This window comes from Streptomyces canus 299MFChir4.1 (genome assembly GCF_000383615.1).
GTDB lineage: Bacteria > Actinomycetota > Actinomycetes > Streptomycetales > Streptomycetaceae > Streptomyces > Streptomyces canus_C.
This window is the reverse complement of the sequence record NZ_KB911583.1, coordinates 406,477-462,291: the sequence shown is the minus strand read 5'-3', so window position 1 is coordinate 462,291 and position 55,815 is coordinate 406,477. Positions and strand designations below refer to the sequence as shown.

At 71.6% G+C, this 55,815-nt stretch carries 52 protein-coding genes and 1 pseudogene (2 of these 53 cut by a window edge); 26 read left to right on the top strand and 27 right to left on the bottom strand.

The genetic code is table 11. The annotated features are described in order from the left end of the window. Positions 1–622, bottom strand: the 5' portion of a protein-coding gene (locus H293_RS0106185) for a TIGR03560 family F420-dependent LLM class oxidoreductase (RefSeq protein ID WP_020117013.1). 86 nt of this gene lie to the left of the window's left edge; 622 of the gene's 708 nt are visible here — the first part of the coding sequence; it begins with the start codon at positions 620–622; its stop codon lies beyond the left edge, outside the window. Here H293_RS0106185 and H293_RS0106180 point away from each other — a divergent pair, their 5' ends adjacent. Further along, positions 623–1,612 (top strand): helix-turn-helix domain-containing protein, encoded by a 990-nt coding sequence (locus H293_RS0106180; RefSeq protein WP_020117012.1) that lies wholly within the window; start codon positions 623–625, stop codon positions 1,610–1,612. 23 nt (positions 1,613–1,635) lie between these two features. On the opposite strand, the gene H293_RS0106175 is transcribed toward H293_RS0106180, so the two are convergent. Further along, positions 1,636–1,989 (bottom strand): hypothetical protein, encoded by a 354-nt coding sequence (locus tag H293_RS0106175; protein WP_020117011.1) that lies wholly within the window; start codon positions 1,987–1,989, stop codon positions 1,636–1,638. 183 nt (positions 1,990–2,172) lie between these two features. Here H293_RS0106175 and H293_RS0106170 point away from each other — a divergent pair, with 183 nt between their 5' ends. Together H293_RS0106170 and H293_RS0106165 are read left to right on the top strand one after the other, a co-directional pair. After that, the gene (locus H293_RS0106170; RefSeq protein ID WP_020117010.1) at positions 2,173–2,631 is read left to right on the top strand and encodes a MarR family winged helix-turn-helix transcriptional regulator; all 459 of its coding nucleotides are present in this window, start codon (positions 2,173–2,175) and stop codon (positions 2,629–2,631) included. Between the two features lie 184 nt (positions 2,632–2,815). Then, positions 2,816–4,009: a CaiB/BaiF CoA transferase family protein gene (locus tag H293_RS0106165; RefSeq protein ID WP_020117009.1), complete on the top strand. Its 1,194-nt coding sequence runs from the start codon at positions 2,816–2,818 to the stop codon at positions 4,007–4,009. 9 nt (positions 4,010–4,018) lie between these two features. Here H293_RS0106165 and H293_RS0106160 read toward each other — a convergent pair whose 3' ends face one another. After that, positions 4,019–4,726, bottom strand: coding sequence for an SDR family NAD(P)-dependent oxidoreductase (locus H293_RS0106160; protein WP_020117008.1), 708 nt, complete (start codon positions 4,724–4,726; stop codon positions 4,019–4,021). 103 nt (positions 4,727–4,829) lie between these two features. Between H293_RS0106160 and H293_RS0106155 the strand changes: the two genes are divergently transcribed. After that, the gene (locus H293_RS0106155) at positions 4,830–5,702 is read left to right on the top strand and encodes a helix-turn-helix transcriptional regulator (RefSeq protein ID WP_028807597.1); all 873 of its coding nucleotides are present in this window, start codon (positions 4,830–4,832) and stop codon (positions 5,700–5,702) included. A 120-nt stretch (positions 5,703–5,822) separates the two neighbouring features. Then, a complete protein-coding gene (locus H293_RS0106150; RefSeq protein WP_020117006.1) occupies positions 5,823–6,503 on the top strand; it encodes a LuxR C-terminal-related transcriptional regulator in 681 nt (226 codons plus the stop codon). A gap of 10 nt (positions 6,504–6,513) precedes the next feature. Here the strand turns inward: H293_RS0106150 and H293_RS0106145 are convergent, their stop codons facing one another. From H293_RS0106145 to H293_RS0106120, 6 genes are all read right to left on the bottom strand, one after another. After that, positions 6,514–7,620, bottom strand: coding sequence for an NAD(P)/FAD-dependent oxidoreductase (locus H293_RS0106145; RefSeq protein WP_020117005.1), 1,107 nt, complete (start codon positions 7,618–7,620; stop codon positions 6,514–6,516). Positions 7,621–7,790: 170 nt separating this feature from the next. Beyond that, positions 7,791–8,198, bottom strand: coding sequence for a DUF3224 domain-containing protein (locus H293_RS0106140; protein ID WP_028807596.1), 408 nt, complete (start codon positions 8,196–8,198; stop codon positions 7,791–7,793). A gap of 49 nt (positions 8,199–8,247) precedes the next feature. Further along, complete coding sequence (locus H293_RS0106135) at positions 8,248–9,162, bottom strand: YceI family protein (protein WP_028807595.1); 915 nt, start codon at positions 9,160–9,162, stop codon at positions 8,248–8,250. 43 nt (positions 9,163–9,205) lie between these two features. Next, positions 9,206–10,273 carry a maleylacetate reductase gene (locus H293_RS0106130; RefSeq protein WP_020117002.1) on the bottom strand — a complete coding sequence of 356 codons (1,068 nt, stop codon included), beginning with the start codon at positions 10,271–10,273 and terminating at the stop codon, positions 9,206–9,208. Continuing rightward, a complete protein-coding gene (locus H293_RS0106125; RefSeq protein ID WP_020117001.1) occupies positions 10,270–11,139 on the bottom strand; it encodes an intradiol ring-cleavage dioxygenase in 870 nt (289 codons plus the stop codon). The genes H293_RS0106130 and H293_RS0106125 overlap by 4 nt, the downstream gene beginning before the upstream one ends. A 51-nt stretch (positions 11,140–11,190) precedes the next feature. Beyond that, positions 11,191–12,930: an FAD-dependent oxidoreductase gene (locus tag H293_RS0106120; RefSeq protein WP_020117000.1), complete on the bottom strand. Its 1,740-nt coding sequence runs from the start codon at positions 12,928–12,930 to the stop codon at positions 11,191–11,193. 181 nt (positions 12,931–13,111) lie between these two features. Here H293_RS0106120 and H293_RS0106115 point away from each other — a divergent pair, with 181 nt between their 5' ends. From H293_RS0106115 to sigJ, 3 genes are all read left to right on the top strand, one after another. Beyond that, positions 13,112–14,824: a sigma-54-dependent Fis family transcriptional regulator gene (locus tag H293_RS0106115; protein WP_028807594.1), complete on the top strand. Its 1,713-nt coding sequence runs from the start codon at positions 13,112–13,114 to the stop codon at positions 14,822–14,824. A gap of 225 nt (positions 14,825–15,049) precedes the next feature. Further along, positions 15,050–16,171, top strand: a complete 1,122-nt coding sequence (locus tag H293_RS0106110; protein WP_020116998.1) for a PP2C family protein-serine/threonine phosphatase — start codon at positions 15,050–15,052, stop codon at positions 16,169–16,171. 17 nt (positions 16,172–16,188) lie between these two features. Next, positions 16,189–17,106 carry an RNA polymerase sigma factor SigJ gene (gene sigJ, locus H293_RS0106105; protein ID WP_020116997.1) on the top strand — a complete coding sequence of 306 codons (918 nt, stop codon included), beginning with the start codon at positions 16,189–16,191 and terminating at the stop codon, positions 17,104–17,106. Between the two features lie 213 nt (positions 17,107–17,319). On the opposite strand, the gene H293_RS0106100 is transcribed toward sigJ, so the two are convergent. After that, positions 17,320–18,060 carry an SDR family oxidoreductase gene (locus H293_RS0106100; protein ID WP_020116996.1) on the bottom strand — a complete coding sequence of 247 codons (741 nt, stop codon included), beginning with the start codon at positions 18,058–18,060 and terminating at the stop codon, positions 17,320–17,322. A 180-nt stretch (positions 18,061–18,240) separates the two neighbouring features. Here H293_RS0106100 and H293_RS0106095 point away from each other — a divergent pair, with 180 nt between their 5' ends. Continuing rightward, entirely contained in the window at positions 18,241–20,349 is a 2,109-nt protein-coding gene (locus H293_RS0106095) for a sensor histidine kinase (protein ID WP_020116995.1), read from the top strand. 342 nt (positions 20,350–20,691) lie between these two features. After that, positions 20,692–21,048: a VOC family protein gene (locus H293_RS0106090; RefSeq protein ID WP_028807592.1), complete on the top strand. Its 357-nt coding sequence runs from the start codon at positions 20,692–20,694 to the stop codon at positions 21,046–21,048. A gap of 211 nt (positions 21,049–21,259) precedes the next feature. Here the strand turns inward: H293_RS0106090 and H293_RS0106085 are convergent, their stop codons facing one another. The 4 genes from H293_RS0106085 to H293_RS0106070 form a co-directional block, all read right to left on the bottom strand. Then, a complete protein-coding gene (locus tag H293_RS0106085; protein ID WP_020116993.1) occupies positions 21,260–21,691 on the bottom strand; it encodes a tetratricopeptide repeat protein in 432 nt (143 codons plus the stop codon). 65 nt (positions 21,692–21,756) lie between these two features. Further along, entirely contained in the window at positions 21,757–22,863 is a 1,107-nt protein-coding gene (locus H293_RS0106080) for an LLM class flavin-dependent oxidoreductase (RefSeq protein WP_020116992.1), read from the bottom strand. Positions 22,864–23,231: 368 nt separating this feature from the next. Beyond that, a complete protein-coding gene (locus tag H293_RS0106075) occupies positions 23,232–23,699 on the bottom strand; it encodes a MarR family winged helix-turn-helix transcriptional regulator (protein ID WP_020116991.1) in 468 nt (155 codons plus the stop codon). A gap of 65 nt (positions 23,700–23,764) precedes the next feature. After that, positions 23,765–25,198 carry a GH1 family beta-glucosidase gene (locus H293_RS0106070; RefSeq protein WP_020116990.1) on the bottom strand — a complete coding sequence of 478 codons (1,434 nt, stop codon included), beginning with the start codon at positions 25,196–25,198 and terminating at the stop codon, positions 23,765–23,767. Positions 25,199–25,333: 135 nt separating this feature from the next. Here H293_RS0106070 and H293_RS0106065 point away from each other — a divergent pair, with 135 nt between their 5' ends. Further along, positions 25,334–26,947, top strand: a complete 1,614-nt coding sequence (locus H293_RS0106065; protein WP_020116989.1) for a glycoside hydrolase family 43 protein — start codon at positions 25,334–25,336, stop codon at positions 26,945–26,947. Positions 26,948–27,152: 205 nt separating this feature from the next. On the opposite strand, the gene H293_RS0106055 is transcribed toward H293_RS0106065, so the two are convergent. The 4 genes from H293_RS0106055 to H293_RS0106040 all read right to left on the bottom strand — a co-directional run bounded on the left by H293_RS0106055 (position 27,153) and on the right by H293_RS0106040 (position 33,225). Further along, positions 27,153–28,169: a LacI family DNA-binding transcriptional regulator gene (locus H293_RS0106055; protein WP_020116987.1), complete on the bottom strand. Its 1,017-nt coding sequence runs from the start codon at positions 28,167–28,169 to the stop codon at positions 27,153–27,155. A 118-nt stretch (positions 28,170–28,287) separates the two neighbouring features. Continuing rightward, positions 28,288–29,946: an NAD-dependent malic enzyme gene (locus H293_RS0106050; protein WP_020116986.1), complete on the bottom strand. Its 1,659-nt coding sequence runs from the start codon at positions 29,944–29,946 to the stop codon at positions 28,288–28,290. A 90-nt stretch (positions 29,947–30,036) separates the two neighbouring features. Further along, complete coding sequence (locus tag H293_RS0106045) at positions 30,037–31,689, bottom strand: amidohydrolase (RefSeq protein ID WP_020116985.1); 1,653 nt, start codon at positions 31,687–31,689, stop codon at positions 30,037–30,039. Between the two features lie 21 nt (positions 31,690–31,710). Further along, positions 31,711–33,225, bottom strand: a complete 1,515-nt coding sequence (locus H293_RS0106040; RefSeq protein ID WP_020116984.1) for an APC family permease — start codon at positions 33,223–33,225, stop codon at positions 31,711–31,713. A gap of 141 nt (positions 33,226–33,366) precedes the next feature. On the opposite strand from H293_RS0106040, the gene H293_RS0106035 reads away from it, so the two are divergent. Then, positions 33,367–34,089 carry a TetR/AcrR family transcriptional regulator gene (locus H293_RS0106035; protein ID WP_020116983.1) on the top strand — a complete coding sequence of 241 codons (723 nt, stop codon included), beginning with the start codon at positions 33,367–33,369 and terminating at the stop codon, positions 34,087–34,089. A 497-nt stretch (positions 34,090–34,586) separates the two neighbouring features. Further along, positions 34,587–35,492, top strand: a complete 906-nt coding sequence (locus H293_RS58365) for an SCO2400 family protein (RefSeq protein ID WP_158694403.1) — start codon at positions 34,587–34,589, stop codon at positions 35,490–35,492. Positions 35,493–35,634: 142 nt separating this feature from the next. Here the strand turns inward: H293_RS58365 and H293_RS0106025 are convergent, their stop codons facing one another. The 3 genes from H293_RS0106025 to pgm are packed head-to-tail and all read right to left on the bottom strand — an operon-like array spanning position 35,635 to position 38,648. Then, positions 35,635–36,075: a VOC family protein gene (locus H293_RS0106025; protein WP_020116981.1), complete on the bottom strand. Its 441-nt coding sequence runs from the start codon at positions 36,073–36,075 to the stop codon at positions 35,635–35,637. A gap of 27 nt (positions 36,076–36,102) precedes the next feature. Next, on the bottom strand, positions 36,103–37,002 hold the full coding sequence (locus H293_RS0106020) for an amidohydrolase family protein (RefSeq protein ID WP_028807591.1): 900 nt from the start codon (positions 37,000–37,002) through the stop codon (positions 36,103–36,105). A gap of 5 nt (positions 37,003–37,007) precedes the next feature. After that, complete coding sequence (gene pgm, locus H293_RS0106015) at positions 37,008–38,648, bottom strand: phosphoglucomutase (alpha-D-glucose-1,6-bisphosphate-dependent) (protein WP_020116979.1); 1,641 nt, start codon at positions 38,646–38,648, stop codon at positions 37,008–37,010. Positions 38,649–38,814: 166 nt separating this feature from the next. On the opposite strand from pgm, the gene H293_RS59930 reads away from it, so the two are divergent. Then, the gene (locus tag H293_RS59930; protein WP_259294435.1) at positions 38,815–39,324 is read left to right on the top strand and encodes a hypothetical protein; all 510 of its coding nucleotides are present in this window, start codon (positions 38,815–38,817) and stop codon (positions 39,322–39,324) included. A 41-nt stretch (positions 39,325–39,365) separates the two neighbouring features. Here H293_RS59930 and H293_RS0106005 read toward each other — a convergent pair whose 3' ends face one another. From H293_RS0106005 to H293_RS0105995, 3 genes are read right to left on the bottom strand one after another with little or no spacing between them, the layout of a single operon-like run. Further along, on the bottom strand, positions 39,366–40,688 hold the full coding sequence (locus H293_RS0106005; RefSeq protein WP_020116977.1) for an MFS transporter: 1,323 nt from the start codon (positions 40,686–40,688) through the stop codon (positions 39,366–39,368). Continuing rightward, positions 40,685–40,837: a hypothetical protein gene (locus H293_RS59090; protein ID WP_020116976.1), complete on the bottom strand. Its 153-nt coding sequence runs from the start codon at positions 40,835–40,837 to the stop codon at positions 40,685–40,687. Before H293_RS59090 ends, H293_RS0106005 begins: the two co-directional genes overlap by 4 nt. Further along, the gene (locus H293_RS0105995; RefSeq protein ID WP_020116975.1) at positions 40,831–41,313 is read right to left on the bottom strand and encodes an ATP-binding protein; all 483 of its coding nucleotides are present in this window, start codon (positions 41,311–41,313) and stop codon (positions 40,831–40,833) included. The genes H293_RS59090 and H293_RS0105995 overlap by 7 nt, the downstream gene beginning before the upstream one ends. 161 nt (positions 41,314–41,474) lie before the next feature. Here H293_RS0105995 and H293_RS0105990 point away from each other — a divergent pair, with 161 nt between their 5' ends. Next, positions 41,475–41,849, top strand: a complete 375-nt coding sequence (locus H293_RS0105990) for an STAS domain-containing protein (protein ID WP_028807589.1) — start codon at positions 41,475–41,477, stop codon at positions 41,847–41,849. Positions 41,850–42,016: 167 nt separating this feature from the next. Here the strand turns inward: H293_RS0105990 and H293_RS0105985 are convergent, their stop codons facing one another. Continuing rightward, entirely contained in the window at positions 42,017–43,195 is a 1,179-nt protein-coding gene (locus H293_RS0105985) for a PP2C family protein-serine/threonine phosphatase (protein WP_020116973.1), read from the bottom strand. A gap of 199 nt (positions 43,196–43,394) precedes the next feature. On the opposite strand from H293_RS0105985, the gene H293_RS0105980 reads away from it, so the two are divergent. From H293_RS0105980 to H293_RS49160, 7 genes and pseudogenes are all read left to right on the top strand, one after another. Then, complete coding sequence (locus tag H293_RS0105980; RefSeq protein ID WP_020116972.1) at positions 43,395–44,156, top strand: ZIP family metal transporter; 762 nt, start codon at positions 43,395–43,397, stop codon at positions 44,154–44,156. Positions 44,157–45,026: 870 nt separating this feature from the next. Continuing rightward, entirely contained in the window at positions 45,027–45,683 is a 657-nt protein-coding gene (locus H293_RS0105970; protein ID WP_020116970.1) for a TetR/AcrR family transcriptional regulator, read from the top strand. Between the two features lie 348 nt (positions 45,684–46,031). Then, complete coding sequence (locus H293_RS59085; RefSeq protein ID WP_020116969.1) at positions 46,032–46,127, top strand: TetR family transcriptional regulator; 96 nt, start codon at positions 46,032–46,034, stop codon at positions 46,125–46,127. Between the two features lie 9 nt (positions 46,128–46,136). After that, positions 46,137–46,643, top strand: coding sequence for a TetR/AcrR family transcriptional regulator C-terminal domain-containing protein (locus tag H293_RS61580; RefSeq protein WP_078612530.1), 507 nt, complete (start codon positions 46,137–46,139; stop codon positions 46,641–46,643). Between the two features lie 77 nt (positions 46,644–46,720). Then, the gene (locus H293_RS0105955; RefSeq protein WP_020116967.1) at positions 46,721–47,647 is read left to right on the top strand and encodes an ABC transporter ATP-binding protein; all 927 of its coding nucleotides are present in this window, start codon (positions 46,721–46,723) and stop codon (positions 47,645–47,647) included. Continuing rightward, positions 47,647–48,528, top strand: a complete 882-nt coding sequence (locus H293_RS0105950; RefSeq protein ID WP_020116966.1) for an ABC transporter permease — start codon at positions 47,647–47,649, stop codon at positions 48,526–48,528. The genes H293_RS0105955 and H293_RS0105950 overlap by 1 nt, the downstream gene beginning before the upstream one ends. Positions 48,529–48,571: 43 nt before the next feature. Continuing rightward, positions 48,572–49,030, top strand: a pseudogene (locus H293_RS49160) (LuxR C-terminal-related transcriptional regulator); the annotation flags it as partial. A gap of 113 nt (positions 49,031–49,143) precedes the next feature. Here H293_RS49160 and H293_RS0105940 read toward each other — a convergent pair. Beyond that, positions 49,144–50,277, bottom strand: coding sequence for a hypothetical protein (locus tag H293_RS0105940; protein WP_020116964.1), 1,134 nt, complete (start codon positions 50,275–50,277; stop codon positions 49,144–49,146). 340 nt (positions 50,278–50,617) lie between these two features. Beyond that, on the bottom strand, positions 50,618–51,997 hold the full coding sequence (locus H293_RS0105935) for a glycoside hydrolase family 43 protein (protein WP_020116963.1): 1,380 nt from the start codon (positions 51,995–51,997) through the stop codon (positions 50,618–50,620). A gap of 270 nt (positions 51,998–52,267) precedes the next feature. On the opposite strand from H293_RS0105935, the gene H293_RS0105930 reads away from it, so the two are divergent. From H293_RS0105930 to H293_RS0105915, 4 genes are all read left to right on the top strand, one after another. Further along, the gene (locus tag H293_RS0105930) at positions 52,268–53,689 is read left to right on the top strand and encodes an amidase (RefSeq protein ID WP_020116962.1); all 1,422 of its coding nucleotides are present in this window, start codon (positions 52,268–52,270) and stop codon (positions 53,687–53,689) included. Positions 53,690–53,714: 25 nt separating this feature from the next. Beyond that, positions 53,715–53,933, top strand: a complete 219-nt coding sequence (locus H293_RS0105925; RefSeq protein ID WP_020116961.1) for a hypothetical protein — start codon at positions 53,715–53,717, stop codon at positions 53,931–53,933. A gap of 131 nt (positions 53,934–54,064) precedes the next feature. Further along, positions 54,065–55,543, top strand: a complete 1,479-nt coding sequence (locus tag H293_RS0105920) for an SPFH domain-containing protein (protein WP_020116960.1) — start codon at positions 54,065–54,067, stop codon at positions 55,541–55,543. 106 nt (positions 55,544–55,649) lie between these two features. Beyond that, a protein-coding gene (locus H293_RS0105915) for a type II toxin-antitoxin system PemK/MazF family toxin (RefSeq protein ID WP_020116959.1) crosses the window boundary here: on the top strand, positions 55,650–55,815 show its 5' portion. It continues 281 nt past the right edge of the window; only the first 166 of its 447 coding nucleotides appear in the window; the start codon lies at positions 55,650–55,652; its stop codon lies off the right edge, out of view.

Genomic DNA, 55,815 nt, shown 5'->3' with positions numbered 1-55,815 from the left:
TGACCGTGTCGATGCCGAGTTTGGTGTAGCCGGTGATGTCCTGGGTGAAGGCGTCCACGTCGCCGCCGTCGGCATCATCGACCGAGTAGGTCATGGTCTTGCGGATCTCGTCGTAGTCCCGCCCCTCGGTGTCGCAGTGGCGGCGCAGCACGTCGAGCTTGTGCGTGACCTCCTCGGGCGAGGTGGCGAAGAGGTTGCAGGCGCCGGCGTAGCGGGCGACCAGTCGGAGCGTCTTCTTCTCACCGCTGCCGCCGATCATGATCTCGGGGTGCGGGCTGCTGACCGGGGCCGGTACGCACAGGGTCTCGGCGAGCCGGTAGTGGGTGCCCTCGAAGGGGCCGTTGGCCGCCGGGTCCCACATCTGGAGGCAGATCCGCAGGGTCTCCTCCAGCCGCTCGAAGCGCTCGGCGAGGGGCGGGAACGGCACGCCGAGCCCTTCGTGCTCACGGTCGTACCAGGCGGCCCCGATACCGAGGGCGGCCCGGCCGCCGGAGAGCACGTCCAGCGTGGTCGCGATCTTGGCGAGCAGGCCGGGATGGCGGTACGTCACTCCGGTCACCAGCGCGCCAAGCCGGACCGTCTCGGTGTGGGCCGCGAGGAAGCTATGCCGCACCATGGGCATATGAGAGAGCTGGCCGGGCGGCTGACCGCCCTGGATCCGGATGCCGGAGCCGCGGTTCGGGTGATCGCCTACTTCGATCGGCTGTCCGAGTCCCGTGCCGGGCTGGAGACTCTGGTGCGGGGAGCCGCCGTGCTGGCCGGGGTGCCCGCGCGGCTGGTCGATGCCGAGCGGCGGGTGCAGGTACGGGTCGAGACCGACGGAACGCGCCGGGACTCCGGGGCGCCGCCCGACCCCGGCTGGCCCTCCGCCGCGCTCACCCCCGGTGGTGCCGCCGTGCTGTGGCTGGAGCGGGCCGGGGCGGCGCCCAGTGTCGTCGACGCGGTGATCCTCGAGCGGGCCGCGGGAGCCGTACGGATCGTTCTGGACCGTACGCGGGGACGCGCGCCCGCCGATGATCCCGCGCTGGTCGAGACCGTGCTGGATGCCGCCGCTCCCGAGGCCGCCCGGCTGCACGCCGTACGGGGGCTCGGACTGGACCCCGCGGCGCCCGCGCGTGCGCTGGCCCCGCTCGACGGGCGGCCCCGGATCGTGGCCGGGCGGACGGACGCCGAACTGCCCGCCGGGCGGGTCGGAGTGGGCCCCGCCGTGCCCGTGCTCGATCTGCCGCGGTCCTGGGCACACGCCCGCACCGCGCTACGGTTCACCGCACAGGGCACGACTCAGGATCCCGGCCCGAAGGTCGTGTACGCCGACGAACTGGGCGGCGTCGCGCTGCTGGCCGACCTCGTCGTACCGGGCGCGGAGCCGCCGCCCGACGTCCGGGCACTGGCGGCGGCGGGGTCGAGCACACCCTGGCTGCTCGCCACGCTGCACGCCGTGGTCTCGACGGTGAGCCTGCGGGCGGCTGCCGCAGAGATCAACGTCCACCACTCCACACTCCAGGACCGGCTGTCCCACGCGGAACATCTCCTGGGCTGGCCGCTGCGCACACCTCAGGGGCGACTGCGGCTGCAACTGGCCCTGGTGATGCGGAACTTGGCACGGCTGTAGCGGCGACTCACAGGCTCACCGGCTCACCGGAACTCGTGCACGACGTCGATCCGGCCGACGATGTGCGCGTTGAAGTCGTCAAGCTCCTCGGCCGGGACCCACAGTTCGAGGATCGTGCGGCCGCCCGCCTGCTGGACGGGATAGCGGCTCAGGAAGTCCGTCTCGACCTCGAAGCGGGTCACGAAGCCGGCGCCGTCGTGCTTGACGTTCCAGTCCCTGGCGATCTTGATCGCGTAGTCCTCGTCGAGGACGGGGTAGAAGATCGGCTGCTCGGGCAGCCTCGGCGGCCAGGCGCGCCAGTCGAGCTCGCGGACCAGGTCCAGCTCCTTGGGGCCGGTCGGGCGCCAGAGGGTCGTGGTGGAGGGCCGGGTCGTCATCGGAGTCGGTCGCTCTCTGCGGTGGCGGGTGGGGCGTGGGCACGCGGGCCGCGCGCGCAGGTGCGGACACGAGTACGGACGCGGGCCCCGATAGTTGCGCGCGCACTATAGAAGCAGACGCTGAAAGTTTCAGGGATGCAATATCCTGGGGGTATCCGTATCGGGACGGAGGAAGCAGGCCCCATGACCGCCACAGACCCCTCGCTCACCGCCCTCGCCCAGGGCTGGTGCGCGCTCTCCCTGCTGCACGGACGGATCGAGGCACACATCGAGAAGGCCCTGCAGTCCGCCCACGACCTCAGCGTGCGCGAGTACTCCCTGCTCGACGTCCTGGGCCGCCAGCATGACGGCGAGGGCGGACACCTGCAGATGAAACAGGTCGCCGACGCCGTCGTCCTCAGCCAGAGCGCCACCACCCGCCTGGTCACCCGCCTCGAGGACCGCGGCCTGCTCGCCCGCTACCTCTGCCCCACCGACCGCCGCGGCATCTACACCGACGTCACCGACACCGGCCGCACCCTCCTCGCCCAAGCCCGCCCCACCAACGAGAAGGCCCTCCGAGAAGCCCTCGACCAAGCCGCCACCCACCCCGAACTCGCCCCCCTGGTAAGGGCTTTGGAAGCCCACGGCGTGCCTGCCTGAGTCAGTCCCCGTTCATCGGGGTGACCGCCTCGCCCACGGCCGCCGGAACTGAGCGGCGCGCCGAGAGGGCCGTGCGAAGGGGCGCGGGCGACCTCGCCGACCGGCCTGAGGTGGTGAACGGCACAGGTCACGGGGCTGTGGCAGTCGTTGACGCCCCCTCGGGCGCGACCGTAGAAAGGGCCGCATGAGTCTGCCGCAGTTCCCCCTGTCCGGAGTCACGGTGGTCAGCCTGGAGCAGGCCGTGGCCGCGCCCTACGCGACCCGTCAGCTCGCCGACCTCGGTGCCCGGGTGATCAAGGTGGAACGGCCGGGCGACGGCGACTTCGCCCGCCGCTACGACACGACCGTGCACGGCCACTCCAGCTACTTCGTGTGGCTCAACCGGTCCAAGGAGTCGCTCACCCTGGATCTGAAGGACCCACGCGGCCTGGAGATCCTGAACCAGCTCCTCGACGGCGCCGACGTGTTCGTCCAGAACCTGGCTCCGGGCGCGGCCGACCGGCTGGGCCTGGGCGTGGACGTCCTCGCCGAGCGCCGGCCGCGGCTGATCCCGTGCACGATCTCCGGGTACGGCACGGACGGGCCGTGGGCCGACCGCAAGTCGTACGACCTGCTGGTGCAGTGTCAGACGGGCCTGGTGTCGCTGACCGGGACCGCCGAGGAGACCGCGCGGGTCGGGATCTCCGTCGCCGACATCGCGGCCGGGATGTACGCCTACAGCGGCATCCTGACCGCCCTGTACACCCGCGCCACCACCGGCAAGGCCCACGCGGTGGAGGTGTCCCTGTTCGAGGCACTGGCCGAGTGGATGAGCCAGCCGGCCAATTACACCCGCTACGGAGGCAGTCAGCCGCCGCGTCTGGGCACCCAGCACGCCACCATCGCCCCGTACGGCGCCTTCACTGCCGCCGACGGCCACGACGTGCTCTTCTCCATCCAGAACGAACGCGAGTGGATCGCCTTGTGCGCCGATTTCCTGCGGCGGCCCGAGCTGGCCGAGGATCCGCGCTTCGCCACCGGCTCGGCCCGGGTCGCTCACCGCGAGGAACTCAACGCGGTGGTCGCCGAGCGGATCGCGCGCTCCGACGCCGCGCGAGTCCTGAAGGACCTGGAGGGCATCGGCATCGCCTGCGCCGGGGTCAATGACGTCGCCGCGTTCCTCGACCACCCCGTCCTGGCGGCCCGCGGCCGCTGGCACGAGGTCGCCGTCCCCGGCGGGGCCACGGTGGAGGCGTTGCTGCCCCCGGCCGACCTCGCGGGACTGCCCGCCCGCATGGATCCGGTCCCGGGGGTGGGCGAGCACACCGATGCGATCCTCACGGAGCTCGGCCGTACCGGCGACGACATCGCGACGCTGCGTGCCGACGGGGTCGTCTGAGCCCCGCAGTCACCAGGGCAGCCGGCCCTTGGCGTCGAAGTAGCCTCCGGTCGGGCCGTCCTGGGCGACCTGTGCCATGCGGACGATGATCTCGGCGCCCTCCGCCACGGTCTGCGTGCCCGTGTTGCCGTTCAGGTCGGTCTTGGTGAAACCCGGCTCCACGGAGTTGATCCGCATGGCCGGGAAGGCCTTCGCGAACTGCACGGTGAGCATGTTGACCGCGGTCTTGGACGTCGGGTAGGCGATGCCCGGGTAGAAGTGCGCGGGGTGGTCCGGGTCGGAGAGGTGGGTCAGCGAGGCCAAACCGCTGCTGACGTTGACCACCACGGGGGCGGCCGAGCGCTGGAGCAGCGGCAGGAAGGCGTGCAGGACGCGGACGACACCGAAGACGTTCGTCTCGAAGGTGGTGCGCATCCGGTCGGCGGTCACGGTCGCCGCGACCGGCACGCTGTTGTCCTCGGTCCGTGTCTCGATACCCGCGTTGTTGATCAGGACGTCCAGGCCGCCCGCGGCCTCCAGGGTCTTGGCCGCGGCCTCGACGGAGGCGTCGTCCGTGACGTCGAGCCGCACGAACCGCGCGCCGAGTTCATCGGCGGCGCGGCGGCCGCGGCCGGCGTCACGGGCGCCGACGTAGACGGTGTGGCCGGCTTCGACGAGCCGACGGGCGGTCTCGAAGCCGAGGCCCTTGTTCGCTCCGGTGATGAGTGTTGTCGTCATGCCACCCAGATTGCTGTGGTGTGGCGGGGGCAGCCAGAAGACCCTTCTTCCTGGGACTGGGGGTACCAGGCACATCCGCGGCCCACGGTGTTGACTGAGGAGCATGGCGGCAACAGAACTGGGGCAGGCGCTGCGACGCTGGCGCGACCGGGTCCCCCCGGACGCGGCCGGACTCCCGTTGGGGGGCCATCGGCGCGCGGCGGGGTTGCGGCGCGAGGAGCTGGCCCTGCTGGCCGGTATCTCGGCCGACTACATCACCCGGCTCGAACAGGGGCGCGCGGCCAACCCGTCCGGGCAGGTCGTCGAGGCGCTGGCCCGGGCGTTGCGGCTCTCGGGGGACGAGCGGACGTACCTCTACGGTCTCGCGGGACTGGTGCCGCCGGGCCCCGACCTCGTGCCCGGCTTCATCACGCCCAGTGTGCAGCGGCTGCTGGACAGGCTGGTCGACACTCCTGTCGCGGTCTCCGACGCGGCCATGACGCTGCTGCTGGCCAACCCGATGTACGCGGCTCTGATGGGTGATCAGTCCGTCCTGCACGGCTTCGAACGCAACGGCGTGTGGCGCAACTTCACGGGCGTGCCGACCCGGGTACGGCACACCCAGGAGGAACGGCTCGCCTTCGAGGCGGGCATGGTCGCCGAACTGCGCGCGACCACTGCCCGCTATCCCGCCGACCGCCAGCTCGCTCTGCTCGTCGCGGAGTTGCGCACCAGGAGCGACAGATTCGCCGAGCTGTGGGACGCCGGGGTGGTGGGCCGTCTCGCCACCTCGCACAAGACGATCGAGCATCCGCAGGCCGGCATGCTCACGCTGGACTGCGACCTGCTCCGGGTGGAGGAGAACGACCTCCACATCCTCGTGTACTCGGCCGAGCCCGGCACCGAAGCCGCCGAGAAGCTGCGGCTGATCTCGGTGCTGGGCACGCAGAGCCTGGTGGAGAGCGGCTGGCGCGGCCGAAACGCGAAGGGAATGTGACCCACCCCACGACAGATACGCTCCCGTTTCGATAGCGCCGGGACTAGTCTGGTCCCAACGAGAACGAAACCGTTTCGTTCAGCATGTTTCTCCGCTGGACGAGGATGGAGCACGCACGCCATGACCAGCGTCCTCATCGCCACCGGCCAGTCACTTCAGCGTGTCGGCCTCCGAATGCTCCTTGAGTCCCAGCCCGACCTGACCGTCGTCGGCGAGGCGGCTCACGGGCCGGAAGCGGTCCGGCTGAGCGCCCTGCTCCGGCCGGACATCGTCCTGCTGGACGGCCGCGACACCGGCACGGACACCATGGAGACCGTCCGCCGCCTCGTCCACGCGCCGGACGGGCACGCACCGCACGTCCTGTTGCTCACCACGAGCGACGACGCCCACCCGTACGGGGCCCTGCGCGCCGGGGCCGCCGGACACCTTCGCGAGGACGCCACCGCCGACGAACTGGTCGCGGCCGTCCGGGTCGTGGCCGCCGGTGACGTCGTCGTCTCCCCCGGACTGGCCCGCGCCCTCATCGACGCCGTGCGCAGCCGGCGCGCCGTCGAGAACTCCGCACCGGGCAACCGCCTGGACACCCTCACCGGACGCGAGCGCGACGTGCTCACCGCGGTCGCCTCCGGCGACTCCAACGCCGAGATCGCCGACCGGCTCTGCATCGCCCCGACCACCGTGAAGTCCCACGTCAGCAACATCCTGACCAAGATCGGCGCCCGCGGGCGGGTCCAGGCGGTGGTGTTCGCCTACGAGTCAGGACTGGTCCACCCCGCACAGCAGCACGTCCTGCACGCGTGAGCGGTCCCGATCAAGCCGCCGTATAGCCGAGTTGACGCCTCATGTAGGGCGTCATGAGGGTCTTCGCCTTGGCCAGGGTGCTGGTGCGGCTGCCCAGCACCGCTGTCTCGCCGCCCGGCACCGGCAGCATGGTCACCCCGTCGGCGGGCCCGAAGGGCACGATCAGCGGGGTGCGGTGGAAGGGCCGGTACAGGCGTGGCTCCTTGCGGTGCCGGCCCGAACTGTGCAGGTGCGCGCGGATGTTCCAGGCGGCGAGGTCGGCCTGGGCGAGCGCCGCCGGGGTGATCTTGAGCTCGGTGGCGTCGTTGACGTCGCCGACCGCGAAGACGTCCAGCTGCCCCTCGACCCGCAGCGAACGGTCGACCTTGACATGCCCGGAGGGGGTCAGCCAGTCGCCGTGTCCGCACAGACGCAGCCAGAGCGTGTTGGGAGTGGTGCCCGTGGCCCAGAAGGAGAGGTCCGCTGTGATGACGTCGCCGCGGGCGTCGCGGTAGGTGCCGAAGTCGTTGCCGGGGGACATGAAGGAGTCGAGCCGTACCTCCACGTCGTGGGACTCCAGCCAGCCGCGCGCCTTGCGGCCGGCCCGTTCGCTGCCCGTGCCGCTCAGCAGCGCGGGGCCGGAGTGCGCGAGCGTGACCCGGGCGTCCGGCCGGGCCAGCCGGATCTCGGCGGCGAGTTCGACACCGGAGGGCCCGCCGCCGACGACGAGGGCGTGTTCCGCGAGGGCGATCTTCTGCTGGTGCTCGGCGAAGGACTTCATCGCCTCCTCGGTGGTGGTCCCGGCGAAGCGGGCCGGTTCCGGGTAGTCGGCGCCGGTCGCGATCACCACCACGTCGTAGGGCAGCCGCGTGCCGTCGGCCAGCACGACCTGTCGCTCGGCGGTGTCGATGCGCAGCACCTTGCCCACGACGACCCGGCCGCGGCTCAGCAAGCGGTCGTACGGGATGAAGGGGGTCGCGCTCCACTCCTTGCGAACTCCCGCCCGCAGGGAGGAGATACGGTGGAAGAAGACCTCCTTGCGGTCCACCAGGGTGACCCGGGCCGTCGTGTCCAGCCGTTTCGCCAGCCGGACGCCCGCATAGCCGCCGCCGATCACCACTACGTCGCCGTCACTCACGCCGAGTCTCCTGAACCGTGGGGGGAGGGAGCGCCATGGCGGACGAGCCGCTCCCCCGAGCACTCGGATGACGGCGAGCGTAACGCTTGAAACATAAAGTTTCGGTTTGGTCGTGTGAGATTTCCGTGGAGAACGAGAACGTCCTCCTCGGCTCGCCCCTCGGCCCGGCGTCAGCCGAACTCGTAGTCGAGCCAGATCCGGTGGGTGCCGTCGGCGTCGACCGTGAGGCCCCCGGTGCCGGAGATCCCCGCCAGGTCCCCGGTGCCGCTGGAGGGGACGATCGTGAAGAACTCCGCGGTGCGGTCGCTGCCGGAGGTCGTCGCCGAGTGCGCGAAGTTGAAGGCGCCGGACCGGTCGCGCACCGAGCCCTCGAAGGACTCCATGGCCACATAGGTGCCGACGCCGGACTCCTGGTCGTACGCGGCGGTGAACACGGTCGCCGAGCGGCCGGAGACCTCGCCCTCGAAGTGCTTCTCGATCGTCGCGACACCGACCGGGAGCCCGGTGGCCACGGCGGGCTCGGGCGTCACCTCGGTCGGGACGAACGCTTTCACGCTGAATGTTCCGTCGGCTCTCATGGGCCGACCGTACCGACCGGGTCTGACAATGCCCGGCCGCCCGTCCCGTCTACTCCGGCGGGGTCGGCGTGTCGTGGGTGCGGTACATCGCCTGGACGTCCAGTTCCAGCTGGACCGTGGGACCGACCACCGCGATGCCCCGGGCCAGCATCGAGCGCCAGTTCAGCGTGTAGTCCTCCCGGTGCAGCTCCGCCGTCGCGAGGGCCGCGCAGCGCAGTTCCTCGCCGTAGCCGCCGTTGACCGTGCCCAGGTAGGTCGTGTCGAGGGCCACCGAGCGGCTCACGCCGTGCATGGTCAGGCTGCCCTGCAGGGTCCACTTGCTGCCGCCCCGGTAGGCGAAGCGGCTGCTGACGAAGTCGATGTGGGGGAAGCGTTCCACGTCGAGGAAGTCGGCGGAGCGCAGGTGGTTGTCGCGGGTGGTGTTGCCCGTCGTGATGCTGGCGGCGTCGATGCGGACCTGGACCCGGGACTGGGACATGTCCTGCGCGACCTGGATGCCGCCCTCGAAACGCTCGAAGCGGCCGTGGACGTGCGCCATGCCGACGTGCTTGGCGATGAAGCGGATCGCGGTGTGCGGCGGATCGAACAACCAGACGCCGGGCGAGGGCAGTTGGAGCGCCTGGGCCGGCTGGAGCCAGACCCGCTCGGCGGGCGCCGCGCCGCTCGGCCCGACCTCGACCGTCTCGCGGTGCGGCTGGAGCCCCTCGGCCGCTGCCATCAGGCTGTAGCGGCCGGGCGGCAGTACGGCCACGAAGTAGCCGTAGGGGTCGGTCGTGCCGCGGGCCGCGACCCGGTGGGTGTCCAGGGCGGTGACGGTGACGTCCGCGCCCGCCATGGGCGAGCCCATCGGGTCGACGATCTCGCGGGTCACGGCGCCCGCGCCTTCGGGGAGGGGGACGGAGAGGCCCGCCGCCTCGGCCAGGGCAGCTTTGGACCGCCGGCGCCTGAGGAGTGCGAGGGCCATGATGTTCACCTTTCCTAGGGGACTTGCTGTCGTGCTGCGGGACTCACGGTCGACGGCCCTCGTAGGCCGCCTGGAGCACCTCCCGCACGCCTTCCGCGGTCACGGGACGCGGGTTGGCGTACGGCTGTCCCGCCACCTGTACGGCCGCCTGAGCCAGGTCGGTCTCCCGGAGCCCGAGTTCGGCGAGGGAGCGCGGGGCGCCCAGGCGTCCGGCCAGGTCCCACAGGGCTCCTGGCGCGTCGTCGGCCTCGAGTGCCCGGCCCAGCGCGGTCAACGCGTCGGGAGCGGCGGGGGCGTTGTACGCGAGCGCGTGCGGCAGGACGACCGTGTGGGTCTCGGCGTGCGGCAGGCCGAAGGTGCCGCCCAGGACGTGGCACAGCTTGTGGTGCAGGCCCATCGTCGTCGCCCCGAGGCACGCCCCGCACAGCCACGCCCCGTACAGCGCCCGGCTGCGCGCCTCCAGGTCCTCGGGGTCGACGGCCAGCAGTGGCAGCGCCTCGGCCGTCGCCCGTACGCCGTCTTCGGCCATCAGCGCGATCAGCGGCGAGGTGTCCGGAGCGTAGAGCGCCTCGACCGCGTGCGCGAGGGCGTTGACGCCGCTGGTCACGGTGTGCGGTACCGGCAGGGAGAGGGTCAGTTCGGGATCGTAGACGACACTGCGGGGCTGGACCTTCGGGTCGCGGCCGGTGCGCTTGGCGCCGCCTTCGGTCAGACCCCAGACGGGGGTCATCTCGGAGCCCGAGTAGGTCGACGGCACGGCGATCAGCGGGAGTCCGGTGCGCAGGGCGATCGCCTTGCCGAGGCCGATGGAGGAGCCGCCGCCGACCGCGACGACACCGTCGGCCCCGGCCTCTTGGGCCACCGCCACGGCCCGGTCCGCGTCCTCGACGGGTACGTGCATACGCGCTTCGGCGTGCAGCCCCGCGCAGGAGTCGCCGAGCGCGTCCGCCACCGCCCGCGCGACGGCCTCGCCCCGGCTGCCGCACACCACCAGGACCCGCCGCAGGCCCAGGTGTTCGACCTCTGCGGGGGTCGCGGTCACGGCGGCGCCCGGCCGGAACACGACCCGCACGGGACGGCTCTCGTAGGTGAAGTCGCCCATGAACGTCATGCGTTCGGCTCCAGTACGAGGTCGAAGCGGGCGTGCCGGAAGGGGCTCGGCATGCCGAACTCCGCGGCCAGGGAAGGGTCGTCGGTCGTCGCGAAGTCCTGGACCAGACTCTTCTTCACGGCGAAGACGGCGTCGGAGTCGAGGTAGTCGCTGCCCGCGACGAAGATGTGGGTGGTGACGGGGGTGTGGCCCTCGGCTCCGACGATGAAGTGGATGTGCGCGGGCCGGTAGGGGTGCCGGCCGGTCGCGCGCAACAGGTCACCGACCGGGCCGTCGGTGGGGATCGGGTAGGGCGCCGGGACGCAGGTGCGGAACCAGAAGCGGCCCTCGGCGTCGGCGGTGAACAGTCCGCGTCCGTTGCCCGCGGGCTGCACGTCGGGCTGCTGGACGTCGTAGAAGCCCCGGTCGTCGGCCTGCCAGACGTCGAGGACGGCGCCGGGCAGCGGGGTGCCGTCCGCCGACAGCACCCGGCCGCTGACCACGCAGGGCTCGGCGCCGCCCACCAGGTCGATGTCGTCGCCGAGTTCCCGGACGGGCGACTCGGTCATGTGGAAGGGGCCGAGCACGGTGGACTCGGTGGCGCCCTGCGCGCGGTCGCCGTTGACGGTCTCGACGAGCATGGAGAGCCCGAGGACGTCCGACAGGAGGATGAACTCCTGCCGGGTGTCGGTGCACGTCTGCCCGGTCGCGGTCAGAAAGGCGATCGCCCGCTCCCACTCCTCCTGGGTGAGCCGGGTCTCGCGCACGAAGTCGTGCAGATGACCGATCAGAGAGGCGAGCAGTTCGCGCAGTCGTGGATCGGTGGTCGCGTGGAGGCTCGCGACGGCCTCCTCGGTGACGCTGGTTCCGATCGCGTCGCTGGTCATCCCGGCTCCTCGTGCTCGACGGCGTTCCGCTTCTGCCATGGTCGCGCGTTCTCAGGCGTGACCGAGGATCCGCCGCAGCGCGTCCGCGAGCAGGGCCTCGGCGTCCGGGGCGGCGGTCGCGTGGCGGAAGGCGACGAATCCGTCGGGCCGTACGAGCAGGGCGCCGGCGTCGGAGATCTCGCTCAGGCGCGCCCAGTCGCCATACGGGTCCTCGTACCGCTGCCCGGGACCGACGACCACGGTGGCGATCTCGACGTCCTGCGCCTCGGCTGCCCGGATCCAGCCCTCGCCGCCGATGCCGGTCAGCAGGGTGAAGCGGCCCTTTCCGACGGTGTCGAGGGTGGAGAGGGTGCGGGTGCCGGAGGTGAGCCAGGCGTGCGGGATGCGGGCACCGGGGCGGGAGGTGGGCTGGTGGTGGAGTTCGGGGTCGCGCGCGAAGCTCTCCTCGGGGGTGCCGTCGGGGACGACGGCGTCCGAGGTGTAGCGCTGGTTGAGGTCGACGCCGTGCGCGTTGAACTCGTACACCTTGAAGGCGATGGCCTCACGCAGCCTGGCCCGCTGCTTCTCGGCGGCCTCGGTGGCGTCCTTGCGGGCGGCGATGTTGGCCCACAGCTGTTCGGGGGTCTGAGGGGAGAGTCCGTCGAGGGCCTCGAAGATCGGGGCGGTCTCGCCGATGGACCGGTTGGCGCGGGTGACGACCTGCTTGCCGACGGGGGCGCGTTCGGCGGTGTAGGTGTCGAGGAGCTTCGGTGAGGCGGTGCCGTCGAGGACGAGCTTCAGCTTCCAGGCGAGGTTGTAGGAGTCCTGGATGGAGGTGTTGGAGCCGAGGCCGTTGGACGGCGGATGGCGGTGGGTGGCGTCTCCGGCACAGAAGACACGGCCGGCGGAGTAGGTCTGCGCGTACATCTCGTTGACGGTCCAGGCCGAGGACGACTTGATCGTCACGGGGATCTCGTCGTCGCCGACCAGCTGCCGTACGACGGACTCGGCGTACTCGGTGGTCAGGTCGGGGGCGCCCGCCGTGACGTCGTACCCCCACACGATCATCCACTCGTTCCACGGCCGCACACAGCGCACCAGGCCCGCGCCGATGCCGCCGACGGTCGCGCCCGGGGCGAGGACCCAGTAGAGGGTGGAGGGCCGGTGGGCGGTGTACTTGCCGAGATCCGCCTCGAAGACGATGTTGATGCTGCCGGCCACACCCATCTGCCCGCTCATCGGGAGCCCGGCGTCCTCGGCGACCCTCGAACGGCCGCCGTCCGCACCGATCAGGTACTTCGCGCGGATCTCGTACGTGTCCCCGCGCAGCCGGTCCCGCACGGTGGCCGTCACGCCGTCGGCGTCCTGGACATGGGAAAGGTACTCGGTCTGGAAGCGCAGGCTGGTGCCGCGGGCGACGGCCGCGTCGACGAGGACCGGCTCCATGAGGTGCTGCGGCATGTCGCACATGCGGGTGGGGCTGGCGAGTTCGTGGGCGGCCTGGACGAGCGGGTCGTTGCCCCACGAGCGCACCCGGCCCAGTTCCTCCCCGGCCAGGCTGGTGCAGAAGGTGGTGTTGCCCATCAGGTGCTGCGGGGTCGCCTGCGCGATGACGTCCTGCTCCACGCCGAGGTCGCGCAGCACCTCCATCGTCCGCTGGTTGGTGATGTGCGCGCGGGGGGTGTCTGCGAGGCTCGCGTAGCGGGTCACGACGATGTTGGGCACGCCGTAGGTGCTCAGCGCGAGCGCGGCCGAGGCTCCGGCCGGCCCGCTGCCGACGATCAGGACGTCGGTCTCGACGACGGTGGACACGGGGCACTCCTGGCGGGGGCTCACGGATGGCGGACAGTATTGATCATGGTGGGGTTCGGCGGGGTGCGGGTGTCTCAAAACGAGTCAATTGGTTGCGTGGGGTGGTCGGCGTGCCGGCGCGGAGGGGGGCGCCCGGGGTGGTCGTTGTCCGTTCAACTGAACCCGATACGGTGGGTGGGCCGTGACCACCACAGAGCCCTCCCCCGCAGTACACGCCCGCCCACCGCTGCGAGTGGCGCGCGAGCGCTTCCTGGCCGGGCGCCCGCTGCCCGACGGGGTGCCGGAGGAGGTCCTCGCGGCGTGGCGGCGGGCCCGGTTCTTCGGGGTGCCGCACGACTTGAAGGGGCCCGCCGCCGAGCCGCCCCGGCCGGTCGAGTCGGCGCTGCTCGGCGCCGCCCGTCCGGTCCTCGAACGGATCGCCCCCGCGCTGGGCCCCGGCCACTCCGTCCTCCTTCTCACCGACGCGCGGCTGCGCGTGCTGTGGACGTCCGGGAGCACGCCCGGGCTCGCCCCGTGCCCGGGACTGTCGGAGCAGGAGGTCGGTCACAACAGCGCGGCCCTCGCCCTGCGCAGCCGGCGCCGTGCCGAGGTGCACGGGCCAGAGCACTTCCTCGACGTGTGGCAGGACGTGTCGGCGGTCAGCGTCCCCGTTCTCGCGCCGAAGAGCGGTCAGGCACTGGGCACCCTCACCGTCGCCTCACACCTGTGCGGCGGACGCCCGCCCCACCCGCAGGCGGCGCTCGCCGAGGCCGCCGCCGCCGCGGTCGAGGCCGCGCTGCTGGCCCGCGCGGGACGGCCCGAACAGGTGCTTCTGGACGCCTACTTGCGCGCCACGCGAGGAGAGCGCCGCGCGGTGGCCGCGCTGGACGGCCGCAACCGCCTGATCAGCGCGGCGGCGGAGCGGCTGGCGACTGAGGAGGTGCTCCGGGTTCTTGAGCGTACGGCGACGGCGGCACGGCACACGGATGCGCCGGCGATCGCCGAGTTGCCGGAAGGAGCGGGGTGCAGCGCCCGGATCGACCTGGTGCGTCAGGAGGGCGCGGTCCTGGGGATCGTGGCCGTCCTGGAGCCCCGGGAAGAGGGCACCCCGCGGCCCCGGCCACGCCCGCTGCCCCGCCTGACCGGCTCCTCCCTTCCGTGGCGGTACGCCGTGGAGCGCGCCGCCGAACTGGCCCGCTCCCCCGAACCCGTGCTGCTGACCGGTGAACGGGGGACGGGGAAGACCGCGCTGGCCAGGGAGTTGCTGGGACCGGGAGACCTTCACCCGGTCGACGCGGCCGAGGACGGCGGGCTCGAAAGGGACCTGGCGGAATGGGCCGCCGGAAGCCCCCTGGTCCTCCGGCACGCCGAGCGGTTGACGCAGCCCGCCGTGGCCACGCTCAACTCCCTCCTCGACACGCACCCGGACGCCCGGCTGCTGATCACCCACACCCCGGGGACTGCGCCCGGCCCCTGTCTCCAGCGGCTCCTCGACAAGCTGGCCGCCCGCACGGTCGTACTGCCGCCGCTGCGGGAACGCACCGAGGACATCAGGGAGTTGCTGTCGGCTCTCACGCCGCGCCCCGCACCGGGAAGCCCTCCGCTGACCTGGACCCTGGACGCCCTGCGCGCGCTCGAACAGCATCCGTGGCCCGGGAACGTCACCGAACTGGCCCATGTGGTCCAGGCGTTGGCGGAACACCGGCGGGTCTCGGGACCGGTCCGCCGGGCCGAACTCCCGGACAGCGTGCGGGAGGGCCCCGCCGCCCGTCCGCTCAGCCCGATGGAACACGCCGAGCGCGCCGCGATCCTGGAGACCCTGCACCGCCACGGCGGCAACAAGTCCCGCGCGGCGGCGGCACTCGGCATCGGGCGGGCGACGCTGTACCGCAAACTGCGGGAGTACGAGGGCTGAGCCTCCGGGGTCGACCGTGCTCGACTTCGAGCCGGGGGTCGCCCGCCGTGATCGGCGGGGAGGGCCGCCGCGGTGGTGGACCGCACCCACCCGGTACGGGTACCGGCCGCCTCCGCCGCACACGAGAAAAGCGCTGGCGGAGGGCCCCGATCGGCGGGGCGCCGCGCAAGGCCGGAGCTGGCCTGCATACCGTAGAGGTAGATCACCACCTGCCCGGGAGCGCGCATGACCGGTAGCCGCCGCAAGAGACCCGGCGACACCTTCGACGCCATCGAACCTCCTGGCGACGCCGAACTGGTCGCCGGAGTGGTGAGCGTGACCGCCCTGGTCGAGGTCCTCGGCGTGCTGTCCGGGTCCGAGGTGTGGCTCCTGGGGCTCCTGGTGTTCCTGCCGGGCGCCGCCTCGGCTCTCGGCACGGTCCGGCAGACGACCTTCGTCGCCGTGTGGACGACCGTCGTCGTCACCGCCAGCGTGCTGGTGCGGAACCGCGACGGGGGCCACTGGTTCGACCGGCTCCTGCTGATCCTGTTCACCGTCGCCCTGGCCGCGACCTCCGTCTACGGATGCCATCGCCGGATCAGACGCGAGGACGCGATGCTGCGCCTGCGCTCCACCGCCGCGGCCATGCAGCGGCACATCCTGCATCCGCTCCCACTGGTGACCGACGACGTCCTGGTCAACGGCGTCTACGAGCCGCTCCAGGAGGAGCGGCTGGTGGGCGGGGACATCTACGACGTCGTGGACTCGCCGTTCGGGACCCGGGTGCTGATCGGGGACGTGCAGGGCAAGGGGCTCGCCGCGGTGGGCACCGCGTTCGCCGTCATCGGCGCCTTCCGGGAGGCGGCTTTCCGCGAACCCACCCTCACCGCGCTCGTGGACGTCCTGGACGCGGCCGTCGTACGGCACAACTCGTATGCCGCCCACACCGGCGACGACGAACGCTTCGTCACCGCCCTCATCATCTGCGTCGACGCGGAGACCGAGGTGCAGGCCGTCAACTGCGGACACGTCCTGCCCCATGTGCTGCACCACGGGACGGTCAGCACTCCCGAACTCGATCCCGGCGTCCCGCTGGGCCTGGCCGAGCTCGCCCACGAGCCCACCACCGTGGGCTGGTTCGACTTCGCCGAGGGCGCGACGCTGCTGCTGAGCACCGACGGCCTGACGGAGACCCGCTCCGACGACGGCACCTTCTACCCCGTGGACGAACGCCTGTCGAAGTACGTCGGCCTCTCCCCCACCGAGCTGCCGCAGGCCCTGCACGAGGACGCCCGCACGTTCGCCGGCCACGGCGGCCCGCACGACGACGTCGCCGTCCTGACGGTCCGCCGCTCCCCACGCCACTGAGCCGTAGCATCGGCACCATGGACAAGCTTCCACCGCCCGCCGACGGCTCTCTCGACGAGGAGGCGGACGCGTTCCAGCGATTGCGTCCCCGGCTGTTCGGGATCGCGTACCGGATCCTGGGCAGTGTGTCCGAGGCCGAGGACGTGGTGCAGGACGTGTGGCCGCGGTGGCAGGACACCGACCGGAGCACGGTGCTCAATCCCGGGGCGTTCCTGGCGAAGATCACCACGCGGCTGGCGATCAACGTGGCCCAGTCGGCGCGGGTGCGCCGGGAGGCGTACGTCGGTCCCTGGCTGCCGGAGCCCGTGGACACCGGTGTGGATCCGCAGGTCGGCGCGGAGCACGGCGAGGCCCTGGAGCTGGCCGTGCTGCTGGTCCTGGAGAAGCTGAATCCCCTGGAGCGGGCGGCCTATGTGCTGCGGGAGGCGTTCGACTACCCGTACGACGAGATCGCGGGCATCGTGCAGCTGACCCAGGCCAATGTGCGGCAGATCGTCAGCCGGGCGCGCAAGCGACTGTCCGCCGAGCGCCGGGGGCCCGTCGACACGGAGGAGCACCGCCGGCTGCTCGACGCCTTCGTCGCGGCGGCGCAGCACGGTGACGTGGCGGCTCTGGAGAGCGTGCTGTCGGCCGATGTGGTCGCCTACGCGGACGGCAACGGGCTGCGCGGCGTGGCACGCGTGGAGGTGGTGGGCGTGGGCCGCGTGGCCAGGATCAGCGCCTTCGTCGACAAGCTCATCCCGGGGGCCGAGTTCGCGTTCGCCGAGGCCAACGGTCTGCCCAGCCTGCTCATCCGCAAGGACGGGGAGACCGTCGGCCTGGTGAGCGCCACGGTCGGGGCGGACGGTATCGACGGCCTGTACTGGGTGCTGGCGCCGGAGAAGCTCCAGGCGTACGAGCGGTCGTCGGACCGGCTCGTACGCCAGGGGCCCTAGCCTCTGTGCGGCCGCCGCGGGGCCGTGTCGTCCGAGCCCTCGGTGGCCGGCCGCCGTCAGCACACTCCTCAGCCGGCCCGGCGCATTCGGGTCAGGAGCGGTGCCTCACTCCTGGGGCCTCGGCGCTGCCGGCCCGCAGACCGAGCCGCCGAAGGCCCTCCTCGGCCCGGTCGGCGCCCTCGCGGCGGAGCCGGTCCGGTCCGCGGTGCGGGGTCAGTCCCGCTTGAGCCAGTCCTCGTACCGGGTGGCCGCCGTGTCCACGGTGTCGTCGCCGGTCAGGACGCCGTCCGGGATGCCCGCGAACATGCCGGCGCTCTCGTCGGTGACGACGGAGCGGCCGTCCGGCTTCGCCGCCAGGGTGATCTCCGCGAGCCGGTCCAGGCGGTGGATCTCGGGGCCCGTCTTGAGGCGCAGGCCGTTCACGGGCTCGCCCAGGGCCGTCTCGGCGACGACGGCGGCGACGTCCGCGGCGGCGATCGGGCGCAGCTGCGTGGAGGGCAGGTGCACCTCCTGGCCCTGGGTGGTCAGGTCCATCACCGGCGCGACGAACTCGAAGAACTGCCCGACCCGCACGATGCTGAACGGCACGCCGCTCGCGCGCACGGCCTCCTCCTGGGCGACCTTGGCCAGGTAGTAGCCCAGCTCGGGCACCTCGTCGACGCCGATGATGGAGAGCGCCACATGGTGGCGGACACCGGCCTCGCGCTCCGCCGCGGTGAGATTGCGCATGGCGCGGGTGAAGAAGTCGAGGGCGGCCTCCTTCTCGAAGGACGGGGAATTCGCCACGTCCACGACCACGTCCGCGCCCTTGAGCACCTCCGCCAGGCCCTCCCCGGTGAGGGTGTCGACACCCGTGCTGGGCGCGGCCGCCACGACCTCGTGACCGCGGTCCTGCAGCAGGCTCACCACCTGCGACCCGATGCGGCCCGTACCTCCGACGACGACGATCTTCATCTCTGTCTCCTCCTTGTGTTCGGGATTCCCCAAGCAGGACAGGACAGCGACGGAATCTGTGACAGTGGGGCGGCATCCGACGTGGACGAAACGGCCGTCAGTGGGCCGATCTGAACAACCACCCCGGTGCGCCGCGTTCTTAGGGGTGGACGCGAGGCGAACCAGAACCGTGAGGCCATCTTGTCGAACACACCGACCGCCGCCAGCCGGGGCTGGGGAACCCGCAACTGGCGGGTGGCCAGAAAACTCCAGGCCATCCTCCTCATTCCGGTGATCGTGGCCCTTGTCCTCGGCGGCATCCGGGTCAAGCGCTCCGTGGACACCTGGCAGGACGCCGACGACGCGGTCCGCGTGGCCGGACTGGTCCAGGCGGCGAACAAGTACGCCAGCGACGCCATCGACGAGCGCGATGTGTCGGTCATCCCCCTGGTCAAGGGCGACCGGACGTCGAGCGTGGTCGCGAAGGCCCGCGCGGTCACCGACACGGACGCGAGGACGTTCGACGCGGCGGTGGAGCGGATGCCGCAGGCCGCCGGACTGCTGCGCCGGGTCGAACTCGTCCGCATCGGCGAGAAGCAGCTCGCGTCCGTGCGCGCGAACGCCTTCACCTCCCGGCTGACCGGCGTGCAGACCGAGGAGAGCTACCACGCCGTCCAGCACCCGCTGATGGAGCTCTCCAACGAGCTCGGCTTCGGCAGCAGCAACCAGGCGAGCTTCGGCCGCACCCTGTACGCCGTCTCCCTCACCCAGGCCGCCGAGTCCTTGATCCGGGCGATCGGCACCCATCTCCTGGTCGAGGACCGCGGCGAGCTCGCCCCGGGCGAACTCCAGGCCCAGCTCGGCTCGTTCAGCTCCTACGTCTATCTCGAACAGGTCGCGCTCCAGGAGTACGCCGGCGCCGGCACCGCCGGGGACATGACCCGGCTGCGCAAGGCGCTGTCCGACGCGGAGAAGCTGGGCAGGGAGCAGGCCGAGAAGGCCAGGACGCAGGCCGAGGCGGCGGGGAGGGCCTTCGTGGCCCCGCCGAGCCTGGAGAAGATGGCCGGCGAGATCGCCTCGGGCAAGTCGGCGGCGCGGCTGGCCGCGCAGGGCATCACACCCGAGGCGTTCTTCGCCGCCTCCACCCTCAGCTTCGACGCGTACCGCGGTGTCGAGGTGAACCTCACCGACAGTGCGCTGGCGGACGCCCACAGCATCGCCGACGACGCCCGCAACGACGCCGTCCTCAACGCCGCTCTGGTACTGGCCGCGGTCCTCGCCGCGTTCCTGCTCGCCGCCTGGGTGGCCCGGACGATGAGCAGCAGCATGCGACGGCTGAGCGCCTCGGCCCACGAGATCGCCCAGCAGCGTCTTCCCGCGCTGCTCACCCAGCTCACCCGGGCCATCCCCGGCCGGGTCGACGCCCAGGTGGCGACGATCCCGATCACCACCACGGACGAGATCGGCGAGGTCGCCCGCGCCTTCGACCACGTGCACCGCGAGGCCGTCAGGCTCGCCGCCGAACAGGCCCTGCTGCGCGCCAACATCAACACGATCTTCAGCAACCTGGCCCGCCGCAACCAGTCGCTGATCGAGCGTCAACTCGCCCTGATCACCGACCTGGAGGGCAAGGAGGCCGACCCGGACCAGCTGGAGAACCTCTTCAAGATGGACCACCTCGCCACCCGCGTGCGCCGCAACGGCGAGAACCTGCTGGTGCTGGGCGGCGAGACCCCCGCGCAGCAGTGGGACCAGCCACTCCCCCTGGTCGACGTGATCCGCGCCGCGGCCTCGGAGGTCGAGCAGTACGAGCGGGTCGAGCTGTCGGGTGTCCCGGAAGCCGAGATCCACGGCCGCGCGGTGACCGACCTGGTACACCTGCTGGCCGAACTCCTGGAGAACGCGACGACGTTCTCGCCGCCGCAGTCCTGGGTCCGGGTCACCGCGGCACGGCTGCCCGACGGCCGGATCATGGTCGAGATCCACGACCGGGGCATCGGGCTGCCGCCGGAGGAGCTGGCCGACATCAACCACCACCTGGCCGAGCCGCCCACCGTGGACGCGGCGATCTCCCAGCGCATGGGCCTGTACGTGGTCGGCCGGCTCGCGGACCGGCACGGCATCCGCGTCCAGCTGCGCCCGTCCGAGGAGGGACAGGGGGCGACGGCTCTGGCGATGCTCCCGGACACGATCACCTATCGAGGAACGGAAACGGAGTCCGACGTCGACACCATGGCCCTGGCGGCCTACGCGGACACCGGCTTCCCCGAGGGCACCGCCCGCGGGTACGAGGCCTGGAACGACAGGTGAAGGAACCCCTGCGCCGGTAGATCGCCTGGCGGAACCGGCTCGGGAAGACCGATGTGCGCGTCACGGGCTGGGCTTCGGCGGCGGTCCGCTCGGCGGGCTCTCTTCGCACCGCTGGACGACGAGGCGGCCGCGGGCGCCCTGGAGGCGGCCCGGGACAGCGGGATCCGCTGCCACGGTGGCGTCCGGCGCGCAGGTCCCGGCACAGCTGACCTGCGGGGCGGGGGACTCCTGGACGCGCGGGCGCCGGTCGACGGCCCGTGAGGGCCGGACCGCCCACCACGACACCTCCACGGTTCCGGAGATGCCGAGCCGCGGATCCGCCCTCCTGGCAGGATGGCCGGCATGGAACGTGTGCTTGGAATCGGCGGGTACTTCCTCAGGGCAGCCGACCCCGTGGCCCTGAGCGCGTGGTACCGCGACCAGCTGGGTCTGGAGGCCGACGAGAACGGCCTGTGGGAGCAGGAACCCGGGCCCACGGTGTTCGCGGCGTTCGAGTCCGCGACCGACTACTTCGGGTCCCGCACCCAGCAGACCATGCTCAACTTCCGGGTCCGCGACCTGGAGGCGATGCTCGCGCAGTTGCGCGCCGGCGGAGCCGACGTGGCCGAGGAGACGCAGGACATGGAGGGTGTCGGTCGGTTCGGCTGGGTCACCGATCCGGAGGGCAACCGCGTCGAGTTGTGGCAGCCCGCCGACTGACCGGCCCAAGCCCGCCTCTCCGCCTCGCGGGACGGACCCGGCACCGGCTCGGCTCTCAGCCGGTGTGCCGCATCCGGAAGCGGCCGGGTTCCGCCGGATCCCGGTCGCCGCGTCAGCGGTACGAGAACGCCGATCCGAACCGGCCGGGCCGCACTCACCTAAGTGATCATGCCGGATATTGCATCCGTCACTCTCGCCCACGGGCAACCGCTCACTCGTCGTCCGGAAACTCCCCCGCGAACGCCCCGGCCATCCGCAGCCAGGGCGCCGCCTCCTCCGGACGGCCCAGTCGTTGCAGAGTGCGTCCCAGCATCAGGTGGGCGTAGTGCTCCACCGGATCGCGCTCGACGATCACCCGCAACTGGTCCTCCGCACGGCGCAGTTGCGCGGAGTGGTAGTAGGCGCGCGCCAGCAGCAGCCGGGGGCCGGTCTGTTCCGGGGCTTCCTCGACGACCTGGGCCAGGAGCTTCGCGGCACCGCTGTAGTCCCGCGCCTCGAACAGCAGCCCGGCCCGCTCCCAGCGCTCGGCGGCGGTCTCCTCGTGCGGCACGCCGACGCCGTCGTCGAAGAGGTGCAGCGCGCTCGCCCAGCGGTCGGGCGCCACCCCGCCGGTCGCCGGGTACGCGTTGAACTGGTCGGTCATGATTCCTCCCTCTCCCGGACGCGTCCTCACGCGGGCCGGAGTGCGGTCAGTGGCTGTTCGAACGGTCAGAGCGCCGGTTCGCCGGTCGCGGCCCGCTCCGCCTCGCGGGCGGCGAGCAGGGAGGCGTGGGTGGGGGCGTCGGGCACATCGGCCGACCGGTTCCTGGCGAACTCCTCGCGCAGCACCGGTACGACCTCCTCGCCCAGCAGGTCGATCTGCTCCAACGCGGTCTTCAGCGGGATGCCACCGCCGTCCACCACGAACAGCTGGCGCTGGTAGTCACCGGCGTACGCACGGAAGGACAGGGTCTTCTCGATGACCTGGTCCGGTGTGCCGACGGTGAGCGGGGTCTGCTGCATGTACTCCTCCATCGAGATCCCGCCTCCCATGACCGGTGAGTGGTCGAAGACCGGGCGGAACTCCCGGACGGCGTCCTGCGAGTTGTGGCGCATGTAGACCTGGCCGCCGAGGCCGACGACGGCCTGCTCGGGGGTGCCGTGGCCGTAGTGCGCGTACCGCTCCCGGTACAGGTCGATCAGCCTCCCGGTGTGCTCCTTGGGCCAGAAGATGTTGTTGTGGAAGAACCCGTCACCGTAGTAGGCGGCCTGCTCGGCGATCTCCGGGGAGCGGATGGAGCCGTGCCAGACGAACGGCGGTACGCCGTCCAGCGGCCGGGGCGTCGAGGTGAAGCCCTGGAGCGGCGTACGGAACTTGCCCTCCCAGTTCACGACGTCCTCGCGCCACAGCCGGCGCAGCAGGGCGTAGTTCTCGACGGCGAGACTGATGCCGTCGCGGATGTCCTTGCCGAACCAGGGGTAGACCGGCCCGGTGTTCCCGCGTCCCATCATGAGGTCCACCCGGCCGTCGGCCAGGTGCTGGAGCATCGCGTAGTCCTCGGCGATCTTCACCGGGTCGTTCGTGGTGATCAGCGTGGTGGACGTCGAGAGGATGATGCGTTCGGTGCGCGCGGCGATGTACCCGAGCAGGGTGGTCGGCGACGACGGCACGAACGGCCGGTTGTGGTGCTCACCGGTCGCGAACACGTCGAGCCCGGCCTCCTCGGCCTTCTGCGCGATCGCGGTCATCGCCTTGATCCGCTCGCGCTCGGTCGGGGTGCGACCCGTGTTCGGGTCGGTGGCCACGTCCCCGACGGTGAAGATGCCGAACTGCATCGCCCTCAGCCCCTCTATCGGTTGATACATCAACTATGCCGCTCCAACACGCCCCCTCCCCCGGCTATTCCGCTCCCGCCGGGCCTGGCGGGCTTGAGCACCGCCCGCCGCGACGTCACGGCGATCGGCGCGGTGGTCTTCGACGCCGGGGACGAGGCTCGGCGGCCTTCCGCCGGGCCTCCAGGAGGGCGGGTGACCAGGCGGGCTCCAGGGCCTTCACTCGGTACCAGGCCGATGATCAGGAGCGTACGGCCGACCGCGCACCGCGGGAGCCCGGCCGAAGAACCCACCGTGCTGGGCGGAGCCGCTGGACCGGAGGTGCGTGACCAGGGCCCTCATCGCCTGGGCGGTGGCCGGCACCGGTGGGGTCAGACCGTGTCCTCGTCCAGCTTGGCGAGGACGCGCTCGGAGACCTCGGCCAGGACCCGCAGCTCGGCAGGTGTGACATGGTCCACAAACAGGTCGCGCACTGCCTGGACGTGGCGTGGGGCCGCCGCCTCGATGGCCGCCCGGCCGGCGTCCGTGATGACGACGAAGGCGCCGCGCGCGTCCTCCGCGCACTCCTCCCGGACCACCAGGCCCCGGCCCGCCATCCGCGCGATGTGGTGGGACATCCGGCTCTTCTCCCACTCCAGCGCCCGCGCCAGGTCCTGGTACCGCCGCCGCCCCTGTGGGGTGTCCGTCAGATGGACCAGCACCGCGAAGTCCGCGGGCGACACCCTGGACTCGGACTGCAGCAGGCGTCCGAGCCGGCCGCCGAGCCGCTCATGCAACCGGACGAAGCCCCGCCACGCGCGCTGCTCCTCCGGCGTCAGCCATCGCACCGTCTCACCCATGAAAAAAGAGTAGACGTAGTTGACAGGTCACCGAATAGCGCGGGGCGGGCCGCGCCCCGTCCGGGCTACTCCCCGGTTCCCGGCGCCGGGATGCTGCCCGTCGTCGCCAGTTCCCGGTACCACAGAGCGCTGTCCTTCAGGGTGCGGCGCTGGGTCTCGTAGTCGACGTGGACGATGCCGAAGCGCTTCGAATAGCCGTAGCCCCACTCGAAGTTGTCCATCAGTGACCACACGAAGTAGCCACGCAGATCGACGCCCGCGGAGAGCGCCCGGTGGGCGGCGAGGAAGTGCCGGTGGAGGTAGTCGACGCGCTCCGGGTCGTGCACGGCGTGGCTGCCGTCGGGGCGGGTGACGACGTGGTCCTCGAAGGCCGCTCCGTTCTCGGTGATGACCAACGGCTGGTCCGGGAACCGGGTGCGCAGGTCCAGCAGGAGCTCTTCGAGTCCGTCGGGGTCGATGTTCCAGCCCATCGCGGTGTGCGGGCCCTCCTGCGCGACGAACTCGACCTGGGACGAGCCGGGCCAGGCCGAGCCACCCATGTCCTTGTGCCCGTCGTGGTTCTGGCGTGCCGTCGTGCCGTCCCACAGGCGAACCCTGGTGGTGGCGTAGTAGTTGACGCCGAGCAGGTCCAGGGGCTGGTGGATCAGGGCGAGGTCACCGTCCTCGACGAACGACCAGTCCGTGACGGCCGCGGTGTCCTCCAGGAGGTCCTGCGGGTAGTGGCCGCGCAACAGGGGTTCGGTGAAGGCGCGGTTGGCCAGCGCGTCGATCCGGCGTACGGCCTCCCCGGCGCCGTGCCCCTCACCGCGCAGGACGTGGAAGTTGAGGGTGACCGAGTACTGCGGATCGTTGGTGGTGACCTCCCGCAGCTGCTGGACCGCCAGCCCGTGGGCGAGGTTGAGGTGGTGGACCGCGGTCAGCGCCGCGGCGCCGTCGCTGCGGCCGGGGGCGTGGGCTCCGGCGCCGTAGCCGAGGTAGCCGGAGCACCACGGCTCGTTCAGCGTGGTCCAGATCGCGACCCGGTCGCCGAGGGCTTCGCCGACGACACGGGCGTAGTCGGCGAAGGCGAAGGCGGTCTCGCGGTTCGTCCAGCCGCCCTCGTCCTCGAGGGCCTGCGGCAGGTCCCAGTGGTACAGGGTCGCGACGGGGGCGATGTCCCGCTGCAGCAGGCCGTCGACCAGGCGGCTGTAGAAGTCCAGCCCCTTGGGGTTGGCCGGGCCCCGGCCGGTGGGCTGGATGCGCGGCCAGGCGATGGAGAACCGGTAGGCCTTCAGGCCCAGGGACGCCATGAGGTCGAGGTCCTCATCGAGGCGGTGGTAGTGGTCGGCGGCCACGTCACCGGTGTCGCCGTTCCACGTCTTGCCCGGCGTGTGGGAGTAGGTGTCCCAGATGGAGGGGCCGCGCCCGTCCTCGTCGGCGGCGCCCTCGATCTGATAGGCGGCGGTCGCGGAGCCGAGGAGGAAGTGCGCGGGGAAGGACAGGGGCTGGGCTGTCGACATGCGGGTCGCTTTCCGGTGATGGCCGAAGGAGGGGGACGGAGTCCCGGAACCACGGTGATGTTAACGTTAACAAGCTGTCAAGGCCCTCGCCCCGGCCAATCCCGCTCCCGCCCCCGTCCGCCTCGGAGTGCGCCCGTGCCGACCTTCTCCAACCCCGTTCTCCCCGGCAGTCGTCCGGACCCCTCGATCTGCCGGGTCGGGGAGGACTTCTACCTGGTCACGTCGTCGTTCGCGTACTACCCGGGGCTCCCGGTGTGCCACAGCCGCGACCTGGTGCACTGGGCACCGCTCGGGCATGTGGTGGACCGTCCCTCGCAGGTGTCGCTGGCCGGTCTCGACGTCTCGGACGGCCTCTGGGCCGCCACGATCCGCCAGCATGAGGGCACCTTCTACGTGGTCGTGGCCCTGGCGAACGGCCGCCTGGGCAGCGCCACGTACCTCTTCACAGCCTCCGACCCGGCGGGGCCGTGGTCGGACCCGGTCGTCCTGGAGGCGGAGGGCATCGACCCGTCGCTCTTCTTCGACGACGGCCGCTGCTGGTTCACCGCCTGCCGCGACGCCGCCGAGCCGGAGGTGACGGGCCCGGGCGAGCTGTGGATGCGCGAACTCGACCTGGCCACCCTGGAGTTGACGGGACCGACCCATGCCCTGTGGTACGGCGCGATGCGCGGCGCCTGGGTGGAGGCACCGCACCTGTACAAGCGGGACGGGGTGTACTGGCTGATCGGCGCGGAGGGCGGGACCGAACACCATCACGCCGTGACCGCGGCCCGCGCCGACGCCGTCACCGGCCCGTACACGACCGACCCCAGGAGCCCGCTGCTCACCCACCGCCACCGCGGTGCGGCGGAGCCGATCCACAACGTCGGCCATGTCGACCTCGTCGACACGCCTGCCGGGGAGACCTGGGCCGTGGCGCTGGGGACACGACCGGTCGACGGTACGCACACGCTGGGCCGCGAGGTGTTCCTGGTCCCGGTCGAATGGACCGCCAGGGGGCCGGTGTTCGCGCCGGACACCGGCCGGGTGCTGCTGTCGGAGCGGTTGCCCGCGGGGACCGTCGCGGTGCCCGAGGTCGCGGAGGGGCCGGTGCGGGACGAGTTCACCGGACCCTCGCTCGGGCCGGACTGGAGCAGCCTTCGCGGACCGGTCGACCACCTCGTCTCACCCCTGGCCGGGCAGGGCGGCCTCGCGCTTCGCCTCTCCCCCGAGCCCCTTGCCTCGACCGGAACCCAGGCGTTCGTCGCACGTCGTCAGCAGCATCTGCGCATGCGCGCCGCGGCCCGGATCCGTTTCGACGCCGCCGCGCCGACGCAGGAGGCGGGGCTGGTCGTCTTCCAGAACCACCGGCAGCACGCCACCCTGGCCCTCACCATCGACCCCGCCGGAACGCGGCAGGTCGTCCTCACCGCTGTGGAGGCAGGCACCGCCACCTGCCTCGCGTCCGTCCCCGTGACCGACAGCGAGGTGGTCCTCGCGGTGGAGAGCGACGAGTCCGGCTACACGTTCCACGTCGAGAGCGTCGAGAACGTCGAGAACAGCCCCGTGGGCAGCATCGAGCGGCCCTTCTTCAGCACGGAGCGCGCCGGCGGGTTCGTCGGCGTCCACCTCGGCCTGTACGGCGTGGGCGGCGCCGAGCCCGGGGTGGGCGAGGCCCGTGTGCGGTGGTTCGAGTACGGGCCCCGCACGGCCGCGGGTACGGGTGCGGGTACCGGTGCGGGTGCGGGTGCGGGTGCGGATCAGCTGTAGAAGTTCTTCGCCCTGCGGTGCCTGCGCCAGTCGCCTTCGGGGAAGGTGACCCCCTTGCGGATCGAGCCGGTGCGGGCGCCTTCGTCGAGGGCGACACGGGCGATCACGCCGACGCCGTACTCCTCGCGCCGGACGATGAGGACCCGGGGCCGCTGCGGTCGTAGCCCCGGGCGGTGGCGGCGGACCTTCGCAGCGGTGCCGCGCTTCAGGAGTCGGCGCGGGGTACGGCGGTGCTGTGCCGTACGACGAGCCGCGGCGTGATCTTCTGCCGCTGTGCCGGGTCCCCGCCCACCATGCGCACCAACAGCTCGATGGCGCTCCTGCCGAGGTGGGCGAAGTCCTGGCGGACCGTGGTCAGGGCGGGGACCAGGTAGCCGGCGCCCTTCATGTCGTCGAAGCCGACGACCGACACGTCGTGCGGCACCTTCACCCCTCGTTCGGCGAAGGCGGCCAGCACGCCCATGGCCATCTGGTCGTTCCCCGCGAAGACCGCGGTGGGCAGGCCGCTGTCGGCGTCGCAGAGCTCGTGGGCCAGGCGGAACCCGCTCTCCGCATTGAAGTCGCCCTCCAGCCGGGCACCTTCGGCTGCCGCGGCGGTGAGTTCGGCCTGCCAGCCCTCGACGCGGGCCCGGGCGTCGAAGGTGCGCAGCGCACCCGTCAGATGGGCGATGTTGCGGTGTCCGAGGTCGAGGAGGTGCCGGACCGCGAGCCGGGCGCCGAGTTCCTGGTCGACCTCGACGAAGCTCAGGTCGGGGCTGGGCACGGTACCGGACATCACCACCGCCACCGGAACCCCGAGGGAGAGGCCGGACAGCGCCTCCACCGTGCCGGGCCGGTCGGCGACGACCGCGATCGCCTCCACCGACTGGTCGGTGAGCCGTTGCAGCGTCTCCAGGAGGTCGCCGGTGGTGCCCTCGCCCTGCCGGCTGGCCAGGCTCACCCAGTAACCGGCCTGCTTGGCCGCGGTCTCGACGCCGAGGAGGATGCGCGGCAGTTCGAACAGTTCCGATCCGACGATCACGACGCCGATCGTCGAGGAACGTCTGCTCTTGAGGGCCCTGGCGACGCTGTTGCGGCGGTATCCCAGCTTCTGGATGGCCGCCTCGACCCGGGCCCTGGTCTCCGGCCGGACCGACGGATGGCCGTTGACGACACGGGAGACGGTGATGTGGGAGACGCCGGCCTCCCGGGCCACGTCCATCATGCCCGGCGGCCGGTCCATGTCACTCGTCCTCTGCCCTCGACCCCAGCAGGCGGGCTCACGCCCACGGCCGATACTGTCACAGGCGCCGGACCGCCTCTTCGCCTCCACTCCCCGCGACCGAACGCGGGCCCGGGGTTCAGGCCGTGTACCGCGGTGTCCACTGGGTCTCGGCGATCGCTTCGCGCAGTTCGGACTCCGTCGCCTCGGGGGCGACGCCGTCCTCCACGGCGGCCTGCGCCACCGCGAGCGCGATCTCGCGGGCCGCGTCCCGCATGCTCGCCAGTGGGGGCAGCAGCGGAGTGGCTCCGTCGGTGCCCGCCCGTACCGCGCAGTCCCCGACCGCACGGGCCGCCGCGACCATCATGCGGTCGGTCACCCGGCGGGCCCGGCAGGCGGTGACGGCCAGGCCGACAGCGGGGAAGACGTAGACGTTGTTGGCCTGCGCGACCGGCACTTCGCGGCCGTCCACCTTGAGCGGCGGGAAGGGCGAGCCGGCGGCGATCAGGGCCCTGCCGTCGGTCCAGCGGGCCAGGTCGGCGGGGTCGGCCTCGGCGTTCGAGGTCGGGTTGGACAGCGGGAGGATCACCGGCCGGTCGCAGGAGTCGGCCATGGTCCGCACGATCTCCTCGGTGAACGCTCCGCGGGCCGTGGACAGCCCGATCAGCACCGTCGGCTTCACCTCGCCGACGACCCGGGCCAGGTCGGGCGCATCCCCGCCCCACTGCCGTACGTCCGCCTCGTCGCGCGCGTAGACGCGCTGCTCGGGGGTGAGGTCGGTGCGGGAGTCCACCAGCAGGCCGTCGATGTCGACGAACCAGAACCGGTCGGCCGCCTCCTCCTCGGAGAGGCCCTCCTCCACGAGTGCGGCGCGGATCATGTCGGCGACGCCGATCGCCGCCGATCCCGCGCCCAGGACCACGATCCGGTGGTCGGTCAGGGAGGTTCCGGCGACCTTTGTAGCGGTGGTCAGCGCGCCCAGCGCGACGGCCGCCGTGCCCTGGATGTCGTCGTTGAAGGTGAGCAGCCGGTCCTGGTAGCGGCTGAGGATCGGGCGGGCGTGGGCGGTCGCGAAGTCCTCCCACTGGAGCAGGGTGCCGGGGAGTTCGGCCTCCACGGCGGAGACGAACGCCTCGATCATCTCGTCGTAGGCCTCCCCGGTGACGCGGTGCTGCCTGCGGCCGAGGTAGTGCTCGTTCTTCAGGAGCTGCTCGTTGTCGGTGCCGACGTCGAGGAGGATCGGCAGGGTGCGGGCGGGGTGGATGCCGCCGATGGCGGTGTAGAGGCTGAGCTTGCCGATCGGGATGCCCATGCCGCCGACTCCCTGGTCGCCGAGGCCGAGGATGCGCTGGCCGTCGGTGACGACGATGACGTCGACCTCGCCGCCCGGCCGGTTGCGCAGGATCTCCCGGTAGCGGTGCCGGTCCTCGTAGGTCAGGAACAGTCCGCGCGGCCTGCGGTAGATCTCGCTGAAACGGCGGCAGGCCTCGCCGACCGTGGGTGTGTAGACGACCGGCAGCATCTCCTCCAGATGGCGGGTGAGCAGGCCGTAGAAGAGCACCTCGTTGGTGTCCTGGAGCTGGCGCAGGTAGATGTGCCGGTTGAGGATCTTGTCGTAGCCGAGGAACGCCTCGTAGGCCCGGCTGGTCTGTTCCGCGAGGGTCTCGGTCGCCGGTGGCAGCAACCCGTCCAGGCCGAGTTCGGCGCGCTCCTCGGAAGTGAAGGCGGTGCCCTTGTTGAGGAGGGGATCGGCGAGCAGGGCCGCTCCGCGGACCGGGGCGGGGCTGTGTGGTGCCATGACGTTCCTCGCGTCGACGGGTTTCAGACCAGCTACTCCTGTGCCCCGTCGACCGCCATCCGAATCAGCCGCCCCGCACGGCCGTCCGGCTCAGGCGTCCCCGGCCGCGTGGACCCGCCGCCCTTCGACGAAGGTCTGCAGGACGCGCGTGGCCGCGATCTCCTCGGGCGGGCCCGCGAACGGGTCGCGGTCGAGGACGACGAGGTCGGCCGACTTGCCCACGGCGATGCTGCCGGTGATGTCGTCGAGGTGGTTCACGTGGGCGCTGCCCGCCGTGTACGCGGCCAGGGCGGTGCCCAGGTCGAGGCGCTGGCCCGGAAGGAACTCCGGGGTGCCCTCGGGGGCGCCCGGCGCGATCCGGTTGACGGCGACATGGATGGCCTGGAACGGGTCGGGGCTGCTGACCGGCCAGTCGCTGCCGGCGGCCAGGGTGGCTCCGGCCCGCAGCAGGTCGCCGAAGGGGTACTGGCGTGCGCCGCGTTCGTCGCCGAGGAAGGGCAGGGTCAGTTCGTCCATCTGGGGTTCGTGGGCGGCCCACAGCATCTGGAGGTTGGCGCTCGCGCCGAGGGCGCGGAACCGGGGGACGTCGTGCGGGTGCACGACCTGGAGGTGTGCAAGGTGGTGCCGGGTGTCGCGCCGTCCGTTGGCGGTGCGGGCGGACTCCACGGCGTCCAGCGCCTCGCGCACCGCGCGGTCGCCGAGCGCGTGGAAGTGGACCTGGAAGCCGGACGCGTCCAGTTCGGTGACGTACTTCCGCAGGTCGCCCGGCTCGACGAAGCTGATGCCGCTGTTGTCCGAGGCGCAGCCGCAGCCGGTCAGATAGGGGTCGAGCATCGCGGCGGTGTGGTTCTCCGCGACGCCGTCCTGCATGACCTTCACGGTGCCCGCCCGGAACCGGCCCCGGTTCAGCTCCTCGCGGCGGGCCACGAGTTCGGGGATCTGCTCGGCGCCCCGCTCGCGGTCCCACCACAGGGCGCCGACGACCCGGGCGGTGAGCAGGCCCCGGTCGAGGGCCGCGAGGTAGGAGGGCGCCGGGTCGGTCATGTTGGCGTACGTGCCGACGATGGCGTCCTGCCAGGCGGTGACGCCGTACGAGTGCAGCACGGCCTGCGCCCGCAGCAGGGCCGTGAGTTGGTCCTCCGGGGTGGGATCGGGAACCAGCCTTCCCACCAGGTGGACGGCGCCCTCCTGGAGCATGCCGGTGGGGGTGCCGTCGGCGTCGCGTTCGATCCGGCCGTCGACCGGGTCCGGGGTACGGGCGTCGATGCCCGCGCGCTCCAGTGCCCGGCTGTTGACCCAGGCGCCGTGGTGGTCGCGGTTGGGCAGGAAGACGGGCCGGTCGGGGACGACCGCGTCGAGGGCGGCGGCGGTGGGCGCCCCGCCGGGGAACGCCTCCAGGGACCAGCCGCCGCCGGTGATCCATTCCGCGTCGGGGTTCTGGTCGGCGTACGCCTTGATCCTGCGCAGGTACTCGGCCGGGTCGACGGTGTCGGCGAGGTGGCACAGGCCGAGTTCGAGGCCCGCGCCCTGCGGGTGGACATGGGCGTCCTGGAAACCGGGGAGCAGCAACTTCCCCGCCAGGTCGACGACTTCGGTGCGCGGGCCGATCAGCTCGCGCACCTCGTCGTGGCCGACGGCGGCGATCCGCCCGTCGCGCACGGCCACGGCGGTGGCGCGGCTGCGGGCGGGATCGACGGTGTGCACGGGACCGCCGGTGAGGACGAGGTCCGCGGTGTGTGACATGGGGGTGAACTCCAGAGGGGGTCAGGCCGCCGTACGGTCCATCGGCAGGGTCAGGGACTCGGCGTCGGTGCCGCGGCCCGTGGTGAAGTACGGGGAGTGCCGCACGTACTTGGCGACGGCGGCCATGCCGAGGCCGGCGACGACGATCGCGGCGGGCAGCGAGAACATGAACCAGCCGTTGTCCGGGCTGAGTTCGAAGTGGTCGCTCATGGTCAGGTAGGAGTATCCGAGGTACCCGCCGAGGCCGAGCAGGATCAGGCCGGACACGGCGGGCACGCCGATCGCGAGCAGCGCCTCCCGTGCTCCCTCGTGGCGCGCGGAGCGGAAGCGCACGGCGCAGGCGAGTGCGGTGAGGCCGTAGTAGAGGGCGACGATCAGGCCGATGGCGTTGACGGCGGCCAGCAGCATGTCGCTCAGCTTGGGGATCGCGACGGCGAGCACGGCGATCACGCCGGCGACGGCCATCACGACGACCGTGCCGGCGGCGGGGGTGCCGTAGCGCGGGTGGACGCGGGTCCACACCGGTCCCATCGTGCGGTCGCGGCTCATCGCGAACAGGCCGCGTGCCGTGGGGATCAGAGTGGCCTGCACGGAGGCGACGGCGGAGAACATCAGCGCGACCAGGGGAAGGGTGGCCCAGGGTTCGGCGGCCAGTTTCTCGCCGAGGTACGGCAGGGCCTGGGGGCCGTTCCTGACGAGTTCGCCCAGGCTCATCTCCCGCTGGAAGGCGACCGAGGCGAAGAGGAACAGACCGAGCATCGCGAACAGGGCGATGAGACCGCCGCGGGCCGCGTCGCCCGGGCTCCTCGTCTCCTCGTTGACGCTGAAGGCCGCGTCCCAGCCCCAGAAGAAGAACACCGCGAGGACCAGGCCCTGGGCGAAGGCGGTGCCGCTGGAGATCTCGAAGGGGTTGAACCAGGACAGGGACACGGCGTGGTCGCCGGTGATCAGGGCCCAGCCGCAGAAGGCCAGCAGGACCGTGTACTCGAAGACCAGGAGGGCGAACTGGAAGCGGGTGGCGGCCCGCACGCCGGTGACGGCCAGGGCGGTGAGGGCGAGGAGGATCACCAGGCCGACCGCCGTGGTGACGCCGGTGGACGTCGGATCGAGGGCGATGCCGGCGACGCTGTGCAGACCGGCCTTGTTGGCGAAGGCCAGGACGACCGAGCCCATGATCGCGCTGGTGTAGGCGCAGAAGATGACCGAGCCGACCAGGGTGACCCAGCCGGTCAGGAAGCCGGGCCAGGGGCCGAGTGACCTGCCGACCCAGACGTAGCCGTTGCCGCAGTTCGGCTCCGAGCGGTTCAGGCGGGCGTAGGCGGTGGCGATGCCGAGGACCGGCAGGAAGGCCAGGAGCAGCAGCGCCGGGGCCTGGAGGCCCACCATGGTGGCGATCGTGCCCATGCCGATGGCGATGCTGGTGGTGGCGGCGGTGCTGGACGCGGCGATGGCCACGCCGTCGACGACGCCGAGGGAACGGCGCAGATCGGGGCTCGGTGCGCTCGGTGCGGAGGAGAGGGGCGGTCTGGACGACATGGAAGGCTCCTCGGGGGACGGGAGACGGGGAAGAGCCGCGCGGTGAGGTGATGGAACAGCCGCCGTCCACATTGGGTCAACCCTGTTGACGTAAGGCGGCCGCTGGTCGTTCACTGAGGGCCCCAGCGAGAGGAACCGGTCATGTCCAGCCGTGTCCCCGAGGAACGCCGTCGCCGGCGGCCCACCCGCTCCGGAGTCCTGCTGTCCGAGGACCTGATCGTCGGGACCGCCCTGCGGCTGATCGGCGAGCACGGTTCCGAAGCACTGAGCGTGCGACGGCTCGGTGCGGCGCTGGGCTGCGACCCGACCGCCCTCTACCGCTACTTCCACGACACCGACGACCTGGTGCTCGCCATCGCGGACCGGATCATCGGCGACGCGATGGCGGGGTTCGTGCCCGGGGACGACTGGGTGGCCTCGCTGCGCGAGATGGCCCTGCGGGTCCGTGCCGGATACCTCGCCCATCCGCGGGCGGCAGCCCTGGCCGCGCACCGGGTGACCCGGCGCACGAGCGAGATCCAGGCGGTGGACACGGGGATCGGCCTGCTGCTGTCTGCGGGCTTCGAGCCGGCCGCCGCCGCACGCATGTACCTGGCCTTCATCGACACCGTGCTCAGCCACGCGGCGACGGAGGCGGCGTTCCTGGCACTCCCCGGGCAGCAGCGCGAGGCCGACCGGCGGGCGTGGCGGGACGTCTACCAGGACCTGGACCCGGTGGCGTACCCGGCGCTCACCGCGGTACGCCGCGAGCTGCCGGGGATGGCGGACAGCTCGTTCGAGGAGGCGGTGGACCTGCTCCTTGAGGCGTTGGCGGCACGCGCGCCGACGCACCGGGCGTCCACGGGGGGTTCGTCTCCCGGCTGAGTTCTTCCGTACGTTCCGTGGGGCGGCGGCGGTTGGCCGGCGGGGCCGGACGGTGGCAACGACCAGATCGAGCATCCGGTCCCCAGGGGGACTCCACCGGCTACGTCTACCGGATCGACACCGGGGTGTTCGCGCTCCTGCCCGCCTCCGCGACAGCGCGACGGCACCGGCCGATCCCGCCAGTCCCCACGGCGTCTACCACGCCACCCTCTGGCCGGTCCGGCACGGCTGACTTGGGAGGGGTTCCTGAGGCGGGCCGACGTGCCTCGCAGCACCGGCTCCGCAGCGGGGGCCGTGGTCACGGCGAACTCCCTGCGCCGGGGACCGTGTGCCGGACAAGTAGCGTGAATGCGACGTACACCCCTCGCGTCCACCGCACCCCTCGGACATCTGCGCAGGAGCATCACACAGGCTGCACACAGCCCTTCGAAAGCCTCGCTACTTTGGCCTCGGCTCGATCCTCCGTGCGAACGAGACCGGCCACGGCCATCGGGCCGATGGTGCAGTCGACTCAGGAAGACCAGATGGACTACTGCTCCTCGTGCCGTCGGCACCTCAACGGCGCCCTGGCGTGCCCCGGATGCGGCGCCTACGCCCCGGACATCGCTCCCCCCGCCCACGTCTACACGACGACCGGCACGGCGGCCGCAGCGTGGGACGAAGCACCCAAGTGGCACGACGCGGGCCTCCCCGAGGCGCCGGCGACCGACCCCGGTGCCCCGTCGGAGGACGTGGCGGACGTGGCGGACGCGCCGGTGGTGGCGGAGGGGCGGGCGGCACGGCGGCGCCAGCGGGCCCGCTGGAAGAAGAACCAGCGCAAGGCAGTGGTCGCGACCGCGGTGGCCCTCGTCGGTGGCGGCCTGACCGTCTCCGCGATGAACCAGCAGTCCAACACCCGGACCCAGGCGTCCACCTCGCCCGACAACCGGTCCATGGGGGTGGCGGAGCTGCCCACCTCGGGCGACGACCTTCCGGCGTCGACGCCGGACAAGGCACGACAGGCGTCCACGACGACCCCCTCCACGAAGGCCGGCTCGCACCGGCGGACGGTCGACTCGGCGTCCAGGACGACCCGGTCGTCGGTCCACACGGACTCCGCCGCCTCCCCCGCGCCCACGGCGACGACGGCCTCGCGGGCGCAGTCCCAGGGGACGGTCTCGACGTCGGTCGCGGCCGGCACCGGCGGCACGACCACCACGACATCGGGCACGGCCGGCACGACGACGGGACAGACCTCTTCCTCGTCCACCGGAACGGACACCACGACGAACACGAGCACGAACACGAACACGAGCTCCAACGGCGGCAGTTCGCAGACTTCGCAGTCTTCGCAGACGAACACGTCGTCATCCGCGAGCGAACCGTCGGGGCTGTGCGTGCTCAACCTGCTCTGCATCAGCTGACGGGAAGGCGTGGCAGGTCTGGCATGAGTCCGGATCTTCCGGGTAGCAGAGCGTTGCTTACCCGGAGGAAGGGCCGTCACACCTGGGGAGGTCGCGGCGGCCCTTCCTTCAACCCTTGGCCCGTGAGGGGCCTCCGGCGGGGTCAGCCGAGCTGCTCGGCCAGCCCGACGACGATGCCCTCGGGGCCGCGGACGTAGCAGAGCCGGTAGATGTTCTCGTACTGCGCGATCTCGCCGACGAGTTCGGCACCGTGGGCGCGCAGGCGGGCGACGACGCCGTCGACGTCGTCGACGGCGAACATGATGCGCCGCATGCCCAGCGTGTTCGTCGGCGCGTCCTGCGGCGCCCCGCTGACCGCCTTCGGCGTGTGGAACTTCGCCAGCTCGATACGGCCGTGGCCGTCAGGGGTGCGCAGCATGGCGACGTCCTGCCGGACGTCGTCGAGCGCGATGATCCGTTCCACCCACCGTCCTTCGACCGGCGACCTGCCCTCCAGTTCCATGCCGAGTTCGACGAAGAAGGCGACGACGGCGTCGAGGTCGTCGACGACGATGAGGACGTTGTCCATCCGCTGGATCGTCATACGGGATCTCCTTGGTCCGGGACGGGGTCAGAGGCCGAACAGACTGTGCGCGTTGTCGTGGCACACGGCCCGCAGCCACTCCGGTCCGAGGTCCAGGCGTTCCAGGGCCTGGAGCTGGTGCAGGTAGGGGTACGGGATGCTGGGGAAGTCGGAGCCGAGCAGAATGCGGTCGCCGAGCGCGGCGAGCCGGGGCAGGGCCCGGCGCGGGAACGGCATGAAGCCCTCGGTGAAGTCGGTGAACGCCATCGTCGTGTCCAGCCGGACCTGGTCGTACCGCTCGGCGAGGTCGAGGAACTCCTCGTACTCGGGCATGCCCATGTGCGCGACGACGAGCCGCAGCTTCGGGTTCCGGGCCAGCACCCGCGCGATGGGCTCGGGGCCGGTGTGCTTGCCGGGCGCCGGGCCGGAGCCGCAGTGGATCACCACGGGGACGCCCGCTTCGGCCAGCAGGCCCCAGGTCCGCCGGAGTTGGTCGTCGGCAGGGTCGTACCCGCCCACCTGGACGTGTGCCTTGAACGCCCGGACCCCCGCTTCGACGGCCTCGCGGACGTAAGTCTCGACGTCGGGCTCGGGATGGAGGGTGGCGGTGTGCAGACAGTCGGGGGTGCGGCGGGCGAAGTCGGCCGCCCACTCGTTCAGCCACCTGGCCATACCGGGCTTGTGGGGGTAGAGCATCGCGGTGAAGGCCCTGACCCCGAACCCCCGTAGCAGGGCCGTTCTCTCCGCCTCCGCCTTCCGGTAGGTGATCGGCCATCCCAGGCCGCCGATCAGCGGCCCGTTGGTGTCGAAGTACTCCCAGACCTTGTGCAGGACCCGTTCGGGCATGAAGTGGGTGTGCACGTCGATCAGGCCCGGCAGACCGAGCCCGCCCCAGAAACGGCGGACCCCACCGGCCTCCTCGTTCGTCGCCACGTCGCGATCTTCCATGTCGATCAGGCGTTCAGCGCCGCCAGCACCACGGACTTGGCCTCCTCCTGGACCCGGCTCAGATGGTCCGGGCCGAGGAAGGACTCCCCGTAGATCTTGTAGACGTCCTCGGTGCCCGAGGGCCGGGCCGCGAACCAGGCGTTGGCGGTGGCCACCTTGATGCCGCCGAGGGCTGCGCCGTTGCCGGGGGCCTCCGTGAGGACCGCGGTGACCGGCTCTCCGGCGAGAGTGTCGGCGGTGACCTGGCGCGGGGACAGCTTGGCGAGCAGGGCCTTCTCCTCACGGGAGGCCGGAGCGTCCACGCGGGCGTAGGCGGGGGCGCCGAAGCGGTCGGTGAGCGCGGCGTAGTGCTGCGAGGGGGTCTCGCCGGTGACCGCCGTGATCTCGGAGGCGAGCAGGGCCAGGATGATGCCGTCCTTGTCGGTGGTCCACACCGAGCCGTCGCGGCGCAGGAAGGACGCCCCGGCCGATTCCTCGCCACCGAAGCCGATCGTGCCGTCGGACAGGCCGTCCACGAACCACTTGAAGCCGACGGGGACCTCGACCAGCGTCCGGCCGAGGTCCGCCGCGACCCGGTCGATCATGCTGGACGACACCAGGGTCTTGCCGATCCCGGCCCCCGCGGGCCACTGCTCCCGGTGCGCGAACAGGTACGAGATCGCCACGGCGAGATAGTGGTTGGGGTTCATCAGGCCCGCGTCCGGCGTGACGATGCCGTGCCGGTCGGCGTCGGCGTCGTTGCCGGTGGCGATGTCGAAGCGGTCGCGCTGCTCGATGAGCGAGGCCATGGCGTACGGCGACGAGCAGTCCATGCGGATCTTGCCGTCCCAGTCGAGCGTCATGAAACGCCAGGTGGGATCGGTGAGGGGATTGACCACCGTCAGGTCGAGCCGGTGCTGTTCGGCGATACGGCCCCAGTAGGCGACCGAGGCGCCGCCCAGCGGGTCGGCGCCGATGCGCACGCCGGCGGACCGGATCGCCTCCAGGTCCAGCACGTTCGGCAGATCGGCCACGTAGGCGTCGAGGAAGTCGTGGCGACCGGTGCCGGGGGCGGCCAGGGCTCGGGCGTAGGGGATGCGCCGTACGTCCTTCAGGCCACCGGTGATGATCTCGTTGGCGCGGTCCTGGATCCAGGAGGTCGCCTCGGAGCCGGCGGGGCCGCCGTTCGGCGGGTTGTACTTGAAGCCGCCGTCGGCGGGCGGGTTGTGGGAGGGAGTGACGACGACCCCGTCGGCGAGCGCCGAGGTCCGGTGCCGGTTGTGGGTGAGGATGGCGTGCGAGACGGCGGGGGTGGGTGTGTAGCCGTCGGCCTGGTCGATGAGGACGGTCACGTCGTTGGCCGCGAACACCTCCAGGGCCGTGATCCGGGCGGGCTCGGACAGGGCGTGGGTGTCGGCGCCGAGGTAGAGGGGGCCGTCGGTGCCCTGTGCGGCGCGGTACTCGCAGATGGCCTGGCTGGTGGCGGCGATGTGGTCCTCGTTGAAAGCCGCCTTGAGGGACGAACCGCGGTGTCCGGAGGTGCCGAAGGCCACCCGCTGTCCCGGTTCGGCCGGGTCGGGGTGCAGCGCGTAGTACGCCGCGACCAGACGGGCCACATCGACGAGGTCTTCGGGCCCGGCGACCTGCCCTGCTCGCGCGTTCTGCATTTCCCGCTCCTCCGCAAGGGTCGACCGTTGGGTACGCCTCATTCTCCCCTGACGGGGCGGCGGGGACGCGCCTGGGGGCGCGGTTGCGTCTCCACCCGTGCCCGGAAAGGAGGACCCGACCGGCGAACCCGCAGACGAGGCGAGAGATGCGGGTTCAATGGCCGTCATGATGCGTAGAGGCACGTCATCCACCGCCGCCGTCGCCACCGTTGCCGCTTGTCTGTTCGCCGTTCTCACGGCGTGTTCCTCCTCGGACGGATCCCCCGCCGAGGGCAAGGCCCGTCCGAGCGGCTCGGGGTCGACGTCCGACCCCGCCCACCCGCCCACACGGTCGTCCACGCCCTCGCCCGCGCCGTCCGGGCCGTGTGCCGACGGGACCTGCGAGATCAAGGTCGCCGTGGGAGACGTGGTGAACGTGCCGGCGGCGTACGGACTCGGGCCGATCAAGGTGACGGCGATCAGCGGCGGCAAGGTCGACATGGTCGCCGGGCTGACCGGGTCGGGCTACAGCGTCTCGGGCTGTTCCGGTGGCGGCAGTGTGTCGTCGGCGGGCGGTGGCGGTGGCGGGTTGAGCTGCGAGAAGGGCCCCGCCGCGACCATCAACGACGCCATGAGCCTGAAGGTGGTCGACGTCCTCGACGCGGCCGCCGTCCTCCGCATCGAACCCGCCCGGTGACGTACGGCCCGGCTCTCGCGGCCGGGCCGTGACCACCTTCCTCATCGACGCCGGGGCTCTCGTGCACGGGTGTCGAACGCGGAAGACGAAGGCTCGGGGGAGCTCGTAGCCGGACCTGTCCCGCGGCCGGCAGGACCGGTGCGCCGGCCTGTCAGCAGGACGAGGGCCAGAGCGCCGGCGGCCACCTGGCATACGGCGGTCCCCAGCATCAGAGGTACGGCTCCCAGGCTGCTGAGGGCGCCCGCCGCCCCCGCCCCGGCGGCGGCGAAGGTGCTCTTGAGCCCGGCACCGAGCGTGAAGATCTGGGTGCGGGCACCAGGCGGGGCGTACCGCTCACGGCTGGCCAGCAGCGCGCTGAAAAGCGGGCCTGTGCAGAAGCCGGCCAGGGCGAACAGGGCGGCCGCGGCCACGGCGTCACCGGCCCACGGCACCATCGCCAGGGGGACCCCGGTCGCCGGCAGACCCCAGAGCACCACGCGCTCCGGGTGGTGCCGGCCGACGGGGCGGCAGGCGTAGCTCAGGGAGCCCCCCAGAGCACCGGCGGCGAACGCGGTCATCAGCCCGCCCGTCGCCCAGGGGGCGTGGTACTCGGCAGCGAGCAGTACGCTCACCACGGGCAGCGCCCCCACCCCCAGTTGTGCCACGCTGCTTCCCCAAGTGACCGACCTCAGCGGGGAGTTGCGGACCAGCTCGACCGCTCCCCGCGCCAGGTCGGCAGCGCGGAGGCGTCCCGGTCCGGTATGTCCGGCAGATCCGGGTGGTCCGGCCTGTCCGGGGGACCGTGGACGCAGCCGCAGCGAGAACAGCAGGAGCCCACCCGTCATCGCTCCGGCCCCCAGAACCGCCAGGGCCGCTCCCGCGCCCACCGCCGTGCCCAGGGCCGCCGCGACAGCGGGCCCGCAGATGCCCGCCAGGTTGTACGACACCGCGTCGGCACTGAAAGCCCTGGTCAGCCGTTCCTTGCTGAGCAGATCCGCCAGGAGACCGGTGAGACCGCCGGTCAGCAAGGGGGCGACGCACCCGGCGGCAACGGCCAGCGCCAGCACCACGGCGTCGTCGGCCGTGCCCACCAGGAAGGCCAGGGCGACGAGCGCGGCACCGTAGAGCGCCACAGCGCCACCGTGGAAGAGACGGCGTCGCCGCACCGTGTCGGCCAGAACGCCGACCACGGGTGCGGCTGCCACCTGCGGGATCATCAGCGCGGCCACCAGGGCGCCGCCGAGCGTCGGGCTGTGGGCGCGCTGGGCGGCCAGCATGACGAGGGCGACGCGGGCTCCCTCGTCGGCGGTCCGGACGAGGACGGCCGAGGTCAGGTAAACAGGGAGCGGCGAGGGACCTCCGCCGCGGGGCGCCGATCCGGTCATGGGCGTCGGGGCCCATGGAGGGGCTGCTGGTGCCGGTGCAGCATTCTGCCGTCGGTGTTCTCGGCGTCCTCGGCGTCCTCGGTGTTCTCGGAGTACAGGCTGCGGATTCGGCTGACGGTGCCGGTCGCAAGGGACGACCTGGTCAGCACGGATGTTCCATGGGTGAGGGGCCGGGGGTGCCGGTCAGGGCGATCAGGGCGGTGATGCGCTTGCCGACTCTCAGCCGCTGGATGTCGAGGCCCTGGGCGACGGCCCTGACGATCTCCAGGCCGTGCCGGCCGACGCGGCCCGGGTCGGTGGGCTGCGCCGACGGCAGCGTGGGGTTGCTGTCCCCGACGACGACCTCCACCCGGGCACCGGTGCTGCGCAGCTCCATGACGACAGGCCCCGGGGCGTACTTGAGGGCGTTGGTGACCAGCTCGCTGACCACGAGCTGGGTCGTTCCCACGGCGTACGGGGAGACGTCCCGGCCGCACTCGTCCCGGAGCCGGGCGAGGAAGTCGGCCGCGTAACGCCGGGCCCGGGCGATGCATCCCTCGTCCCCGGCCAGGGCGAAGCCGACGTGTGTCAGGCCGCCGTCGTGCTCGGTACAGTCCTCGTCCTCGGATCGCGTTCCCATCGGCATCAACCGTTTCCTTCCCGTCTCCGCGCGCGAGTGCCCACCGGGGCGCATCGGATGCGCACCCGAGGCGATGTTCGGCACAGCGGCCTGGTGCAGCCGACCGGGATGGTGGGGCACAATCGTCCGCGAACGCTGCCCCGGCAGCCTGGCCCAGGTGAGGAACGGTGACCGACATATCGCCAACAGAACGACCAGAGCGGTTGTTCGTCGCGCGCACGACTGCCGACGGCATCCGTGTCGTGACCCTGCATGGAGACATCGACCACGATGTCAAGGACGCGCTGACCACGGCACTGCTCCCCCCGGACGGTGCTGACGACGGTCAGGCACCCCGTGTCGTGGCGGACCTCAGCGGCGTGACCTTCCTGGATTCCACCGGCATCAACGTCTTCGTCCACGTCTACCAGCAGGTCAGTGCGGCCCAGGGGTGGCTGCGCCTGGCCGCGGCCCGGGAGTCGGTGACACGGGTGTTCGAACTCGTCGGCCTGGACACCGTCATCGCCTGCCATCCCACGGTCGAGCAGGCCCTGAACCCCTGACCTGCGACGCCGGTGCGCCGGGCGCCCCTCGCGGGCCTCTGCGGGACGTGAAGATCACGGGCGCGACGATTCTTCGCCGACCGGAGTCGGCGAAGAACCACCGAGAGGCTGTCTGCTCAACCTCACGTCAGCCGAGTCGCCCTCATCGCCCCGCTCACACTTGCCGCTCACGCTTGTTCGACCGGTCGGCGTCGATCGCCGTGCCAGTCCAGTATCAGGACCGTGGCATCGTCGCGAAGGCTGCCGTGGCAGGCATCGAGCACTGCGGCGGTCAGGGCTCTGACGGCTTCTCTCGGATGCAGCTCACCGGTGTCGTGAATCACCGAGGTCAGGTCCGCCGCCGCGGCACCGCGTTCCAGCATGCCGTCGGTGAGCAGGATCAGGCGGTCGCCGGGACGCAGTTGCAGCTGCTGAAGTCGGTAGGACGAGGGTGCCGCCACACCGAACGGCAGATTGACGGCGAGCTTGACCTCCTCGACGGTGCCCTCACGCAGCCGCAGCGGCCAGGGGTGGCCGGCGTTGACCAGTTCGCACAGGCCCGTCTCCAGGTCGACGCACAGCAACTGCCCGGTGGCCAGCCCACGGCTGTGCCTCAGCAGAGCCTGATGGGCGTGGTCGGCCTGCTTGAGGGCGTCGCACCCGCTGCGTCGCGCCCGCCGCAGCGCACCGACCAGCAGGGTGGCCAGCAGGGCGGAGTTCGTGTCGTGACCCATCGCGTCAGTGATGGACAGGTGCAAGGTGTCGCGGTCGAGGGTGTAGTCGTACGTGTCGCCCCCGATGTCGTCGGCCGGCACCAGCCCGGCGGCCAGGGTGAACTGGACCGCCTCGCAGCAGGGGGCCGCGGGGAGCAGCTGGTGCTGGATCTCCGCTGCCAGGCTGGTCTCGGTGGTGCGCCTGCCCAGGTGGTACAGGTCGGTGAAGCGCCCGTCAGTGACGATGATGTAGGCCAGCGCGTGTGCCGCGTCGCGGACCTGCCGCAGCACGGTGTCGTCGGCGCACTGCAGGGTCACCTCCAGGACGCCGAGGCAGTCGCCGCGGTTGGTGACCGGCGTGATGACGCGCCGTCCGCCCTGACCGTCCGGTTCCACATGCTGGCGCTGGCTCCTCAGCACGCTGTCGTAGACGCTGCCCTGCAGGTCGATCGGCTCGGCGCGGTCCGTGCCGTCGGCGCCGGCCGGGGCGAGCCGTACCAGTCGCTGACCGATCAGGTCGACGAAGAGAAACGACACCCGCTCCGCACCGAACCGCTTCTGCAGGTCGCGCGCCACCACGTCGACGGACTCACCGGGCGGGGCCGCTTCCGCAGCGGCCAGCAATTCGCCCAGTTCCAGATCTGCACCCTCCACAGCAACCTCCCATCGGCTGCCGCAACTTCTTCCCCGCATCTGCTCAGCCTCACCTCAAAGGGTCGTCTTGGCCGGTCAAAGGCAGACCCATGCCGCTGGTCGAAGAAACCCCCATGCCCACCGCCCCCGACCCGAAGGTCAGCGGCACCTGTTGATCCACACCTGTTGATCCACATCCATAACGGGTAGATGCGACGGCATGGCTGAAGTGGTACAGGCGGGACTGTGGGGGCTGGTGGCGGGCTCGGCGCTGCTGCTCGGGGCGGCGTTGGGGTACGGGCTGCGGGTGCCGCAGAAGATCATCGCGACCGTGATGGCCTTCGGTGCCGGGGTGCTGTTGTCCGCCGTCTCCTTCGAGCTGGTCGGGGAGGCGTACGACCAGGCAGGGCTGACTCCGGCGGTCGTCGGCACCCTCATCGGCGCCCTGGCCTACACGGCGGGCAACGTGTGGCTGGCCCGCCGGGGTGCCCGGCACCGCAAGCGCTCCGGTCACCAGCAGTCGGCGGCGCAGCCCTCGGAGGCCGAGCAGGGCGGCTCCGGGACGGCGCTCGCGCTCGGCGCGTTGCTCGACGGTGTGCCGGAGTCCGCGGTGATCGGCGTCAGCCTGCTCGACGGCGGGGCGGTCAGCCTGGTGACCGTCGCGGCGGTGTTCATCAGTAACGTGCCGGAGGGGTTGTCCAGTTCGGCGGGTATGAAGAAGGCCGGCCGCACCAAGGGATACGTCTTCGGCGTCTGGGCCGCGATCGCCGCCGCGAGCACTGTGTCGGCCGTCCTCGGCTACACCGTGGTCGGCTCCTTCTCCCCCGCCTTGATCGCCGTGGTGACCGCCGTGGCGGCCGGGGCGATCCTCGCCATGATCGCCGACACGATGATCCCCGAGGCGTTCGAGAACGCCCACCTGGCCATCGGGCTGATCACCGTGAGCGGCTTCCTGGTCTCCTTCGCTCTGTCTCACGCCTGACCAGCCGCTCAGCCCACGCAGCACACTCAGCCCACTCAGCCGGGAGCCGCTCCAGGTCAGTCCGCACGTGGGCGGAGTCTTCGGTGCGCGCAGCAGGGCGCCGACCGCCTCGACGACAACGACGGCACACACGGCGTGAAGGCCGGCGGCGGCCGAGAGGCGTACGGATTCGGCGGCGTCGGCGGGGAGTTGGCCGACCGAGTCGGGCAGGGAGGAGCGGTAGTGGCTTCCGTCGATCGAGCCCTTGAGGGCGATGCCGACCGCGGAGCCGACCTCGCGGGTGGTGTCGTTCATGGCGCCTCCTGCGTGAGAAGGGCCTCGCATGAGCCGCACACTGCTGCGCGGCGCGCGGGTCGTCACCATGAGGCCCGGCCGCCCTGACGCCGGACGCGGACGCGGACGCGGACGTGTGATCATCCCCGGTCTGGTCAAACGCCCACCTGCACGGGGGTGCCGTCCAGCACTACCGGCCCGAAGACATGTACGTCAGCAATCGCGCCGGCGCCCTGAACCAGATCAACCGGAGCCAGGAGTCGGGCGAACGGCTCCCGCACGCGATGGACGCCGTGTGAGCACGCGCAGTCGGCTGCCCGTGGCACCCGGACAGCCGCACGTCGGTGCGGTTCGCGCCGCCCGGCCCTGACGCGGCACACCGCGTTCTGGCTGGTGGCCCTGGCCTTCGCCGTGACGATGCTGGGCGCCACCCTGCCGACCCCGCTGTCCGGACGGGCGCCACCTCACCGAGCCGGATGGGGGTGTCAGACCAGAAACCCATAACGGTCACAGTGTTGCCGTTATGCGCTCATGTCAAGCGGGCATACTTTTCGGGTGCCAACATCACGAGATCAGACGCGAGGAGGCGGGTCGCCGGTGCGGCGCTCCCCCGGCCGTCCGCCCGTTCCGCTGGAGCGGATCATCGACGCGGCGGTGCAGATCGTCGACGAGGAGGGCGCCGACGCCCTGTCGATGCGGACACTCGCCCAGCGCCTGGGCTCCGGCACGGCCACCCTCTACCGACACTTCGACAGCCGCTCGGCTCTGGTGGCCCACGTCGTGGACCGCATGTTCGGCGGGATCGAGATCAGCGACGACGAGCTCGCCGCCATGGGCTGGCGGGACGCGTGCCGTACGACGGTGCAGGCCATGTTCGACGCCGTGAGCCGGCACGAGAAAGTGGCGCCCCTGCTCGTCGAGGGGATCCCCGTCGGCCCGAACGCGATGGCGATGCGGGAGCGCTGCATCGCTCTCCTGCTCGCCGACGGATTCCCGCCGCAGGTCGCGGCGCGCGCCTACGCCACACTGTCCCGCTACGTGCTCGGCTTCGCGATTCAGGTCCGCGGGCACCACGACACGGAACAGACCTCCAAGGACTCCCAGGCGTCCGCCGTCCTCCACGCAGCGGATCCCTCTCTGTACCCCGCCACCGCGGCGGTGGCCGACTGGATGCCGGTGCCACTGGAGGACGAGTTTCGCTTCGGCCTGGAACTCGTCCTCGACGGGCTCGGTCGGCTGCGCGACGGCGACTGACGGTCCGCTCGGCGTACGTGCCCCAGGGGGCCTCGATCTCGCCGGTGAACACCAGTGTGCCGTCAGCCGTGCGGGCGACAGCGCCCACGCCCGGTACGAGCGGGTACTGGCCGGTGCTGCTGCAGTGCCTGCCGGAAGCCTTGTGGCGCACGATGGGGTGGATCGCCGCGGCGACCAGGTCGACGATCCGAAGGCCCTGGCCGGCCTCGGGCTCGGGAAGGCCCCGCGTCGCTCCGGGTTGTGCCCCCCAGACGCCGAAGACCGGCGATCACATGCCGGACGGGCCGACGACCACCCTGGTGGGCGAGGCGGACGCCCCCTCCCGTGTGCCGCCGCGGGCGTCCCCCGATGAACATCGGCAAGATCGTCGACACGGCTCTGAGGCTCATCGCCGAGGTCGGGATCCAGGCGCTGACCCTGCGCATGCTCTCCGAGGCCCTGTAGACGGACAGCCTGTCCCGGCGGGAAGCGACGACCGTCACCGCGGACTCCTTCTACGAGTCACTGCGTCGGCACCCCCGTGCCGTGCCCCTGCCGGCGGCCCAGGTCCACGTCGGCCCCAACGGCCTGCGTGTCAGGGAACGGCTCATCGGACTGCTCCTGAGCCATGGCTTCTCCACCGGCCTGGCCGCCCGCACCTTCACCGTACTGGGGCACTACGTGATCGGCCTGGCCATCCGGCCTGGACCCGGCCACCTTCCCGGCCACGTCGGCCGCGGCCGACGCCCTGACCGCCGTATCCCCGCACGACGAAAAGCCGGGCCGACACTGACTCCGGCAGATCAACGAGGCGCACAGCCCACTCGCGCTTCACGAGCTCGCGTGACCCGGAGGGCCGTACACCGCGCGACAACACCGGAGACCGGGTTTCTCATGAAGAGTCGTCGGCGCTCCCAGTCCCAGTGGTACCGCGGTACCACTCGAGCACCGAAGACTCCACCGTGGTCCCAGGGTTCGTGACCGCCGCGACCGTAGCTTCGGATGCGGGCACCGCGGCGCGTGCGCGGCCGAATACAAGGCAGGAAAGGCCCATCACCATGATCGAAGCCCGCGAGTTGACGAAGCGGTACGGCGACAAGACGGTCGTCGACAACCTGAGCTTCACCGTCAGGCCCGGCGAGGTGACCGGCTTCCTCGGCCCCAACGGCGCGGGCAAGTCCACGACCATGCGCATGATCGTCGGACTGGACTCCCCCACCAAGGGCTCGGTCACCGTCGCCGGCCGTTCCTACGCCGACCAGGCCGCACCGCTCCACGAGATCGGCACCCTGCTGGAGGCCAAGTCCGTCCACCCCGGGCGCAGCGCGCTCAACCATCTGATGGCGCTCGCCCACACCCACGGCATCCCGCGCCGCCGCGTGGACGAGGTCATCGAGCTGGCGGGACTGTCCAGCGTGTCCGGAAAGCGCGTGGGCGCCTTCTCCCTCGGCATGGGCCAGCGGCTCGGCATCGCCGCGGCCCTGCTCGGCGACCCGGCGATCGTCATGCTCGACGAGCCGGTCAACGGCCTTGATCCGGAAGGCGTGCTGTGGGTGCGCAACCTCCTGCGCTCGCTGGCCGACGAGGGCCGGGCCGTGATGCTCTCCTCGCACCTGATGAGCGAGACCGCGCTGATCGCCGACCACCTGGTGATCATCGGACGCGGCCGGCTGCTCGCCGACACCACGGTCGACGACTTCACCCGGGAGGCCGGTGGCGGCGTGAAGGTCGCCACCACCGAGACCGCGAGGCTGCGGGCGCTGCTGGCCGGACCCGAGGTCACGATCGCCTCCTCCGCCGACGAGGAGCTGCTGGTCAGCGGGCGCGACGCCCGCGAGATCGGGGCGATCGCCGCCCGGCACGGGATCGCACTGTACGAGCTCACCCCGCAGGCCGTCTCCCTGGAGACGGCGTTCATGGACCTCACCCGAGACGTGGTCGAGTACCAGAGCGCTCCGGCCGGCGCCGAACGAAAGGCCGCCTGATGCCCACCTCCGCATTGCGCCGCACCCAGCGCCCCGGCAAGCTCGCCGGCCTCTCCGCGGCACCCGATCCCCAGACCTCCGCCACGCGATACAAGGTGACCGGCATCCGGGTGCTGCGTTCGGAGTGGGCCAAGTTCTGGTCGCTGCGCTCCAGTTGGATCACCCTGGGCGTGGCCGTGTTCCTGCTGGTCCTGTTCGGGACGATCGCCTCCTACACCTACAGTCCCGGCGTCACGACCGGCGGGCGGCCCGGCCCGAGGGGCGGCAGCGGCGACAGCGACGCGGTGAGCCTGGCCCTGACCGGTGTGACCTTCGCGTCGCTGGCCGTGGGTGTGCTCGGGGTACTGCTCGCCGCGGGCGAGTACAGCACCGGCATGATCCGCTCCACCCTCACCGCGGTACCGCGCCGACTGCCGGTTCTGTGGTCCAAGGCCGCCGTGATCGGGCCGATCGTCCTGGTCCTCACCATGATCGGCGCCCTGGCCGCCTTCCAGCTGGGGTCCCCGGGTCTGGACGGCGAGAAGATCGCCCTGTCCCCGGGCGACGACGGCGTGCTGCGCAGTCTGGCCGGAGCGGGCGTCTACCTGGCCCTGGTGGCCGTGTTCGGCGTGGCTCTGGGCATGCTCGTCCGCTCCTCCGCCGGAGCGATCGCGATCCTTGTCGGCGCCCTGCTCATCCTCCCCGGCCTCGCCACACTGCTGCCCGACTCGGTCTACGACAGCATCAATCCGTACTTCCCCAGCAACGCGGGCTCGGCCGTCTACGCGCTGCACCAGTCTTCCGGCTCCCTCTCCCCGGGAGCGGGGCTCGCGGTCTTCGCCGGCTGGGTGGCACTGACCCTCGGCGGCGCTGCCTACCGGCTCCGCAAGTCCGACGCCTGACCTGGGCACGAGGACCATGGCGGCCATGAGTCCGCACCACGCGTCCGCCGGTGGCCGCACCCGCGTCCTCATCGTCACCACCTTCGACCTCGACGAGTACGCCTACGAAGGTCTGCGCGCCGGCGCCAGCGGCTTCCTGCTCAAGGACGCCCGCCCCGAGGAACTCGTGGCGGGCATCCGCGCGGTCGCGCCAGGCGACGCCGTCGTGGCCCCCCGCCTGACCCGGCGGCTCCTGGACTCCTACGCCCACCAGGTCCTCGCGCCGGCGGGCGCGACTGCCCCCGACGATCCCCGCCTGGAGTCCCTCAGCGACCGCGAACGCGAGGTCCTGGTCGCCATCGGCCAGGGCTGGACGAACACCGGGATCGGCGAACGGCTCGTCCTCAGCGAGTCCACGGTGAAGAAACACCTCGGACGGGTCCTCGCCAAGATCGGTGCACGGGACCGCGTCCTGGCCGTGATCATGGCGTACGACACCGGCCTGGTCAGGGCCAGGTCGTAGCTCGGGGGCCGGGCGGGATGTCCGGCGCGGTCCAGAGCCTCCATCCGCCCCAGGGTGCTTCTGGCCGAGGCACTTCGGCACACCGTCGGGTCGACCACCGGCGGATCTCCGGCTCAGGTCTCCAGCTGGTCGGCCTCGCCGCCTTGGAGCATGTGGCGACGTTCCTGTTCGCGCTTGGAGTAGGCGGCTGCCCGGATCGCCTCGTCGCTCTCCAGGCCGGATCCCAATGCCCCGCCCACCGTGGCGACCGAAGCGACGAACCAGGACAACGTCCAGTAGTCCGTCGAGTCCAGCGGAGTTCGTGTCATGGAAGCGAACACCTGGTCGTTGAGGATGAACAGCGCCCAGACCAAGTTGATGACCATCAGACCCGCGTAGCAGACGATCACACCGATACCCACGGTCAGGACGGTCGAGGCGTTGTAGAGCCTCATCCTCTGCCTCGCCTCCCGCGAGACCTCCGCCGATCGGTGCCACAGCTGCGCGTCCACGATCAGCCAGCCGATCATGAGCGCGACGGATCCGACCATGGCGATCACGAGGCGCGGCGCGCTCAGGGCCTCGGCCAGGCCCCAGACGGTGGAGTTCACGGTGGCGACCACTCCCGTGGCGAGTGCGGCCGCCAGGGCTTTCGACAATCCCGGCACCAACCGCCAGGGCTGGTTGGCGCGGACCATACCGACGAGCACTCTCAGGTAGCCGCGCGGCCCCCTGAGGACGTACCGAAGATCAGCGGTCTCCTCCTCACCGACCGCGCCCGGGTGAACAGGCGCGAGGCGACTGACGAAGCGCCCCAGGGACGGCTGACTCTGCGGAGGCCCTTCACCCCCGGAGGCCTCCTGACGCGCCAGGCCGAGCACGGCTTCCTCCACGGCCCGCCGGGCCCTCGTCTGCAGACGCAGACCCCCCAGCGTAGGGAGTGACAGCAGCGCCAAGCCGTGTTCATGACTCAGATCCACCACGAGCTTGTGCCCGTGCGAGTGCAGCGGAAGATCGGTGAGAGCCACGACGATGTCCCAGTTCTCCGCTCTTCCGCGGTCCATGAGCCGACCCATCAACGTGGGCAGGTCCTCCGTCCCCGCGGTGAAGGGCTCACTGACCACCTCGACGTCGAACCGCCGCCCCTGGCCCGACTTGTCGGCGAGCCGACCGGGAAGTGTCCGGGCCATGCGCTGAGCGACCTCCGTGGGCGTGTCCGGATCCGCCAGGAGAACCACCACCGTGACGTCCTGAGGCGACACCCGCATGACTGGCTCCTACTCGTCGGCTGACTGACCCCGCTAGGACGAGTGCCCAGGATGCCCCCGAGGTGACATCGGTGCCGCGTGACACTCTGGCTCCCGTCGGCGGATGCGGGCGCTCCGGCCGGGGCCCCTCGGGGCGAGCGGTGCGGACCAGGTTGCCCGTGTTCTCCCGGTGGTCGTGCACGAGGCGGATCGCCATGGCCACCCTCACCGGCCGCCGAGGCCACCCGTTTGACCTAGCCAACGACCTCGCGAACGTCGAGGACCGGCTCAACCTCCGGGTGGCGACCCGAGTGTGGACGATCGTGCCGGGCGGACCCGGCCGACAGCCCGCCGGATCGACTCAGGCCCAGGCGGTCACCGGCACGAACGAACTGTCCTGCCGGAACAGATCCGTCCCCGCCGTCCGCTCCACCCGGAGCTGGTAGTCGTAGTGGCGCAGGTAGTACCCGGGATAGTTGTACGACTCCCAGCGGATCGCTCCCGAGGACGAACCCGCGCGGGCGATGAACGTCGCGTCCCTGGCGAAGGTCGACGTGCCGTCGTTGGCGTCGAAGCGGGCGCGGAAGTCCCAGTGGCGCAGGTAGTTGCCGGCGGAGTCGCGGAAGGAGTGGCCGCCCGCGTCGGCGAGGCCGGCGACGACCGTGAAGGTGGACGCCGACTTCTCGGCGGCCGTGCTGGAGCCGGTCACCACCGGGAGGTTGAGCAGCGAGGACTGTGTCTGCCAGTACCGGGTCGGGTAGTTGGCCGACTGGAAGGAGCGTGTGACGTTCTTCGCGAGCGAAGGGCCGCCGGACACCGTCTCCTTGATGACCGTGAAGTGGCGTGCCGTACCGGAGACCACCGGCAGCGCGGTCGGGGCCGACCAGGTCGCGAAGGTGTCGTAGCTGTCGCTGCAGTAGTAGTTCCCGTCTCCGTAGCCGTCGAAGAAGATCCGCCAGGCGCCGTTGTCGAGCTGGATCACGGACGGGCCCTCGCGGTAGCTGCCCCAGCCGGCCCAGTCGCCGGTCCTGGTGATCGTGTAGGGGCCTGTCAGGGACGACGCCGTCGCGTACTCGATGTACTTCGTCGTCTCGTTCTTGGTGAAGGCGTGGTACGTCGAGCCGGTCCTCACGATGTACGTGTCGATGTGGTTCGAGCCGATCCCGGACAGGGCCACCGGTGAACTCCACGCCGTCAGGGCCGAGTTGGTCGCCTTCAGCCGGTACGGCGTGAAGATCCACTCGTTGCTGGTGACCGAGCAGGACACGATGACGTTCACGCTGCCGTCGCTGTCGACGAACCACTCCGGCGCCCATGCGCGGGACAGGTTGGCGATCGGAACCGTGTAGTCGTACAGGAAGGTCCAGTTGGCCCGGTCGGAGCTCCGCGCGAAGCCGATCGTGGTGCTGACGTCCTGCCAGGTGTGGGTGGTGTACGTGAGGTAGTAGTAGCCGTCGGTGTGCTTGAAGACGCTGGCGTCGCGGATCCTGTTGCTGGGCGGTGTGTAGGCGGAGGACTTGAGCAGCCGGAAGTCCGTGGCGTCGTCGGACTGGTAGACGTTGACGGTGCCGTCGTTGCTGTTGAGGAACGGCACGATCGTGTAGCGGGTCGCGGAACCGCTCGGCGGGGCGGCGGCGAAGACCGCGCCGGGCAGTTCGCCCAGCAGGGCGGCGGAGGCGGGCAGGGCCGCCATCGCGCGCAGCAGGGTGCGGCGGGACGGCGTGGGGGGTCGTGTGGTCACGGCGGCTCTCCCTGGGGCAAGGACACAGCGCGGCTCTGGACGTCCGAGCGGCCAGACGTCCGACCTGCCGAACAGGGTTCGGGAAGTCGATCAGAAGGTAGGGCTGTGACCAGGACGCGTCAATGCTTTGCGCATCCCCTGGCGGCAGCTGTGAGGCCGCTGTGGCGTCCGCGAAACCGCGACTCCCGCTCCGATGTCGTTCCGGCGAAGCGCTTTCCGACGTTACCGTTCAGTAGGCAACGTCGTCCCGGAGTTCCGGAGGTGCCCCGCATGACGTACGACCGCTCCGCAGGCCTGGTGGAGACCGCCCGCGCGCTGGCCGACGGCACGATCACCTCCCGGGCGCTCGTCGAGCAGACCCTGGCGCGGATCCACGGCAGCCAGAGCACGCTCAACGCCTTCCGGATCGTACGGACGCGGTCAGCACTCGCGGAAGCGGAGGCCGCGGACGCCCAACTGGCCGCTGGAGTGCGCAAACCGCTGCTCGGGGTGCCCGTCGCCGTGAAGGACGACATGGATGTGGCCGGTGAACCCACCGCGTTCGGCTGCCAGGGGGAGTTCCCGGCGGTCGTCAGGGACGGTGAGGCGGTACGACGGCTGCGCGCGGCCGGGGCCGTGATCGTCGGCAAGACCAACACCTGCGAGTTCGGGCAGTGGCCGTTCACCGAGGGACCGGCCTTCGGCGCGACCCGCAATCCCTGGAGCCCCGAGCACACGCCGGGCGGCTCGTCCGGCGGGTCCGCCGCGGCCGTCGCCGCCGGTCTCGTGCCCGCCGCGCTCGGCTCGGACGGGGCCGGTTCGGTACGGATCCCCGCCTCCTGGACCCACCTCGTCGGCATCAAGCCGCAGCGCGGCCGTATCTCCACCTGGCCGCGCGGCGAGTCCTTCCAGGGCATCACCGTCAACGGCACGCTGGCCCGCACGGTCGCCGACGCGGCCCTCCTCCTCGACGCGGCCGCCGGAAACCACCCCCTGGACCCGCATCGGCCGCCCGCCGTCGACGCCTTCGCGGCGGTCGGCCGCGATCCCGGCCGGCTGCGCATCGCACTCGCCCTGAAGCCGCCGTTCACCGCGCTGCCCGCCCGGCTCCAGCCGGAAGTACGGGCACGCGTCGTCGAACTCGCCGGGAAACTGGGCGACTTGGGGCACACCGTCGAGGAGGCCGATCCGCCGTACGGACAGATCGGGCTCACCTTCATCCCGCGCGCCACGGCCGGCATCGCCGAGCGGGTCCGCGAGGCGCCCTTCCCCGCGCTCCTGGACCGCCGCACCCGGGACGCGGCCCGGCTCGGCGGACTGCTCGGCGGGGTGCCGCTGAGGGCGGCGCGGCGGGCGGAGGCGGTCCTGCACCGCCGTATCGGCGGGTTCTTCACGTCGTACGACGTCGTCCTCGCCCCGACGACGGCCGCTCCCCCGCCGGCCATCGGGGCGATGCTCCGGCTCGGCGGACTGGCCACGGACCGCGCGATGATCGCCGCCTGTCCGTACGCCTGGCCCTGGAACGTGCTGGGGTGGCCCGGGGTCAACGTGCCCGCCGGGTTCGTCGGCGGGCTGCCCGTCGGCGCCCAGTTGCTCGGTCCCGCGAACAGCGAACCGCTGCTGCTGTCGCTCGCCGCGCAGTTGGAGGCCGAACTGCGCTGGCACGAACTCTGGCCTCGACCCCTCGCCACCGTGGATTCCCCGGCCGCCTGAGCAGCCCGGCCCGTACCCTGTGACCATGGACGATGCGGCGATGGTCGGGCTCATGGGACGGGTCACGGGGACGATCGGACCGGGGCTCGTCGGCGAGGTGATCGTCCGGGTGCGGGGCGGCGCCGAGCACTTCCTCGCCTACCCCGCCACCGGCACGGACCGGATCGAGCGGGGCACGGTGGTGATGGTGGTGGAGTACCTGCCGCCGAGGACGGTCTACGTGCAGGCGGCGTACGACAGTTGAGCCCGCTCACGCGCAGGTGAGAGGCGTGTATCAAGGTTGCGACAAGGATTCGTTGACGTCTTCACCCGCGCCTCGAACGGGCGCACACTCCCTTCGTTCGGTGCCGAAAGGGCACCATCACAAGGGGGCGTATGCCGATGGTTGTCGGCGTCGTTGCGGGGGTGGCCGTAGCTGCCATCGCCGTTCTGATCGGTCTGTTCAAACTGATGTGGCGTGTCGCGGAACCCAACGAGGCACTGATCATCTCGGGGTCCAACCACAAGACCGAGGGGCTCGAAGCGGGCATGGGATTCCGCATCGTCACCGGGCGGGGCACGCTGGTGCTGCCCGGTGTGCAGGCGGTGCGCAAGCTCTCGCTCGACCTGAACGAGACCGAGCTGCACGTGGACTGCGTGACCCACCAGGGCATTCCGCTCAAGGTGCGGGGCGTGGTCATCTTCAAGGTCGGCGACGACTTCGTGTCGATCGCCAACGCGGGGCGCCGCTTCCTCGACCAGCAGAAGCTGATGTCGGAGCGGGTGCACAACGTGTTCGCCGGTCATCTCAGGTCCATCGTCGGCGGGTTGACCGTCGAGGACATGATCCGCGACCGGGAGAAGCTCACCGGGCAGACCCGGGCCGCGTGCGGCACCGAGATGGAGAAGCTGGGGCTCATCGTCGACTCCCTGCAGATCCATGAGATCGAGGACCCGACCGGGTACATCCAGAACCTGGCGATGCCGCACGCGGCCGCCGTCCAACGGGACGCGCGCATCGCCCAGGCGGAGGCGAACCGGCTGGCCACCGAGGCCGAGCAGCAGTCGTTCGCTCGGATGGCGCAGGCCACCCGGGACAGCGAGATCCTCCAGGCCGGCTACCAGGCCGAGCGGGACAAGGCGGGCGCCAAGGCGCGCCAGGCCGGTCCGCTCGCCGACGCCGCCGCCCGGCAGGAGGTCGTCGTCCAGGAGACCAGGGTCGCCGAACTCGAGGCGCACCGACGCGAACAACAGCTCCAGGCCGACGTCCGCAAGCCGGCGGACGCCAAGGCCTACGAGAAGCGCACCCTCGCCGAGGCCGAGCGTGACGCGCGGATCTCCGGGGCCGAGGCCAAGGCGAAGGAGACGGAGCTCGCGGCGGCGGCCGAGGCGACGCGGGTCAAGACGGCCGCGAGTGCCGAGGCCGAGGCGACCAAGGCCCGCGGTACGGCCATGGCCGCGTCGACCCGGGCCACCGGTGAGGCCGAGGCCGCGTCGGCTCAGGCCAGGGGTCTCGCGGAGGCCGAGGCGGCCAAGGCGAAGGGTCTCGCGGAGGCGGAGGCCATCAAGGCCCGCGCCGCCGCCCTCGCCGAGAACCAGGAGGCGGTCGTCGCCCAGCAACTCGCCGAGAACTGGCCGGAGATCGTCAAAGCGGGCGCGTCCGCGTTCGGCAACGTCGACAACATGGTGGTCCTCAACGGCGCCGACGGCATGGCGGACATGCTCGCCAAGGCGCTCACCATGGGCGGCACCGGGCTGGGTCTGGCCCGTCAGCTGCTGGCGTCGATGAACCAGAACGGGCATACGCAGAACGGGACTTCGCTCAACGGGGTCGCCGCACCGCCGCCCGCCCAGAAGGTGCCGGTCCAGGAGTAGAGGGCGAGCGGTCCGGGGCCTTTGGAGAAAAGGGCCCCGGGCCGCCCGCGTTCACCGCACGGGCGCGGCAGGCCCTCGCCGGCCAGGACACCATAAGGTGCCTCCCGTGACTGCGTTTACCGATGAGAACGTCCCCGGCCGCTTCGGCGCCACCGCCACCACCGAGACCGACCCGCGCGAGGTCGGCAGGGTGCGCACCGAGTACTCCCCCGCGCACGACGGCGACCCCGACCCGGGGGAGATCGTGTGGACCTGGGTGCCCTTCGAGGAGA

Coding starts and splice junctions, on each gene's coding strand:
- H293_RS0106055 (WP_020116987.1), bottom strand. CDS start 28,169: ATGGACCGGCCGCCGGGCATGATGGACGTGGCCCGGGAGGCCGGCGTC.
- H293_RS0106075 (WP_020116991.1), bottom strand. CDS start 23,699: ATGGGTGAGACGGTGCGATGGCTGACGCCGGAGGAGCAGCGCGCGTGG.
- H293_RS0105955 (WP_020116967.1), top strand. CDS start 46,721: ATGATCGAAGCCCGCGAGTTGACGAAGCGGTACGGCGACAAGACGGTC.
- H293_RS0106045 (WP_020116985.1), bottom strand. CDS start 31,689: ATGTCACACACCGCGGACCTCGTCCTCACCGGCGGTCCCGTGCACACC.
- H293_RS0106070 (WP_020116990.1), bottom strand. CDS start 25,198: ATGTCGACAGCCCAGCCCCTGTCCTTCCCCGCGCACTTCCTCCTCGGC.
- H293_RS0106085 (WP_020116993.1), bottom strand. CDS start 21,691: ATGACCGACCAGTTCAACGCGTACCCGGCGACCGGCGGGGTGGCGCCC.
- H293_RS0105925 (WP_020116961.1), top strand. CDS start 53,715: ATGGACGATGCGGCGATGGTCGGGCTCATGGGACGGGTCACGGGGACG.
- H293_RS0106040 (WP_020116984.1), bottom strand. CDS start 33,225: ATGTCGTCCAGACCGCCCCTCTCCTCCGCACCGAGCGCACCGAGCCCC.
- H293_RS0106140 (WP_028807596.1), bottom strand. CDS start 8,198: ATGAGAGCCGACGGAACATTCAGCGTGAAAGCGTTCGTCCCGACCGAG.
- H293_RS0105920 (WP_020116960.1), top strand. CDS start 54,065: ATGCCGATGGTTGTCGGCGTCGTTGCGGGGGTGGCCGTAGCTGCCATC.
- H293_RS0106125 (WP_020117001.1), bottom strand. CDS start 11,139: ATGACCAGCGACGCGATCGGAACCAGCGTCACCGAGGAGGCCGTCGCG.
- H293_RS0105980 (WP_020116972.1), top strand. CDS start 43,395: ATGGCTGAAGTGGTACAGGCGGGACTGTGGGGGCTGGTGGCGGGCTCG.
- H293_RS0106170 (WP_020117010.1), top strand. CDS start 2,173: ATGACCGCCACAGACCCCTCGCTCACCGCCCTCGCCCAGGGCTGGTGC.
- H293_RS0106130 (WP_020117002.1), bottom strand. CDS start 10,273: ATGACGTTCATGGGCGACTTCACCTACGAGAGCCGTCCCGTGCGGGTC.
- H293_RS0106080 (WP_020116992.1), bottom strand. CDS start 22,863: ATGCAGTTCGGCATCTTCACCGTCGGGGACGTGGCCACCGACCCGAAC.
- H293_RS0106025 (WP_020116981.1), bottom strand. CDS start 36,075: ATGACGATCCAGCGGATGGACAACGTCCTCATCGTCGTCGACGACCTC.
- H293_RS0106150 (WP_020117006.1), top strand. CDS start 5,823: ATGACCAGCGTCCTCATCGCCACCGGCCAGTCACTTCAGCGTGTCGGC.
- H293_RS59930 (WP_259294435.1), top strand. CDS start 38,815: ATGATGCGTAGAGGCACGTCATCCACCGCCGCCGTCGCCACCGTTGCC.
- H293_RS59085 (WP_020116969.1), top strand. CDS start 46,032: ATGAACATCGGCAAGATCGTCGACACGGCTCTGAGGCTCATCGCCGAG.
- H293_RS0105995 (WP_020116975.1), bottom strand. CDS start 41,313: ATGCCGATGGGAACGCGATCCGAGGACGAGGACTGTACCGAGCACGAC.
- H293_RS0106090 (WP_028807592.1), top strand. CDS start 20,692: ATGGAACGTGTGCTTGGAATCGGCGGGTACTTCCTCAGGGCAGCCGAC.
- H293_RS0105930 (WP_020116962.1), top strand. CDS start 52,268: ATGACGTACGACCGCTCCGCAGGCCTGGTGGAGACCGCCCGCGCGCTG.
- H293_RS0106135 (WP_028807595.1), bottom strand. CDS start 9,162: ATGGCCCTCGCACTCCTCAGGCGCCGGCGGTCCAAAGCTGCCCTGGCC.
- H293_RS0106110 (WP_020116998.1), top strand. CDS start 15,050: ATGACCGGTAGCCGCCGCAAGAGACCCGGCGACACCTTCGACGCCATC.
- H293_RS0105940 (WP_020116964.1), bottom strand. CDS start 50,277: ATGCGGGTGTCGCCTCAGGACGTCACGGTGGTGGTTCTCCTGGCGGAT.
- H293_RS0106035 (WP_020116983.1), top strand. CDS start 33,367: ATGTCCAGCCGTGTCCCCGAGGAACGCCGTCGCCGGCGGCCCACCCGC.
- pgm (WP_020116979.1), bottom strand. CDS start 38,648: ATGCAGAACGCGCGAGCAGGGCAGGTCGCCGGGCCCGAAGACCTCGTC.
- sigJ (WP_020116997.1), top strand. CDS start 16,189: ATGGACAAGCTTCCACCGCCCGCCGACGGCTCTCTCGACGAGGAGGCG.
- H293_RS0106005 (WP_020116977.1), bottom strand. CDS start 40,688: ATGACCGGATCGGCGCCCCGCGGCGGAGGTCCCTCGCCGCTCCCTGTT.
- H293_RS0106165 (WP_020117009.1), top strand. CDS start 2,816: ATGAGTCTGCCGCAGTTCCCCCTGTCCGGAGTCACGGTGGTCAGCCTG.
- H293_RS0106020 (WP_028807591.1), bottom strand. CDS start 37,002: ATGGAAGATCGCGACGTGGCGACGAACGAGGAGGCCGGTGGGGTCCGC.
- H293_RS0106160 (WP_020117008.1), bottom strand. CDS start 4,726: ATGACGACAACACTCATCACCGGAGCGAACAAGGGCCTCGGCTTCGAG.
- H293_RS0106155 (WP_028807597.1), top strand. CDS start 4,830: ATGGCGGCAACAGAACTGGGGCAGGCGCTGCGACGCTGGCGCGACCGG.
- H293_RS58365 (WP_158694403.1), top strand. CDS start 34,587: ATGGTGCAGTCGACTCAGGAAGACCAGATGGACTACTGCTCCTCGTGC.
- H293_RS0106175 (WP_020117011.1), bottom strand. CDS start 1,989: ATGACGACCCGGCCCTCCACCACGACCCTCTGGCGCCCGACCGGCCCC.
- H293_RS0106100 (WP_020116996.1), bottom strand. CDS start 18,060: ATGAAGATCGTCGTCGTCGGAGGTACGGGCCGCATCGGGTCGCAGGTG.
- H293_RS0106180 (WP_020117012.1), top strand. CDS start 623: ATGAGAGAGCTGGCCGGGCGGCTGACCGCCCTGGATCCGGATGCCGGA.
- H293_RS0106050 (WP_020116986.1), bottom strand. CDS start 29,946: ATGGCACCACACAGCCCCGCCCCGGTCCGCGGAGCGGCCCTGCTCGCC.
- H293_RS0105950 (WP_020116966.1), top strand. CDS start 47,647: ATGCCCACCTCCGCATTGCGCCGCACCCAGCGCCCCGGCAAGCTCGCC.